Source organism: Streptomyces sp. NBC_01255, assembly GCF_036226445.1.
In the GTDB taxonomy this organism is placed as follows: Bacteria; Actinomycetota; Actinomycetes; order Streptomycetales; family Streptomycetaceae; genus Streptomyces.
Map to the genome: position 1 here is coordinate 5,578,406 of NZ_CP108474.1, position 57,671 is coordinate 5,636,076.

46 protein-coding genes and 1 pseudogene (2 of these 47 running past the window's edge) are annotated in these 57,671 nt (G+C 72.6%); 30 read left to right on the plus strand and 17 right to left on the minus strand.

The features are described 5' to 3' along the window. Positions 1 to 1,144: the 5' portion of a PucR family transcriptional regulator gene (locus tag OG357_RS25300; RefSeq protein WP_443066725.1), read on the minus strand. The gene continues 356 nt to the left of window position 1, outside the view; the window shows 1,144 of its 1,500 coding nt (coding positions 1-1,144); the start codon lies at positions 1,142 to 1,144; its stop codon lies off the left edge, out of view. A gap of 161 nt (positions 1,145 to 1,305) precedes the next feature. On the opposite strand from OG357_RS25300, the gene OG357_RS25305 reads away from it, so the two are divergent. The 3 genes from OG357_RS25305 (at position 1,306) to OG357_RS25315 (ending at position 5,625) form a co-directional block, all read left to right on the plus strand. Continuing rightward, positions 1,306 to 2,799: a sodium:solute symporter gene (locus tag OG357_RS25305; protein ID WP_329623324.1), complete on the plus strand. Its 1,494-nt coding sequence runs from the start codon at positions 1,306 to 1,308 to the stop codon at positions 2,797 to 2,799. Positions 2,800 to 2,864: 65 nt separating this feature from the next. After that, positions 2,865 to 3,842 carry an agmatinase gene (gene speB, locus OG357_RS25310; RefSeq protein WP_329623325.1) on the plus strand — a complete coding sequence of 326 codons (978 nt, stop codon included), beginning with the start codon at positions 2,865 to 2,867 and terminating at the stop codon, positions 3,840 to 3,842. Between the two features lie 100 nt (positions 3,843 to 3,942). Continuing rightward, the gene (locus tag OG357_RS25315; protein WP_329623326.1) at positions 3,943 to 5,625 is read left to right on the plus strand and encodes a thiamine pyrophosphate-binding protein; all 1,683 of its coding nucleotides are present in this window, start codon (positions 3,943 to 3,945) and stop codon (positions 5,623 to 5,625) included. Positions 5,626 to 5,688: 63 nt separating this feature from the next. On the opposite strand, the gene OG357_RS25320 is transcribed toward OG357_RS25315, so the two are convergent. Then, a complete protein-coding gene (locus OG357_RS25320; protein WP_329623327.1) occupies positions 5,689 to 6,060 on the minus strand; it encodes a hypothetical protein in 372 nt (123 codons plus the stop codon). 179 nt (positions 6,061 to 6,239) lie between these two features. On the opposite strand from OG357_RS25320, the gene OG357_RS25325 reads away from it, so the two are divergent. The 4 genes from OG357_RS25325 (at position 6,240) to OG357_RS25340 (ending at position 12,558) form a co-directional block, all read left to right on the plus strand. Continuing rightward, positions 6,240 to 9,980, plus strand: coding sequence for an ABC transporter ATP-binding protein (locus tag OG357_RS25325; RefSeq protein WP_329623328.1), 3,741 nt, complete (start codon positions 6,240 to 6,242; stop codon positions 9,978 to 9,980). A gap of 62 nt (positions 9,981 to 10,042) precedes the next feature. After that, complete coding sequence (locus OG357_RS25330; RefSeq protein WP_329623329.1) at positions 10,043 to 10,396, plus strand: hypothetical protein; 354 nt, start codon at positions 10,043 to 10,045, stop codon at positions 10,394 to 10,396. Between the two features lie 128 nt (positions 10,397 to 10,524). Further along, on the plus strand, positions 10,525 to 10,965 hold the full coding sequence (locus tag OG357_RS25335; RefSeq protein ID WP_443066726.1) for a hypothetical protein: 441 nt from the start codon (positions 10,525 to 10,527) through the stop codon (positions 10,963 to 10,965). Between the two features lie 144 nt (positions 10,966 to 11,109). After that, on the plus strand, positions 11,110 to 12,558 hold the full coding sequence (locus OG357_RS25340; protein ID WP_329623330.1) for an aminopeptidase: 1,449 nt from the start codon (positions 11,110 to 11,112) through the stop codon (positions 12,556 to 12,558). Positions 12,559 to 12,624: 66 nt separating this feature from the next. On the opposite strand, the gene OG357_RS25345 is transcribed toward OG357_RS25340, so the two are convergent. Continuing rightward, complete coding sequence (locus OG357_RS25345) at positions 12,625 to 14,400, minus strand: glycoside hydrolase family 3 protein (protein WP_443066727.1); 1,776 nt, start codon at positions 14,398 to 14,400, stop codon at positions 12,625 to 12,627. Between the two features lie 154 nt (positions 14,401 to 14,554). Beyond that, on the minus strand, positions 14,555 to 15,472 hold the full coding sequence (locus OG357_RS25350; RefSeq protein ID WP_329625695.1) for a LysR family transcriptional regulator: 918 nt from the start codon (positions 15,470 to 15,472) through the stop codon (positions 14,555 to 14,557). Between the two features lie 104 nt (positions 15,473 to 15,576). Here OG357_RS25350 and OG357_RS25355 point away from each other — a divergent pair, with 104 nt between their 5' ends. After that, positions 15,577 to 16,707: an EamA family transporter gene (locus OG357_RS25355; protein WP_329623332.1), complete on the plus strand. Its 1,131-nt coding sequence runs from the start codon at positions 15,577 to 15,579 to the stop codon at positions 16,705 to 16,707. Continuing rightward, the gene (locus OG357_RS25360) at positions 16,704 to 17,267 is read left to right on the plus strand and encodes an AAA family ATPase (RefSeq protein WP_329623333.1); all 564 of its coding nucleotides are present in this window, start codon (positions 16,704 to 16,706) and stop codon (positions 17,265 to 17,267) included. Before OG357_RS25355 ends, OG357_RS25360 begins: the two co-directional genes overlap by 4 nt. Before the next feature lies 1 nt (position 17,268). Here OG357_RS25360 and OG357_RS25365 read toward each other — a convergent pair whose 3' ends face one another. Further along, entirely contained in the window at positions 17,269 to 17,835 is a 567-nt protein-coding gene (locus OG357_RS25365) for a Uma2 family endonuclease (protein WP_329623334.1), read from the minus strand. 41 nt (positions 17,836 to 17,876) lie between these two features. After that, positions 17,877 to 18,923 carry a LacI family DNA-binding transcriptional regulator gene (locus tag OG357_RS25370; RefSeq protein ID WP_329623335.1) on the minus strand — a complete coding sequence of 349 codons (1,047 nt, stop codon included), beginning with the start codon at positions 18,921 to 18,923 and terminating at the stop codon, positions 17,877 to 17,879. Between the two features lie 112 nt (positions 18,924 to 19,035). On the opposite strand from OG357_RS25370, the gene OG357_RS25375 reads away from it, so the two are divergent. The 4 genes from OG357_RS25375 (at position 19,036) to OG357_RS25390 (ending at position 22,615) form a co-directional block, all read left to right on the plus strand. Continuing rightward, complete coding sequence (locus OG357_RS25375; RefSeq protein WP_329623336.1) at positions 19,036 to 20,187, plus strand: Gfo/Idh/MocA family protein; 1,152 nt, start codon at positions 19,036 to 19,038, stop codon at positions 20,185 to 20,187. Next, on the plus strand, positions 20,184 to 21,335 hold the full coding sequence (locus OG357_RS25380) for a dihydrodipicolinate synthase family protein (RefSeq protein WP_329623337.1): 1,152 nt from the start codon (positions 20,184 to 20,186) through the stop codon (positions 21,333 to 21,335). Before OG357_RS25375 ends, OG357_RS25380 begins: the two co-directional genes overlap by 4 nt. A 26-nt stretch (positions 21,336 to 21,361) precedes the next feature. Further along, entirely contained in the window at positions 21,362 to 22,135 is a 774-nt protein-coding gene (locus OG357_RS25385; protein WP_329625696.1) for a sugar phosphate isomerase/epimerase family protein, read from the plus strand. Between the two features lie 105 nt (positions 22,136 to 22,240). Then, on the plus strand, positions 22,241 to 22,615 hold the full coding sequence (locus OG357_RS25390; RefSeq protein ID WP_329623338.1) for a DUF6193 family natural product biosynthesis protein: 375 nt from the start codon (positions 22,241 to 22,243) through the stop codon (positions 22,613 to 22,615). Between the two features lie 174 nt (positions 22,616 to 22,789). Here OG357_RS25390 and OG357_RS25395 read toward each other — a convergent pair whose 3' ends face one another. Beyond that, entirely contained in the window at positions 22,790 to 23,263 is a 474-nt protein-coding gene (locus OG357_RS25395) for a DUF937 domain-containing protein (protein WP_329623339.1), read from the minus strand. Between the two features lie 99 nt (positions 23,264 to 23,362). On the opposite strand from OG357_RS25395, the gene recD2 reads away from it, so the two are divergent. Further along, positions 23,363 to 25,585 (plus strand): SF1B family DNA helicase RecD2, encoded by a 2,223-nt coding sequence (gene recD2 / locus OG357_RS25400; RefSeq protein WP_329623340.1) that lies wholly within the window; start codon positions 23,363 to 23,365, stop codon positions 25,583 to 25,585. A 179-nt stretch (positions 25,586 to 25,764) separates the two neighbouring features. Next, entirely contained in the window at positions 25,765 to 27,054 is a 1,290-nt protein-coding gene (locus OG357_RS25405) for a citrate synthase (protein WP_329623341.1), read from the plus strand. A 415-nt stretch (positions 27,055 to 27,469) separates the two neighbouring features. Here OG357_RS25405 and OG357_RS25410 read toward each other — a convergent pair whose 3' ends face one another. The 3 genes from OG357_RS25410 to OG357_RS25420 all read right to left on the minus strand — a co-directional run bounded on the left by OG357_RS25410 (position 27,470) and on the right by OG357_RS25420 (position 30,977). Further along, positions 27,470 to 29,683 (minus strand): heavy metal translocating P-type ATPase, encoded by a 2,214-nt coding sequence (locus OG357_RS25410; RefSeq protein ID WP_329623342.1) that lies wholly within the window; start codon positions 29,681 to 29,683, stop codon positions 27,470 to 27,472. 75 nt (positions 29,684 to 29,758) lie between these two features. Beyond that, positions 29,759 to 29,983 carry a heavy-metal-associated domain-containing protein gene (locus tag OG357_RS25415; RefSeq protein WP_329623343.1) on the minus strand — a complete coding sequence of 75 codons (225 nt, stop codon included), beginning with the start codon at positions 29,981 to 29,983 and terminating at the stop codon, positions 29,759 to 29,761. Between the two features lie 49 nt (positions 29,984 to 30,032). Beyond that, positions 30,033 to 30,977: a PrsW family intramembrane metalloprotease gene (locus OG357_RS25420; RefSeq protein WP_329623344.1), complete on the minus strand. Its 945-nt coding sequence runs from the start codon at positions 30,975 to 30,977 to the stop codon at positions 30,033 to 30,035. 66 nt (positions 30,978 to 31,043) lie between these two features. On the opposite strand from OG357_RS25420, the gene OG357_RS25425 reads away from it, so the two are divergent. Beyond that, complete coding sequence (locus OG357_RS25425; RefSeq protein ID WP_329623345.1) at positions 31,044 to 32,258, plus strand: cation:proton antiporter; 1,215 nt, start codon at positions 31,044 to 31,046, stop codon at positions 32,256 to 32,258. Here OG357_RS25425 and OG357_RS25430 read toward each other — a convergent pair. Continuing rightward, a complete protein-coding gene (locus OG357_RS25430) occupies positions 32,236 to 32,913 on the minus strand; it encodes a TetR/AcrR family transcriptional regulator (RefSeq protein ID WP_329623346.1) in 678 nt (225 codons plus the stop codon). The two genes, OG357_RS25425 and OG357_RS25430, sit on opposite strands and share 23 nt — an antisense overlap. Positions 32,914 to 33,087: 174 nt before the next feature. Here OG357_RS25430 and OG357_RS25435 point away from each other — a divergent pair, with 174 nt between their 5' ends. Then, complete coding sequence (locus OG357_RS25435) at positions 33,088 to 35,385, plus strand: MMPL family transporter (RefSeq protein WP_329623347.1); 2,298 nt, start codon at positions 33,088 to 33,090, stop codon at positions 35,383 to 35,385. Between the two features lie 76 nt (positions 35,386 to 35,461). Here the strand turns inward: OG357_RS25435 and OG357_RS25440 are convergent, their stop codons facing one another. Both OG357_RS25440 and OG357_RS25445 read right to left on the minus strand, forming a co-directional pair. Next, positions 35,462 to 35,659 (minus strand): helix-turn-helix transcriptional regulator, encoded by a 198-nt coding sequence (locus OG357_RS25440; protein WP_329623348.1) that lies wholly within the window; start codon positions 35,657 to 35,659, stop codon positions 35,462 to 35,464. A gap of 273 nt (positions 35,660 to 35,932) precedes the next feature. Beyond that, positions 35,933 to 36,859 carry a sugar phosphate isomerase/epimerase family protein gene (locus OG357_RS25445; protein ID WP_329623349.1) on the minus strand — a complete coding sequence of 309 codons (927 nt, stop codon included), beginning with the start codon at positions 36,857 to 36,859 and terminating at the stop codon, positions 35,933 to 35,935. Positions 36,860 to 36,929: 70 nt separating this feature from the next. On the opposite strand from OG357_RS25445, the gene iolC reads away from it, so the two are divergent. The 6 genes from iolC to OG357_RS25475 all read left to right on the plus strand — a co-directional run bounded on the left by iolC (position 36,930) and on the right by OG357_RS25475 (position 45,993). Beyond that, on the plus strand, positions 36,930 to 37,985 hold the full coding sequence (iolC, locus tag OG357_RS25450; RefSeq protein ID WP_443066728.1) for a 5-dehydro-2-deoxygluconokinase: 1,056 nt from the start codon (positions 36,930 to 36,932) through the stop codon (positions 37,983 to 37,985). 9 nt (positions 37,986 to 37,994) lie between these two features. Then, on the plus strand, positions 37,995 to 38,825 hold the full coding sequence (gene iolB, locus OG357_RS25455) for a 5-deoxy-glucuronate isomerase (protein WP_329623351.1): 831 nt from the start codon (positions 37,995 to 37,997) through the stop codon (positions 38,823 to 38,825). Beyond that, complete coding sequence (gene iolD, locus OG357_RS25460; protein ID WP_329623352.1) at positions 38,822 to 40,693, plus strand: 3D-(3,5/4)-trihydroxycyclohexane-1,2-dione acylhydrolase (decyclizing); 1,872 nt, start codon at positions 38,822 to 38,824, stop codon at positions 40,691 to 40,693. Before iolB ends, iolD begins: the two co-directional genes overlap by 4 nt. A 14-nt stretch (positions 40,694 to 40,707) precedes the next feature. Beyond that, positions 40,708 to 42,219: a CoA-acylating methylmalonate-semialdehyde dehydrogenase gene (mmsA, locus tag OG357_RS25465; protein WP_329623353.1), complete on the plus strand. Its 1,512-nt coding sequence runs from the start codon at positions 40,708 to 40,710 to the stop codon at positions 42,217 to 42,219. 214 nt (positions 42,220 to 42,433) lie between these two features. Then, positions 42,434 to 45,094: a CocE/NonD family hydrolase gene (locus OG357_RS25470; RefSeq protein WP_329623354.1), complete on the plus strand. Its 2,661-nt coding sequence runs from the start codon at positions 42,434 to 42,436 to the stop codon at positions 45,092 to 45,094. Beyond that, complete coding sequence (locus tag OG357_RS25475) at positions 45,091 to 45,993, plus strand: ABC transporter permease (protein ID WP_329623355.1); 903 nt, start codon at positions 45,091 to 45,093, stop codon at positions 45,991 to 45,993. The genes OG357_RS25470 and OG357_RS25475 overlap by 4 nt, the downstream gene beginning before the upstream one ends. A 41-nt stretch (positions 45,994 to 46,034) precedes the next feature. Here OG357_RS25475 and OG357_RS25480 read toward each other — a convergent pair whose 3' ends face one another. Then, positions 46,035 to 46,754 carry a DNA-binding response regulator gene (locus OG357_RS25480; RefSeq protein WP_329623356.1) on the minus strand — a complete coding sequence of 240 codons (720 nt, stop codon included), beginning with the start codon at positions 46,752 to 46,754 and terminating at the stop codon, positions 46,035 to 46,037. Between the two features lie 215 nt (positions 46,755 to 46,969). Here OG357_RS25480 and OG357_RS25485 point away from each other — a divergent pair, with 215 nt between their 5' ends. The 4 genes from OG357_RS25485 (at position 46,970) to OG357_RS25500 (ending at position 52,591) form a co-directional block, all read left to right on the plus strand. Then, a complete protein-coding gene (locus OG357_RS25485; RefSeq protein WP_329623357.1) occupies positions 46,970 to 48,616 on the plus strand; it encodes a vWA domain-containing protein in 1,647 nt (548 codons plus the stop codon). A gap of 59 nt (positions 48,617 to 48,675) precedes the next feature. Beyond that, positions 48,676 to 49,155 carry an anthrone oxygenase family protein gene (locus tag OG357_RS25490; protein WP_329623358.1) on the plus strand — a complete coding sequence of 160 codons (480 nt, stop codon included), beginning with the start codon at positions 48,676 to 48,678 and terminating at the stop codon, positions 49,153 to 49,155. A 342-nt stretch (positions 49,156 to 49,497) separates the two neighbouring features. Beyond that, positions 49,498 to 50,406 (plus strand): AfsR/SARP family transcriptional regulator, encoded by a 909-nt coding sequence (locus OG357_RS25495; RefSeq protein WP_329623359.1) that lies wholly within the window; start codon positions 49,498 to 49,500, stop codon positions 50,404 to 50,406. A gap of 157 nt (positions 50,407 to 50,563) precedes the next feature. Next, complete coding sequence (locus OG357_RS25500) at positions 50,564 to 52,591, plus strand: helix-turn-helix domain-containing protein (RefSeq protein ID WP_329623360.1); 2,028 nt, start codon at positions 50,564 to 50,566, stop codon at positions 52,589 to 52,591. A gap of 37 nt (positions 52,592 to 52,628) precedes the next feature. On the opposite strand, the gene OG357_RS25505 is transcribed toward OG357_RS25500, so the two are convergent. Next, entirely contained in the window at positions 52,629 to 53,894 is a 1,266-nt protein-coding gene (locus OG357_RS25505) for an IS701 family transposase (protein ID WP_329623361.1), read from the minus strand. Positions 53,895 to 54,302: 408 nt separating this feature from the next. Between OG357_RS25505 and crcB (OG357_RS25510) the strand changes: the two genes are divergently transcribed. Both crcB (OG357_RS25510) and crcB (OG357_RS25515) read left to right on the plus strand, forming a co-directional pair. Then, positions 54,303 to 54,725 (plus strand): fluoride efflux transporter CrcB, encoded by a 423-nt coding sequence (gene crcB / locus OG357_RS25510; protein ID WP_329623362.1) that lies wholly within the window; start codon positions 54,303 to 54,305, stop codon positions 54,723 to 54,725. Further along, entirely contained in the window at positions 54,722 to 55,075 is a 354-nt protein-coding gene (crcB, locus tag OG357_RS25515; protein WP_329623363.1) for a fluoride efflux transporter CrcB, read from the plus strand. Before crcB (OG357_RS25510) ends, crcB (OG357_RS25515) begins: the two co-directional genes overlap by 4 nt. Positions 55,076 to 55,078: 3 nt before the next feature. Here crcB (OG357_RS25515) and OG357_RS25520 read toward each other — a convergent pair. Further along, positions 55,079 to 55,793, minus strand: a pseudogene (locus OG357_RS25520) (urate oxidase). 216 nt (positions 55,794 to 56,009) lie between these two features. Then, positions 56,010 to 57,158, minus strand: a complete 1,149-nt coding sequence (locus tag OG357_RS25525) for a winged helix DNA-binding domain-containing protein (protein WP_329623364.1) — start codon at positions 57,156 to 57,158, stop codon at positions 56,010 to 56,012. Positions 57,159 to 57,444: 286 nt separating this feature from the next. On the opposite strand from OG357_RS25525, the gene OG357_RS25530 reads away from it, so the two are divergent. Next, positions 57,445 to 57,671, plus strand: partial view of an esterase-like activity of phytase family protein gene (locus tag OG357_RS25530; RefSeq protein WP_329623365.1) — the start only. It continues 1,111 nt past the right edge of the window; 227 of the gene's 1,338 nt are visible here — the first part of the coding sequence; the start codon lies at positions 57,445 to 57,447; its stop codon lies off the right edge, out of view.

Sequence of the window (57,671 nt, forward strand, 5' to 3'; positions counted from 1 at the left end):
CGGGGGCGCTCACCCCCAGCGTCCAGCCGGTCTGGGCGGTGACGGGGGAGGAGACGGGCAGGAGCAGGCGTACGGCTCCGAGCGCCGCCCCCGGAGCCGTACCGCCCGAGCCTGCCGCCCCCGGAGCCGTACCGCCCGTGTCCGCCAGTGGCGTCCCCAGCGCCGCAGCCAGCGAGGCCGCCGCGAACGGGGTGCCGTCGCCGCCCGAGGCGTGGACCACCGTCCACGGGCCCGGGCCCAGTGTGTCCGCGATCTCCGCCGGGGCCGCGCCGAGCAGCAGCCGGACCAGGGCCCCGTCCCGTACGGTCGCGTCCGCGCCCCGGTGCGGGGCCGTCAGCAGGGACAGCAGGACGACCGCGACCCCCGCGATCGTGTGGTCCCCGGGGCCGCGCCGCTCCGTCGCCACCCCCAGCGTCAGCCCGTCCCCGCCGCCGAGCGCGTACGCGGCGAGCCGGAGCCCGCCGCCGTCCCCGCTCGCCGAGGCGGGGCCGCCCGGGCGCGGGCCGAGGACGCCCGCGAGGTCCCGCAGCGCCCGGGCCGCCTCCGCCGGCACCTCCCGGCCGGCCGCCGTCGACTCCGTACCGTCCGCCCCGAAGAGCACCGCCCGTCCCCCGAGCCGTGAGGCGAGCGCGCCGAGCACCGCCGGGACAGGCGCCGGCCGGGCCGCGGCCGCCGCCAGGGACTGCTGTGCCTCGGTCACCCGGCGGAGCTCGTGCAGCCGGGCCTCCGCCATCAGCCGCCACAGCGCCCGCGCCACCGCCGTGAAGGGGGTCTTCGGCGGTACCTCGACCAGGGGGAGGCCGCGCCGTGCGCAGGCCTCGACGAGCTCCGCGGGGACCGTGTCGTACACCGGCGTCACGCCGAAGGCGAGCGCCGCCGCCCCCGCCTCCACCACCCGCTCCACGTAGTGCGCCGGGTCGGTGAGCAGGACGCCCGCCGTCATGAGCAGCTCACCGCCGAGGAGGTACGGATACGGGTCGGCCATCTCCGAGGTGTGCACCCAGTGGATCGAGACGTCCTCGGGGCCGGCGAGCAGCCGCAGCCCGAGGTCCCGCCGGGCGAGCAGCGCGGCCAGCGAGACCGGCGGCGCGGGAGGGGTGGCGGCGGTCTCGGCGGAGGTCATGGTCATGGGCCCTTCGTACATCCCCCGCCCGGACAGTGGAGGAAACGTACACTTCTTCGTCGCTTTCCGGCCACCTACTGTCGTGACATCCCAGGGCCGCGGGTACGGGCGGATGTCCCCGCGATCGACACCTGGGTCATTCCCCCGCACGACACGCCACCGAGGTTCGCGAAGGAGGCCCCATGGCCGTCGACTACGCAGTGATCGCCCTGTATCTGGCCGGCATGCTGGCGATGGGCTGGTGGGGCATGCGCCGGGCCAAGTCCAAGAGCGAGTTCCTGGTCGCCGGCCGCCGCCTCGGGCCCTGGATGTACTCCGGGACCATGGCCGCCATCGTCCTCGGCGGCGCCTCCACCATCGGCGGTGTCGGCCTCGGCTACAAGTACGGCCTCTCCGGCGCCTGGATGGTCTTCGCCATCGGCCTCGGCCTGCTCGCCCTCTCCGTCTTCTTCTCCGCCCGGATCGCGCGGCTGAAGGTCTACACCGTCTCCGAGATGCTCGACCTGCGCTACGGCGGCCGGGCCGGCGTCATCTCGGGCGTCGTCATGTGGGCGTACACGCTGATGCTCGCGGTCACCTCGACCATCGCCTACGCCACGATCTTCGACGTCCTCTTCGACCTGCCGCGGACCGTCGCGATCGTCCTCGGCGGCACCATCGTCGTCGCCTACTCGACCCTCGGCGGCATGTGGTCGATCACCATCACCGACATGGTCCAGTTCGTGGTGAAGACCATCGGCGTGCTGCTCCTGCTCCTGCCGATCGCCGTCGTCAAGGCCGGCGGCTTCGCCGAGATGAAGGCCGCGCTGCCCACCTCGTACTTCGAGCCCCTCGGCATCGGCGGCGAGACGATCTTCACGTACGTGCTGATCTACACCTTCGGCATGCTCATCGGCCAGGACATCTGGCAGCGGGTCTTCACCGCCCGCACCGACAAGGTCGCCAAGTGGGGCGGCACCGTCGCCGGCACCTACTGTCTGGCGTACGCGCTGGCCGGAGCCGTCATCGGCACCGCGGCCAAGGTGCTCTACCCGAACCTGCCGAGCGCCGACGACGCCTTCGCGACCATCGTCAAGGACGAGCTGCCGATGGGCGTCCGGGGCCTGGTCCTCGCCGCCGCGCTCGCCGCCGTCATGTCCACCTCCTCCGGCGCGCTCATCGCCTGCGCCACCGTCGCCAACAACGACATCTGGTCGCGGCTGCGCGGAACCCTGGCGGAGGCCAAGGACGACCACGACGAGGTGAAGGGCAACCGCCTCTTCATCCTGATCATGGGCGTCGCGGTCATCGTCATCGCCATCGCCCTCAACGACGTCGTCCAGGCCCTCACCGTCGCCTACAACCTGCTGGTGGCCGGGCTCCTCGTGCCGATCCTCGGCGGACTGCTCTGGCGCCGCGGCACCGTCCAGGGCGCGCTCGCCGCGGTGACCGTCGGCGGCCTCGCCGTCATCGGCCTGATGTGGGCTTACGGAATCCTTGCAAATGAGCCCGTTTACTATGGTTTGTTGGCATCGCTCGCCGCATATGTGATCGTTTCCCTGGCGACCCGCCCGACGGACGCCGCCGTGCTCGCGCACTGGAGGGCCCGGCTCGCGGGCCAGGACACCACCGGCCAGGACGCCACCGGAGCACCGGAGCCGGAGGCCGGGGCCGTCCCGGCGGCCGCGACCGGCTGAACCACCCGCACCACCGGACCAGACCAGTCCGGACGACACCCCGCCACACCCAGGAGGACCCGACCATGAGCAGCAGCGACCAGAACACCCCGCGCGGCCCGATCGACTCGTCCCGCACCCCGCGGTACGCCGGTCCCGCGACGTTCGCCCGGCTGCCGCGACTCGACGAGGTCGGCACCACCGACATCGCCGTGGTCGGCGTCCCCTTCGACAGCGGCGTCTCCTACCGCCCCGGCGCCCGCTTCGGCGGCAACGCCATCCGCGAGGCGTCGCGCCTCCTGCGCCCCTACAACCCGGCGCAGGACGCCTCCCCGTTCGCCCTCGCCCAGGTCGCGGACGCCGGTGACATCGCCGCCAACCCGTTCAACATCAACGAGGCCGTCGAGACCATCGAGGCCGCCGCGGACGAGCTCCTCGGCTCCGGCGCCCGCATGATGACCCTCGGCGGCGACCACACCATCGCGCTGCCGCTGCTGCGCTCCGTCGCCAAGAAGCACGGCCCCGTCGCCCTGCTCCACTTCGACGCGCACCTCGACACCTGGGACACGTACTTCGGCGCCGAGTACACCCACGGCACCCCGTTCCGCCGGGCCGTCGAGGAGGGCATCCTCGACACCGAGGCGCTCTCCCACGTCGGCACCCGCGGCCCGCTCTACGGCAAGCAGGACCTCACCGACGACGAGAAGATGGGCTTCGGCATCGTCACCTCGGCCGACATCTACCGCCGCGGCGCCGACGAGGTCGCCGACCAGCTCCGCCAGCGCATCGGCGACCGCCCGCTGTACATCTCCATCGACATCGACTGCCTCGACCCGGCCCACGCGCCCGGCACCGGCACCCCCGAGGCCGGCGGCATGACGTCCCGCGAGCTCCTGGAGATCCTCCGCGGCCTCTCCTCCTGCAACCTGGTCTCCGCCGACGTCGTCGAGGTCGCCCCGGCGTACGACCACGCGGAGATCACCGCGGTCGCGGCCTCGCACACCGCGTACGAGCTGACGACGATCATGTCCCGCCAGATCGCCGCGAGCCGCACCGCGCAGTAGGCGTTCCCGCCGGGTGTGGCACGCTCGCCGCGAGCAGCGCGCCGCACCCGGCCGCCGGGCCGCACCGTACCGACCACGCCACGCCCCGAGGGGACCGTTCATGACCCACGACCACGACCTGGTGCTGCGCCCCACGCCGGCGCAGACCGAGGCCGCCCTGAACCCGCCCCCCGGGCGCAACGGCGGCGACCTCGTCGTCGAGACCCTCACCGGCCTCGGCGCGACCACCGTCTTCGGCCTGCCCGGCCAGCACGCGCTCGGCATGTTCGACGCCCTGCGCCGCTCCGCCCTGCGGTACGTCGGCCTCCGCGTCGAGAACAACGCGGGCTTCGCCGCCGACGCGTACGGCCGGATCACCGGCGAGGCCGCCCCGCTGCTGCTCTCCACCGGGCCCGGCGCGCTCATGTCGCTCGCCGCGCTCCAGGAGGCGGCCGCCGCGTCCGCGCCCGTCCTCGCGATCGGCAGCCAGATCCCCGTCGCCGGGCTCGGCGGCGGCCGGCACGGCTACCTCCACGAGCTGCGCGACCAGCAGGCCTCCTTCCGGGACGTCGTGAAGTCCGTCCACACGGTCCGTACGCAGTCCCAGATCCCGTCCGCGATCGCGGCGGCCTGGGAGTCGGCGCTCACCGCCCCGCACGGCCCCGTCTGGGTCGAGATCCCGCAGGACGTGCTCCTCGCCGAGACGACCCTGCCGGTGGTCACCGCCATGGACGCGACACCTGAGGAGGTCGTCCCGCGCCCCGAGCTCACGGCCGTCGCGGCCGACCTGCTGACGAAGGCCGCCCGGCCCGTGATCATCGCGGGCGGCGGAGTCGTACGCTCCGACGCCTCCGGCAAGCTCCTCGCGCTCGCCGAGCGGATCGACGCGCCCGTCGTCACCACCTTCGGCGGCAAGGGCGCCTTCCCCTGGGAGCACCCGCTCTCGCTCCAGTCCTGGCTGGAGGACCGGCACACCACCGACTTCCTGGAGGACGCCGACGTCCTCCTCGTCGTCGGCTCGGGCCTCGGCGAGCTGTCCTCGAACTACCACACGTTCGCCCCGCGCGGCCGGGTGATCCAGATCGAGGCCGACGCGGGCAAGCTGGAGTCCAACCACCCGGCGCTCGGCATCCACGCGGACGCCCGGCTCGCCCTCCAGGCCCTCCTGGAGACGGCCGGCGAGCGCACGGACCCGACCGCCCCCGAGCGGGTCTCGGCCGTCCTGGCCAAGGTGCGGGAGCGGATCGCCGCCCAGGACCTCGGCCTGGAGCAGCGGATCGTCGCCGCGGTGCGCGAGGCGCTCCCGGACCGGGCCCCGAGCTTCTGGGACATGACGATCCTCGCGTACTGGGCGTGGTCGGCCTTCGACGCCCGGCACCCGAACACCATGCACTCCGCCCAGGGCGCCGGCGGCCTCGGCTACGGCTTCCCCGCCGCCCTCGGCGCGGCCGCCGCGGACCCGTCGCAGCCGGTCCTCGCGGTCTCCGGCGACGGCGGCGCGATGTACTCGATCGCGGAGCTGGCCACGGCGAGGCAGTACGACCTCGACGTGACCTGGCTGATCGTCGACGACGGCGGCTACGGCATCCTGCGCGAGTACATGACGGGCGCGTTCGGCGAGGCCACGGGCACCGAGCTCAGCCGCCCGGACTTCGTCGCGCTCGCCGAGTCCTTCGGCGTCCCGGCGGCGACGACGACCCCGGAGACGCTCGCGGCCGACCTGGCGAAGGCCCTGGCGACCCCCGGCCCGTCGGTGGTCGTCCTCCCGGCCCTCCTGAGGATGTTCGAACCGACCCACCTCTGAGCCACGCTCCCGGCCCCGCCGCCGGTCGATCCCGGCGGGCGGCGGGGCCGGGATGCTCCCGCCTCAGACCACGAGGTCGCCCCACTTCTCGCGGTACAGACCGATCTGGTGGTCGTACCCCTGGCGGAACTCGGCGACCTCCCGTGGGTCCAGGTTGTTCCTGGACATCCGCTCCGGGGCTATCAGCCTCACCATGTCCCCGACGACCGCCTCGGCGGCCTCGGCGTGGCGGCCGCCCTTCTCCCGGGCGAGCAGGAGATGGAGCCCCATCGCGCCGAGGAGCTTGATGAAGGTGTTCCGCGGGGTGTCGGTCGTCTCGCGCAGTTTCGACGGCTTGCCCAGCTCCGTCCTCCCGGCGGCGAGCCCCTCAAGGACCTGGAACGCCGCGTGCAGCCGCCCCCACCCGTACGGCTTCCCTTCCTCGACCCGCGCCATGATCTCCCCTTCCGGTCCGACCCCGGCGCCGCCCGTACGGCGGCCCCCCGGCCCCCTACCCCGCCCGGCGCCCCGGCGACCCTGTCGCCGAGTGGTCGCTCGGTTTGTTGCGGCGGGATGAAATCGCAGCCCAGGTGCGTTGGGCCTTCCGGTAGAGCAGGACGAACGGGAGGCCACTCGTGGCGGCGGTCGGGCAGAAACAGACGGGCGAGCGGCAGCAGGGGTGGGCACGCAGGCTCGCCGGGTACGCGTGGCACTACAAGGCCAACGTGGTGCTCGCGCTCGGGTCGTCGCTCGTCGGCATGGCCGTCCTCGCCCTCGTGCCGCTCGTCACCAAGGTGATCATCGACGATGTCATCGGGACGAAGACCCGGGACCTCTCCACCTGGACCGGCCTCCTCATAGGTGCCGCCGTCCTCGTGTACGTCCTCACCTACATCCGCCGCTACTACGGCGGGCGCCTCGCCCTCGACGTGCAGCACGACCTCCGTACGGACATGTACGGCACCATCACCCGGCTCGACGGGCGGCGGCAGGACGAGCTGTCCACCGGGCAGGTCGTCGGTCGCGCCACCAGCGACCTCCAGCTCATCCAGGGCCTTCTCTTCATGCTCCCGATGACCATCGGGAACATCCTGCTCTTCGTCATCTCGCTGGCCGTCATGGCCTGGCTCTCCCTCCCCCTCACCCTCGTCGCGCTCGCCGTCGCCCCTGCCCTCTGGTTCATCGCCAAGCGCAGCCGCACCCGCCTCCACCCGGCCACCTGGCACGCGCAGCAGCAGGCCGCGGTGGTCGCCGGGGTCGTCGACGGGGCCGTGACCGGCGTACGGGTCGTCAAGGGCTTCGGCCAGGAGGACCAGGAGACCGGCAAGATCCGGGAGGCCGGGCGCAGGCTCTTCGCCGGCCGGCTGCGGACGATCCGGCTGAACTCGAAGTACACCCCCGCCCTCCAGGCCGTGCCCGCCCTCGGGCAGGTCGCCGTCCTCGCCCTCGGCGGCTGGCTCGCCTACAAGGGGCAGATCACCCTCGGCACCTTCGTCGCCTTCTCCGCCTACCTGGCGTCCCTCGTCGGCCCGGTCCGGATGCTCGCCATGGTCCTCACCGTCGGCCAGCAGGCCCGCGCGGGCGTCGAGCGGGTCCTCGACCTCGTCGACACCGAGCCGGTGATCCAGGACGGGACGAAGGACCTCCCGGCCGACGCGCCCGCGACCGTCGAGTTCGACGACGTCTCGTTCTCCTACCAGGACGGCCGGCCGGTTCTCGACGGTTTCTCCCTGGACATCCGCTCCGGCGAGACCGTCGCCGTCGTCGGCGCCTCCGGCTCCGGCAAGTCCACCGTCTCGCTCCTCCTGCCCCGCTTCTACGACGTCACCCACGGCGCCGTCCTCGTCGGCGGCCACGACGTCCGCGAGCTCACCCTCGACTCCCTGCGCGCCGCGATCGGGCTCGTCCCCGAGGACTCGTTCCTCTTCTCCGACACGGTCCGCGCCAACATCGCCTACGGCGCCCCCGACGCCACCCAGGAGCAGATCGAGACCGCGGCACGCGCCGCCCAGGCCGACCGGTTCATCGCCGAGCTGCCCGAGGGGTACGACACCAAGGTCGGCGAGCACGGCCTCACCCTCTCCGGCGGCCAGCGCCAGCGCGTCGCGCTCGCCCGCGCGATCCTCACCGACCCCCGGCTCCTCCTCCTCGACGACGCCACCTCCGCCGTCGACGCCAAGGTCGAGCACGAGATCCACGAGGCCCTGAAGTCGGTCATGGCGGGCCGTACGACCCTCCTCATCGCCCACCGCCGCTCCACCCTCGGCCTCGCCGACCGCATCGCCGTCCTCGACGACGGGCGGCTCTCCGACATCGGCACCCACGAGGAGCTGGAGGAGCGCTCCGCGCTCTACCGCCGCCTCCTCACCGACCCCGACGAGCTCGGCGCCGTCTCGCCCGGTCACGTCACCCCGGCCGAGGTCCCCGAGGACGCCACGCTGCGGGCCGAGCTCGACGCCGAGTTCGACGCCGAGCGGGGCATCACCCCGACCCTGTGGGTACGGGACGCCGGCGCCGCCGAGGAGAGCCCCGCGCCCGGGGCCACCCCCGAGCTGCTCGCCGCCGTCGAGGCCCTGCCGCCCGCCGACGACACCCCCGGGATCGACGAGTCCCGCGCCGTCTCGCCCGAGGACAGCTACGGCCTGCGCCGGCTGCTCCGCGGCTTCGGCGTCCCGCTGCTCATCAGCCTCGGCCTGGTCGCCCTCGACGCGGGCGCCGGCCTCCTGCTTCCCGTCCTGATCCGGCACGGCATCGACGAGGGCGTGAACCGGCTGGCGGTCGGCGCCGTCTGGGCGGCCTCCGCGCTCGCCCTGGTCACCGTGCTCGTGCAGTGGGTCGCGCAGACCGCCGAGATCCGGATGACGGGCCGCACCGGCGAGCGGGTTCTCTACGGTCTGCGCCTGAAGATCTTCGCCCAGCTCCAGCGGCTCGGCCTGGACTACTACGAGCGCGAGCTCACCGGCCGGATCATGACCCGCATGACCACGGACGTGGACGCCCTGTCCACGTTCCTCCAGACGGGCCTCGTCACCGCCTTCGTCTCGGTCGTGACGTTCTTCGGGATCATGGGCGCGCTGCTCGTGCTCGACCTCCAGCTCGCCCTGGTCGTCTTCGCGACCCTGCCGGTCCTGGCCGTCGCCACGTACTTCTTCCGCCGGTCGAGCGTGAAGGCGTACGAGCTGGCGCGCGACCGGATCAGCGTCGTCAACGCCGACCTCCAGGAGTCGGTCTCCGGGCTGCGGATCGTGCAGGCCTTCCGCCGCGAGCGCTCGGGCGCGGACCGGTTCGCCGCCCGCAGCGACGACTACCGCGAGGCACGCGTCCGCGGTCAGTGGCTGATCTCGATCTACTTCCCCTTCGTGACCCTGCTGTCCTCGGTGGCCGCCGCGGCCGTCATGATCGTCGGCGCGAACCGCATCGACGGCGGCACCCTCACCACCGGCGCGCTCGTCGCCTACCTCCTCTACATCGACCTCTTCTTCGCCCCCGTGCAGCAGCTCTCGCAGGTCTTCGACGGCTACCAGCAGGCCGCGGTCTCGCTGAAGCGGATGCAGGAGCTGCTCCAGGAGCCGACGTCGACGGCCGCCGCCGACGCGCCCCGGGACGTGAAGTCGCTGCGCGGCGAGATCGCCTTCGAGGACGTGTCGTTCGCGTACGACTCCAAGGAAGCGGCCCTCACCGGCATCGACCTGCGCATCCCCGCCGGGCAGACCGTCGCCTTCGTCGGCGAGACCGGCGCGGGCAAGTCGACCCTGGTCAAGCTGGTCGCGCGGTTCTACGACCCGACGGGCGGCCGGGTCACCGCCGACGGCACCGACCTGCGGGACCTGGACCTCACCGCGTACCGCCACCGGCTCGGGGTCGTCCCCCAGGAGGCGTACCTCTTCGCCGGGACGGTCCGTGACGCCATCGCCTACGGCCGCCCCGAGGCGACCGACGCCGAGGTCGAGGCGGCGGCCCGCGCGGTCGGCGCGCACGACATGATCGCCACGCTCGACGGCGGCTACCTCCACGAGGTCGCCGAGCGCGGCCGGAACCTGTCGGCGGGTCAGCGCCAGCTCATCGCCCTGGCCCGCGCCGAGCTCGTCGACCCGGACGTCCTGCTCCTCGACGAGGCCACGGCGGCCCTCGACCTCGCCACCGAGGCCCAGGTCAACCAGGCCACCGACCGGCTCGCGGGCCGCCGGACGACGCTCGTCGTCGCCCACCGCCTGACCACGGCGGCGCGCGCCGACCGGGTGGTCGTGATGGACCGCGGGCGGGTCGCGGAGGACGGCACCCACGACGAACTGCTCGCCCTGGGCGGCCGGTACGCGTCGCTGTGGAGCACGTTCATCGGGGAGGCCGAGGAGGAGGCGGAGCCCGAGCGGGTGTGAGTACGCGGGATGAGTATCCGAGCGGATTCCCGTCCACCACCCCCGCGGGCTTGGATGGGGGCATGAGCCCCGACCTCCGCACCCGCGCCGCCTCGCCCGTCCCGATCACCTCGCCGGACGTCGAAGGCGCGCGGCTGCGGAAGCGGTCGCTGATCTGGGCCGGGCTGCTGCTGCCCGCGACCCTGCTGGTCGGTTTTCTCGTCCTCTTCACCGAGGACGCCTCCAGCTGCATCGCCAAGGGGACCGGCTGCGGCGGCGCGCCCGGTTTCCTGTACGTCGCGAGCCTGGTGATCGCCGGCGCGGCCTTCGTGGCCGTGCAGAGCACCTCCCGCGCCGACGTCCGCCGGGCGGCCCTGTGGACCCAGCTCGGCGCGGAGGCCGTCTTCCTGCTGTTCGTCGCCACGACGTTCGCGTAGGAGGGCGGCCGAGGTCGTCTCCGGACCCCGGAGGCAACCATTCCGGTGGCTGGCGCGTCGTACGCCCGTACGTCCGAATCTCCGTACGTTCGTACGGAGGCTCGCTGACCCGCTCGGGAGGGGACCGTATGCCCACGGACACGCCCACGGACATGCCCACGGGCACGACGCACGGACCCCGCCGCCGGTGGCTGCCCGCCCGCGTCCTCGTCCCGCTCCTCGCCGCCCTCGCCCTGCTCGTGCTCCCCGGTCCCGGCCCCGGCGGCTCCACCGCCGACGCCGCCTCCGTCTGCCAGGGCCGCCCGACCAAGACCTACCGCTTCGCCACCGGCGAGCTGCGCCTCTACCGGACCCGCCACTACGCCTGCGCCGTCACCCTCGCCAAGCGCCCCGGCGCCGCCCGCCCGATGACCGTCTCCCTCCAGCCGCGCGGCGGCCGCCCCGCCGTCAAGGCCGGCCGGTTCGCCCGGCAGACCGGCCCGGTCACCGTCCACGCCCTCAACCGCTGCGTCCGCGCCTACGGTTCGGTGTCCGGGCAGGGCAGGTCCACGGGCTGGATCCTCTGCTGACGCGGTACCGGATCTCTGCTGATGTCGTCCCGGTTCCTCTGCTGATGCACAGGAAAGTCCAAGGGTAAGGACCAACTGGGTCTGGCGGTCCACACGTTGCCCCCGCTAGGTTCGCGACACCGTTGTGAACCAAGGGGAGGACGAATGCGCAAGTCGCTCAGATGGCTGGTGTCGCTCTCGGTGCTCATAGGCACCGTCGGCTCCACGGGCGTGGCCACCGCCGCGGACACGGACGCCGGCAGCACCACGGCCGTCGCCGACGCGCAGAGCGCGGACATCAAGGACCGCATCCTGGCGATCCCCGGGATGAGCCTGATCGAGGAGAAGCCCTACGCCGGCTACCGCTACTTCGTCCTGGAGTACGTCCAGCCGGTCGACCACCGGCGCCCGTGGGCGGGCACGTTCAAGCAGCGGCTGTCGGTCCTCCACAAGGACACCAGCCGTCCCACCGTCTTCCGCACCAGCGGCTACGGGCTGAGCACCACCCCCAGCCGCGCCGAGCCGACCCGGATCATCGACGGCAACCAGATCTCGATGGAGTACCGCTTCTTCACGCCGTCGCGCCCGCAGCCGGCCGACTGGTCCAAGCTGGACATCTGGCAGGCGGCCACGGACCAGCACCGGATCTACACCGCGCTGAAGAGGATCTACGACGAGAACTGGCTCTCCACCGGCGGCTCGAAGGGCGGCATGACCGCCACGTACTACGAGCGTTTCTACCCGCGTGACATGGACGGCGTCGTCGCGTACGTCGCCCCGAACGACGTGGTGGAGAAGGAGGACTCGGCCTACGACCGGTTCTTCGAGAACGTCGGCACCAAGGACTGCCGCGACCGGCTGAACAACATCCAGCGCGAGGCCCTCGTCCGCCGCGAGCCGCTGCAGAAGAAGTTCAAGGAGTGGGCCGAGACCGAGGGCGTCACCTTCAACACGGTCGGCAGCCTCGACAAGGCCTACGAGGCCGTCGTCCTCGACTTCGTCTGGGCGTTCTGGCAGTACGCCGGCCAGGACGTCTGCGACCAGATCCCGGACGCGGCGACCGCGAGCGACGACACCGTCTACGAGACGATCGACGCCCACTCCGGCTGGTCCGCCTACACCGACCAGGGCCTGGACTACTACACGCCGTACTACTACCAGGCGGCCACCCAGCTCGGCTCGCCCAGCATCAAGCAGCCGCACCTCGACGGCCTCAGCCGCTACGGCTACCAGCCGGCCCGCAACTTCGTCCCGAGCTCGATCCCGATGAAGTTCCAGCCGCACGTCATGCGGGACGTCGACAACTGGGTCCGCAAGAACGCGAACCGGATGCTCTTCGTCTACGGCGGCAACGACCCGTGGGGCGCCGAGCCGTTCCACCTCGGCAAGGGCACGCGCGACAGCTACGTCTACACGGCGCCGGGCGCGAACCACGGCGCGAACGTCGCCGGGCTCGTCGACGCCGAGCGGGAGAAGGCCACCGCCCGCATCCTGGCCTGGGCCGGCGTCTCCGCCCCGGCCGTCGAGGCGGCGCAGCCGCTGGCGCGCTTCGACGCCCGCCTCGACAAGCCGGTCGACGAGGACGTGACGCGGGAGCACGGGCTGCGCCCGTAACCGTCCCGTACGCGTGAGTGTGCCCGGTGGTCCGTCGAGGACCACCGGGCACACCCGTCTGACCCCCTAGCGGTACGAGAGCCCGTACCCGACGGGGTAGAGCACCTTGCTCGGATCGTCCGCGCTCTGCACCGGGACGGGCAGCCGCCCCTTCGGCCGCGCCCGTCCGGCCAGGACCCGGACCGCGGCGCGGAGTTCGACGTCGGTCCAGGAGTAGGCGGCGAGGGTCGCCCGCTGGCCGCCGATCCGGGCGATGTCGTACGGGTTGCGGATCGCGATCGTCACGACCGGGACGCCGCTCGCGACGAGCCGCGCGACGAGCGTGCGCTGCGGACTGGCCGCGGTGACGTTGTACGTGCCCACGACGACCACGTCCTGCCCGGCCGCCGCCGCCACCGCCTCCTCGATCTTCGCCGCCGTCGGGGTGATCCCGGTGGAGAGCGCGGTCGCGGTGAACCCGAGCTCCCCGAGGGCCGTCGCCAGGGTGGTGGTGGGCGGCCCGGTCGTGCCGGACGGCGAGGCGGGGTCGGCGCCGACGACGAGGACCCTGCCGTGGCCGGACGGGCTCAGCGGCAGGAAGCCGTCCTCGTTGAGGAGCAGGGTCGTGGTCTGTTCGGCGATCCGGTCCGCCTGGGCCAGGTGCGCCTTGGTGCCGACCACCCGGTCGACGCCCGCGCGCGTCACGTACGGCTGCCGGAAGAGGCCCAGCTTCGCCTTGAGCCGCAGGATCCGCAGGATCGATTCGTCGAGCCGGTCCTCCGTCAGCTCGCCGTCCCTGACCGCCGCCAGGACCGCCTTCCAGGCCACGTCGAGGTTCGGCGGGTTGAGCAGTTGGTCGACCCCGGCCTCGAGCGCCAGGACCGGGACGCGCTCGTCGCCGTACTTGGTGCGCACGCCCTCCATGCCGAGCGAGTCGGTGACCACCACGCCGTCGTAGCCGAGCTGTTCGCGCAGTATCCCGGTGAGGATGGGCCGGGAGAGGGTCGCCGGGTCCTCGCTGGGGTCGAGCGCGGGCACCACGATGTGCGCGGTCATGATCGAGTCGATCCCCGCGTCGATCGCCGACTCGAACGGCGGCGCGTCGAGCTCGGCCCACTGGGCCCGGGTGTGGGTGATCGTCGGCAGTCCGTAGTGGCTGTCGACGGCGGTGTCGCCGTGCCCCGGGAAGTGCTTGGAGGTGGCCGCGACCCCGGCCCGCTGGTAGCCCTTGACCTGGGCGGCGACCAGACCGGCGACCGCACGGGGGTCGGAGCCGAAGGAGCGGACGCCGATGACCGGGTTCGCCGGGTTGACGTTGACGTCGGCGACCGGGGCGTAGTTCTGCCGGATGCCGACGGCGGCGAGCTCGGCGCCCGCGATCTGCGCGGCCTTACGGGCGTCCGCGAGCGAGCCGCCCGCGCCGAGGGCCATCGCCCCGGGCACCAGGGTGGCGGGCTCGCCGACCCGGCAGACGATGCCGTGCTCCTGGTCGGTGGAGATGAGCAGCGGGACCGGGGTCGGCTGGGCGAGCCCGGCCTGCTGGATGCCGTTGGACAGCTCGGCGATCTGGTGCGGGTCACGGGTGTTGTGGGCCCACGAGAAGTAGATGACGCCGCCCACGTGGTAGCGCTCGACCAGCTCGGCGGCGGTGCGGACGCCGATCTCCTTGAGGTTGGCGTCGATGTCGGCCTGGTCGGGGGCGGTCGCGGAGTGGCCGTACACCCGCATCACGAAGAGCTGGCCGACCTTCTCCTCCAGCGACATCCGGTCGATGATCCGCTGGAGCTTCCTGTCGTCGGTCTCCGCGTGGGCGACGGGGGCGGTGACCCCGGTGACGGCGGCCGCGGCGGCTGCGGCGGTCACCGTGAGGAGGGTGCGTCGGGAGGGGGAGGGGGCGGGGGCGCGGTGGTGCACTGATGCTCCTTCCGGCCGTGCAAGGTTGAAGGAAACTTCCAAGGAGTCACGGATAGCCCGAAAGTAACTGCCAGGTCAAGGATCCGCGCAGGAATCGAGGTTCCTACGCCTCGCCGGTCGAAGTGACGGAGGGCCAGAGTTCCTGGAGCGTACGGACCGTCTCCCGGATCGCCGGGCGCCGCGCCGCCCCTGTCCGCCACATGGCGTGCAACCGGCGCGTCGGCACCGGGTCGAGACGGACCGGCGTCACCTCCGGCGGCAGCGTCCCGCGGCCGAGCCGCGGGACGAGCGCGATGCCCAGACCGGCCGCCACCAGGGCGACCTGGGTGTGGTTCTCCTCCGCCTGGTGGACGATCAGCGGCTCGTACCCCGTGGCCCGCAGCGTCCGGGTCAGCCAGGTGTGGCAGACCGTCCCCGGCGGCTGCGAGATCCACCGCTCGTCCGCCAGCTCCTCCCGCCGCACTGACTCCCGGGCCGCCAGCGGATGGTCCCGGTGGACGAGGATGTCGCAGAGGTCGTCGCCGACGGCCGCCCGCTCGACCCCCGGCGGCGTCGGCAGCGGGGCGATGTCCCAGTCGTGCGCCACGGCCAGATCGATCACGCCCCGCGCCACCAGGTCGATCGAGAGGTGCGGGTCCACCTCCGACAGGCGGGCGTCGAGACCGGGGTGACGCCGGGCCAGCTCCGCGAGCGCCCGGGGCATCAGACCGCGCGCCGCGCTCGCGAAGCAGCCGATCGTCAGGCGCCCGGAGGGCAGGCCGCGCCGCTCCTCGATCCGCACCTCGGCCTCCTCCACGAGGGCGAGCAACTGCTGTGCGGTGGCGGCCAGTTGGTGGGCCTCGTCGGTGAGACGGATACCTCGCCCGCTGCGTTCGAGCAGGGTCGTACGGGTCTCGCGCTCCAACTTCGCGATCTGCTGCGAGACGGCGGACGGGGTGTAGCCGAGGGCGGAGGCGGCGGCGCCGACGCTGCCGTGGACGGCGACGGCGTGGAGGGCACGCAGACGGCCGAGATCCAGCACGAGGGACTCCCGTCGGAGGGGTCGGACGATGAAGAACTGCTTCATCCCACCATGAAGGAACCCGTGCTGGTGCTACACGGTCACTCGCGCGCATGCTCGACACCATGAGCCCCGCCCCGTCCCCCGCCTCCGCCCCCACCCGCCTCGCCCCGGCCCACCTCGCTCTCGCCGCGCTCGTCGCGGCCGTCTGGGGCGTCAACTTCGTCGTCATCGAGATCGGCCTCGACCACTTCCCGCCGCTGCTCTTCTCCGCGCTCCGCTTCCTCGCCGCCGCCCTGCCGGCCGTCTTCCTCGTGGGCCGCCCCACCGTGGCCTGGAAGTGGATCGTGGGCGTCGGACTCGTCCTGGGCGTGGCCAAGTTCGGGCTGCTCTTCACCGGCATGGACCTCGGCGCCCCGGCCGGACTCTCCTCCCTCGTCCTCCAGGTCCAGGCGGTCTTCACCGCCCTCTTCGCCTTCGCGGCCCTCGGCGAACGCCCCGGCCGCCTCAAGGTGGCGGGCATGGCGGTCGCCCTCGCGGGCATCGGCGTCGCGGCGGTCGACGAGGGGGCGTTCGACGGCGCGGCGGGGGCGCTCACGGGCTTCGCCCTGGTGATCGCCGCGGCGGCCTGCTGGGGCGTCTCCAACGTCCTGACCCGCAAGGCCTCCCCGCCCGACGCGCTCAACTTCATGGTCTGGGTCAGCACCGTGCCCGTCCTGCCGCTGCTCGCCCTCTCCCTCCTCCTGGAGGGCCCGGAGCGCGACCTCGCGGCCCTGCGCGGACTCGACTGGACGGGCGTCGGCGTCATCCTCTACGTCGCCTGGGTCACGACCGTCTTCGGCTTCGGCGCCTGGGGGTGGCTGCTCCGCCGCTACCCGGCCTCGTCCGTCGCGCCCTTCTCGCTCCTGGTCCCCGTCTTCGGTATGTCCTCGGCCGCCCTGTTCCTGGGGGAGGGCGTGAGCCCGCTCCGCTGGTGCGCGGCGGCGCTGCTGGTCGGGGGAGTGGCGCTGACGTCCTTCGCACCGGGAGCGCGCCGGGCTCCGGCGTCGGCCGGGCCGCCGGGGGAGGGAGCGGGCCCGGCTTCCGCGGCCGTGCGGCCGGCCGCCGAAGCGCGCCCGGCTCCCGCGCCGGCCGGGCAGCCGGGGAACGAAGCGAGCCCGTCCCCGACGCCCGTACCGCCGGAGAATTCCCTGGCGTCCCGCGAGCCCGCGACCGTATCGTCGTCCGGTCCCACCGGCGAAGAAAGGCCCGTATGACCTTCGCGCACATCACCGTCGACACCCCCGAGCCCGTCCCCGGCGCCGTCCTGCTGGCCGGCATACCCGGCAGCGGCAAGTCGACCGTCGCGGCGGCCCTCGCGGCCCGCTTCGCCCGCTCCGCGCACATCGAGGTCGACGACCTCCAGGAGCTGATCGTCCAGGGCTGCCACTGGCCCACCCCGGACGGCGACCCGGAGGCGGACCGCCAGATCCTGCTGCGCGCCCGCAACGCCTGCCTCCTCGCGGACAGCTTCGCCTCGGCCGGCTTCCTGCCGGTCCTCGACGACGTGGTCGTACGCCGCTCCCACCTGGACTTCTACCGCGCCCACGCGAAGGCGGTCCCGCTCCACGTGGTGATCCTGGCCCCCGGCCCGGACAAGGCCTGGGAACGCAACAACGCCCGCCACAAGCGCCTCACGACCAACTGGGCCTTCCTGGACGAGGCCATGCGCGAGGAGCTCTCCGGCGAGGGCGTCTGGATCGACAACGCGAACCAGACGGTCGAGGAGACGGTGGAAGCGGTCCTCGCGGCGACGGGCCTGACGCCGGAGAAGTAGGTCAGCCTCCGGAGCGCGGGAATCCGTCCGTCTTCACGACGATCCCGCGCCCTTCGAGCGGCAGGAGCAGATCCTCGCCGAAGGCGATCTGCTCCTGGTCCACGTAGACGCCGGTGCGGGTGGGGTTGCTGTGGATGGTGCAGGTGTTGTCCGAGGGGTCGACGATCACGTAGAGCGGGATGGCGCACTCGGCATACATGCGCAGCTTCTTGTCGAAGTCGTTGTCCCGCGTGCTCATGGAGACGACCTCGATCACCGCCTCCAGACTGTGCCACTCGAACCGGCCACGGCTGTTCCGCTCGGAGCCGGGCGCGATGATGGCCAGGTCGGGGGCGTACCCGAACTGGCTGGACGGGAAATCGATCATGACGTCCGAGAGGATGTCCCCGTGCCCGGCGAGCTGCTGCTCGATCTGGGGGGCGGTGCGGAGGATGACCCTCCACTGCTGCTCGCCCTGGGGCGTCATGATGATCTTCCCGTCCGTGATCTCGACGCGGTAGCCGCGGGGCAGGGGGACGCCGTCCAAGGCGTCCCAGGCGCTGGGAAGGTCCATCAGTATGGTCGCCATGCGATCCTCCGTGTGCCGTTCGTCACCACGATAGCGCCCGGCTACCCCCGCGGCCGGGCCGTCGACCCCCGCACCACCAGTTCCCCCGGGACGTTCACCGGGCCCCCCGCCGGAGGCTCCTCCGCTCCCATGGCCAGGCGGCCCGCCCGCGCGCCCGCCTCGTGCAAAGGCAGGCGTACGGTCGTCAGGGCCGGGACCGCGTCCACCGAGAACGGCAGGTCGTCGAAGCCCGCCACCGAGACGTCGTCCGGGATGGACAGGCCCCGTTCCCGCAGGGCCGCGCAGACGCCGAGCGCCACCGTGTCGTTGGCGGCGACGACCGCCGTCAGGTCCGGGGCGCGGTCGAGGAGTTCGGCGGTCGCCTCGTAGCCGGACCGGCGGTCGTACGGGCCGTGGACCGTCGGGCCCTCGGCGACCCCCGCCGCCGCGAGCGCCGCCCGGTGGCCTTCGAGCCGGTGCCGGGTCGTCGTCCGGTCGGCCGGCCCCGCCACGTATCCGATGCGCCGGTGTCCGAGCCCGAGCAAGTGCTCGGTCAGGCGCCGCGCGCCGGTGCGGTTGTCGAAGACGAGCGCCGCCGCGTTCGCGTCGCCCGGCACCGGCGGGCGCCCGCACAGCACGACCCGCGTCCCCGCCTCCGCGAGCTTCGCCAGTTTGCCCGCCGTCGCCGCGAGGTGTTCCGGGTCCTCCAGTGAACCGCCCATGAGGATGACGGCCGCGGCCCGCTGCCGCTGGAGCAGGGTGAGGTAGGTCAGTTCGCGCGCGGGGGAGCCGCCGGTGTTGCAGACGACGGCGAGCTTCTCGCCCCCGGCCCGCCCCGACGCGACCTCCCCGATCGCGCTCTGCGCCGCGCTCGCCATGATCCCGAAGAAGGGGTCGGCGATGTCGTTGACCAGCACGCCGACCAGGTCGGAGGTGGCGGCCGCCAGTGAGCTCGCGGGGCCGTTGAGGACGTAGTCCAGCTCGTCCACCGCCCGCAGGACCCGCTCGCGGGTCGAGGCGGCGACCGGGTAGTTGCCGTTCAGGACCCGGGACACGGTCGCGGGGGAGACCCGGGCGCGGGCGGCCACGTCCGCCAGGGTGACGGTCATCGTCTGCGTACCTCCGAGGCCCTTGTCCGGCGTGATGTCGGCAGGTTAGCTTCCTCCCAGACAGAAAGCGCTTTCTACCGAGGCGCGGAATTGCCGGGGAGAGGGAGATCTCGTGACACGCAGGACAGTCCGCATCGCCATGAACGGCGTCACCGGACGCATGGGCTACCGCCAGCACCTCGTCCGCTCGATCCTCGCCCTGCGCGAGCAGGGCGGACTCGACCTCGGCAACGGCGAGACCCTCTGGCCCGAGCCCGTCCTCGTCGGCCGCCGCGAGCACGCCCTGCGCACGCTCGCCGAGCGCCACGGCCTCGCCGAATGGTCCACCGACCTCGACGCCGTCCTCGCCGACGACAGCATCGACATCTACTTCGACGCCCAGGTCACCTCCGCCCGCGTCGACGCCCTCACCAAGGCCATCGCGGCCGGCAAGCACATCTACACGGAGAAGCCCACCGCCGCCGACCTCGCCGGTGCCCTGGAACTCGCCCGCCTCGCCTCCGAGCAGGGCATCAAGCACGGCGTCGTCCAGGACAAGCTCTTCCTCCCCGGCCTGCTCAAGCTCAAGCGGCTCATCGACGGCGGCTTCTTCGGCGAGATCCTGTCCGTGCGCGGCGAGTTCGGCTACTGGGTCTTCGAGGGCGACTGGCAGGACGCCCAGCGCCCCAGCTGGAACTACCGCGCGGAGGACGGCGGCGGCATCGTCGTCGACATGTTCCCGCACTGGGAGTACGTGCTCCACGAGCTCTTCGGCCGCGTCACGAGCGTCAGCGCGCACGTCGCCACCCACGTCCCGCGCCGCTGGGACGAGCAGGGCAAGCCCTACGAGGCCACCGCCGACGACGCCGCGTACGGCATCTTCCAGCTGGAGGGCGGCGCGATCGCCCAGATCAACTCCTCCTGGACCGTCCGCGTCAACCGCGACGAACTCGTCGAGTTCCAGGTCGACGGCACCCACGGCTCCGCCGTCGCGGGCCTGCGCAACTGCCGCGTCCAGCACCGCTCGGCCACCCCCAAGCCGGTCTGGAACCCGGACATCCCGGCGACCGAGTCCTTCCGCGAGCAGTGGCAGGAAGTCCCCGACAACGCCGAGTTCGACAACGGCTTCAAGGCCCAGTGGGAGCTCTTCCTCCGCCACATTGCGCTCGACGAGCCGTACCACTGGGACCTGCTCGCCGGCGCCCGCGGCGTCCAGCTCGCCGAGCTGGGTCTGAAGTCGGCCGCCGAGGGCCGCCGCCTCGACGTCCCGGAGGTCTCGCTGTGATCCGCCTCCCGCAGGCGGGCGGAGGCGTCCGCGCGTACGAGCCCCGCACCGAGCCGCTGAACCCGAGCGGGGTCGGCGCCCTGACCTCCCGTACGGTCTTCTCCGCCGCGCACGTCGTCGCCGACCCGTACGCCGACACCACCCCCGACTCGCCCGCCGCCGTCGACTGGGACGCCACCCTCGCCTTCCGCCGCCACCTCTGGGCCCATGGCCTCGGGGTCGCCGAGGCCATGGACACCGCCCAGCGCGGCATGGGCCTCGACTGGGCCGGCGCCGCCGAGCTGATCCGCCGCTCCGCCGCCGAGGCGAAGGCCGTCGGCGGCCGCATCGCCTGCGGCGTCGGCACCGACCAACTCACCGGCCCCGCCGGCCTGGTGGAGGTCCGCAAGGCCTACGAGGAGCAGCTCGCACTCGTCGAGGAGACCGGCTCCCAGGCCATCCTCATGGCCTCCCGCGCCCTCGCCGCCGCCGCGAGCGGCCCGGACGACTACCTCGACCTGTACGGGCATCTCCTCCGGCAGGCGAGCGAGCCGGTGATCCTGCACTGGCTCGGCCCGATGTTCGACCCGGCACTCCAGGGCTACTGGGGCTCGGCCGACCTGGACGCGGCCACGGAGACCTTCCTCGACGTGATCGCCGCCCACCCCGACAAGGTCGACGGCATCAAGGTCTCCCTCCTCGACGCCCGGCGCGAGGTCGAGCTGCGCCGCCGCCTCCCGGAGGGCGTCCGCTGCTACACGGGCGACGACTTCCACTACCCGGAGCTCATCGCCGGCGACGAACAGGGCTTCAGCCACGCCCTGCTGGGCATCTTCGACCCCCTCGCCCCGCTCGCCGCCGCGGCGGTCCGGACCCTCGACACCGGCGACGTCGCGGGCTTCCGCGAGCTCCTCGACCCCACCGTCGGGCTCTCCCGTCACCTCTTCGCGGCCCCGACCCGCTTCTACAAGACGGGCGTCGTCCTCCTCGCCTGGCTCGCCGGCCACCAGGACCACTTCACGATGGTCGGCGGCCTCCAGTCCGCCCGCTCGCTCCCGCACCTCGCCCGCGCCTACGAACTCGCCGACGGACTGGGCCTGTTCCCCGACCCGGCGCTCGCCGAGGCCCGCATGCGCTCCCTGCTCACCGTGTACGGAGTCCCGCAGTGAACCCCGACCGCTTCAGCATCAACCAGATGACCGTCAAACAGCTCTCCCTGCCCGACCTGGTCGCCCACTGCGTCCGCCTCGGCATCCCGGGCGTCGGCCTGTGGCGCGAGCCCGTGCAGGCGTACGGGGTCGACGCCGCCGCCGCTCTCGTACGGGACGCGGGCCTCACCGTCACCACCCTCTGCCGGGGCGGCTTCTTCACGGCGGACGGCTGGCTCGCGGAGAACCGCGCGGCGATCGACGAGGCCGTGACGCTCGGCACCGACACCCTCGTCCTGGTCTCCGGCGGCCTCACCCCCGCCTTCCCGGACCTGCCGTCCGCCCGCGCCCGCATCACCGAGGCGATCGGCGAACTCGCCCCGTACGCGGGCGAGCGGGGAATCCGCCTGGCCATCGAGCCGCTCCACCCGATGTACGCCTCCGACCGCTGCGCCGTCTCGACCCTGGACCAGGCCCTGGACATCGCGGAGCGCTTCCCGGCCGAGCAGGTCGGCGTCACCGTCGACACGTACCACCTCTGGTGGGACGACCGGGCCCCGGCCGCGGTGGAACGCGCGGGCGCGGCCGGCCGGATCCACTCCTTCCAGCTCGCCGACTGGACGACCCCGCTCCCGGCCGGAGTCCTCAACGGCCGGGGCCAGTTGGGCACCGGCGCGATCGACCTGCGGGCCTGGGCGGACCTGGTCGAGAAGGCCGGCTGGACGGGCCCGGTCGAGGTGGAGCTCTTCAACGACGAGCTGTGGGCCCGGGACGGCGTCGAGGTCCTGGAGGAGACCCTGGACCGCTTCCTGGCGGTCTGAGCTCCGGGAGTGCAGCCCCGGTGCGCGGAGGGGAGACACTGGGAGCCGTCCGGTCGTACATGCCAGAAGGGGAACAGACGCAGGTCCAAGGGGAAGGGCGACCGAGTGACCGACGAGACACCCTCACAGAGCGCGGAGGAGATCGTGGAGGCCCAGTGGCGCACGGTTCTTTCGTACGGGCCCGAGGTGATCGGGCAGGAGATGGTCCGGGCGGCGTACGCCCAGCCGCGGCTACGGCAGCTCTTTCCCGGCGTGAGTCACGGGATCCTGCTGTTGAGCCGATGCGTCGGGTATCCCCAGACGAGGGACGTACCCGTCGTGTATCCCCTCGGCGAAGGAGGCTACGAGGTCACGAACCGTGCGGGGGCGGACGGGCTCTACGGCCGATGCGCGACAGCCGAGGAGGCGTTCGCCAGGGTCGCGGCCAACCTGCCCGAGGGGTGCGGTCCGGCTGTCATGGGTACGGCGGACGACCTGTGAGGCGTAACGGGTGAACCGCGTCCCCGCGGGCCGGTGGCGGTCGCCGCCTGCGTCGCGGGGCCGTCCGCTCGCCCGGTGGTGCGACCGTGGTCGCCGAGGAGGCGCACGATCCGTTCGCCCCCCGCCTCCGCCCCCGCCCCCCCGCCTCCCGGGGGCGGCGGTCCGCTACTTCTTCTACTTCTTCGGGCCGCCCAAGAGGTCGCCCAGGCCGTCCGCCGCCGTGCCTCCGCTCCTCTTCGTCGCCGCGCGCCTCGTCATGACCGCGAGGACCACCGGGACCAGGATGTCGACCGCTCGGGTGACCGTGGCCGCCGGGAGGCCGGACTTCTTCGCGATCGCGTTCGCCGCCGGGCGGGCCAGTCTGCTCAGAACTCCGGCCATGAGGCCGCCGGCCGCGAGGCCGCCGAAGCCGGCGACACCCTGGAGCGGCGGCTCGGCCGAGGTCACCTCGTCGACGGCGGCCCGCACCTCGTCCGCGCCGGCAGGCTCGGCCGCCGCCTGGCGCAGCTCACCGGTGAGCTCGGCCACCGAACTGCCCACGAGCTCCTGCGCCCCGGTGGCGTCGGTGCCGAGCAGCCCGGCGATCTCCTGGAGCCGGTCGTCGCCGAGCTCGGTCAGGACGTCGTCCTGGAAGGAAGATTCAGTCATACCGGAAACGCTACTTTTGCTCCGGTTTCCCGGCACCCCGGGAAGGGAGTTGTCCACAGGGCCCGGCGGGGTGTCCGACGCCTTCGCTACGGTCGGTGCATGTCCAACGAGGGTCGGGGTCCGGCAGTGCTCGAAGGGGTCCTGGAGCGGATCACCTACGCCAATGAGGAGAGCGGCTACACGGTCGCGCGCGTCGACACCGGGCGCGGCGCCGGTGACCTGCTGACGGTCGTCGGCGCGCTGCTCGGCGCCCAGCCGGGGGAGTCGCTGCGGATGGAGGGCCGTTGGGGCTCCCACCCCCAATACGGCAAGCAGTTCGCCGTCGACAACTACACGACGATCCTCCCCGCCACCATCCAGGGCATCCGCCGCTACCTGGGCTCCGGCCTCGTCAAGGGAATCGGCCCCGTCTTCGCCGACCGCATCACCTCTCACTTCGGCCTGGACACTCTCGACATCCTGGAAGAGGCCCCCGCGCGGCTGATCGAGGTGCCGGGTCTCGGCCCCAAGCGCACCAAGAACATCACGGCGGCCTGGGAGGAACAGAAGGCGATCAAGGAGGTCATGGTCTTCCTCCAGGGGGTCGGCGTCTCCACCTCCATCGCCGTGCGGATCTACAAGAAGTACGGGGACGCCTCCATCTCCGTCGTGCGGAACCAGCCCTACCGGCTCGCCGCCGACGTGTGGGGCATCGGCTTCCTCACCGCCGACCGCATCGCCCAGGCCGTCGGCATCCCGCACGACAGCCCGGACCGGGTGAAGGCCGGCCTCCAGTACGCGCTGTCGCAATCCACCGACCAGGGCCACTGCTTCCTCCCCGAGGAGCGGCTGATCGCCGACGCCGTCAAGCTCCTCCAGGTCGACACGGGGCTCGTCATCGAGTGCCTGGCCGAGCTCGCCGAGGACCCCGAGGGGGTCGTACGGGAGTCGGTGCCCGGCCCCGAGGGGACGCCGGTCACCGCCGTGTACCTCGTCCCCTTCCACCGCGCCGAGCTGTCGCTCGCCGGGCAGGTGGGACGGTTGCTGCGGACGGAGGAGGACCGGATGCCCGCCTTCCGGGGCGTGGCCTGGGACAAGGCGCTGGCCTGGCTCGCCGACCGCACCGGGGCCTCGCTCGCGCCCGAGCAGGAGGACGCGGTCCGGCTCGCCCTGACCCGCAAGGTCGCGGTCCTCACCGGCGGCCCGGGCTGCGGCAAGTCCTTCACGGTCCGCTCGATCGTGGAGCTGGCCCGCGCCAAGAAGGCCAAAGTCGTTCTCGCCGCGCCCACCGGGCGGGCGGCCAAGCGACTCGCCGAGCTGACCGGTGCCGAGGCGTCCACCGTCCACCGGCTCCTGGAGCTCAAGCCGGGCGGGGACGCGGCCTACGACCGGGACCGGCCGCTCGACGCCGACCTGGTCGTCGTCGACGAGGCCTCCATGCTCGACCTGCTCCTGGCGAACAAGCTGGTCAAGGCGGTGGCACCGGGCGCCCACCTCCTTCTCGTCGGGGACGTGGACCAGCTCCCCTCGGTCGGCGCGGGCGAGGTCCTCGGCGACCTGCTGGCCCCCGGCAGCCCCGTACCCGCCGTGCGGCTGACGCGCATCTTCCGGCAGGCCCAGCAGTCCGGGGTCGTCACCAACGCGCACCGGATCAACGCCGGCACCCCGCCCCTCACCCAGGGCCTGCCGGACTTCTTCCTCTTCGTCGAGGAGGAGACCGAGGACGCCGCGCGGGTCGCCGTGGAGGTCGCGGCCCGGCGCATTCCGGCCAAGTTCGGCCTCGACCCGCGGGACGTACAGGTCCTGGCCCCCATGCACCGGGGCCCGGCGGGCGCGGGCGCGCTCAACGGACTGCTCCAGCAGGCGATCACCCCGGCCCGCCCCGACCTGCCGGAGAAGCGGTTCGGCGGCCGGGTCTTCCGGGTGGGCGACAAGGTCACCCAGATCAGGAACAACTATGACAAGGGCGCCAACGGCGTCTTCAATGGAACGGTCGGCGTCGTCACCGCCCTCGACACCGTCGAACAGCGGCTGACGGTGCGGACGGACGAGGACGAGGAGGTGCCGTACGACTTCGACGAGCTGGACGAACTGGCCCACGCGTACGCGGTCACCATCCACCGTTCGCAGGGCAGCGAGTATCCGGCGGTGGTCATCCCGGTCACGATGAGTGCCTGGATGATGCTCCAGCGCAACCTGCTCTACACGGCGGTGACGAGGGCCAAGAAGCTGGTCGTCCTCGTCGGCTCCCGCCGGGCGATCGCCCAGGCGGTCCGCACGGTCTCGGCGGGCAGACGCTTTACCTCACTGTCCCATCGGCTCACAGGTGGCTCCCTCGTGTGAAAGATCACGGAGGGCTACCGGAACCAGGGCGAAGGGGGCAGGATGTGAAGGTTGGCGGCACTGAGTGCCGCCGATTGGCCCAATGGTCGACCCCGAGTGCACTCTCCTGAGCCAAATGGGGGATGGTAGAGACAGTCAGGGCACCTCGAAGAAGAGGCACTACGTCGGTGAGGGATGACGTGAGCGACAACTCTGTAGTACTGCGGTACGCGGACGGTGAATACACCTACCCGGTGGTCGAGAGCACCGTTGGCGACAAGGGCTTCGACATCGGGAAACTCCGAGCCCAGACCGGTCTGGTCACCCTGGACAGCGGATACGGCAACACCGCCGCCTATAAATCCGCGATCACCTACCTCGATGGTGAGCAGGGGATCCTGCGGTACCGCGGCTACCCCATCGAGCAGCTGGCCGAGCGCTCCACCTTCCTTGAGGTGGCGTACCTGCTGATCAACGGTGAGCTGCCCAAGGTCGACGAGCTGGCGACCTTCAAGAACGAGATCACGCAGCACACGCTGGTCCACGAGGACGTCAAGAACTTCTTCCGTGGCTTCCCGCGGGACGCCCACCCGATGGCGATGCTGTCGTCGGTGGTCTCCGCGCTGTCCACCTTCTACCAGGACAGCCACAACCCGTTCGACGAGAAGCAGCGCCACCTCTCCACGATCCGGCTGCTCGCCAAGCTTCCGACGATCGCGGCGTACGCGTACAAGAAGTCGATCGGCCACCCCTTCGTCTACCCGCGCAACGACCTCGGGTACGTCGAGAACTTCCTGCGCATGACCTTCTCGGTCCCGGCGCAGGAGTACGACCTGGACCCGGTCGTCGTCGCGGCGCTCGACAAGCTGCTGATCCTGCACGCGGACCACGAGCAGAACTGTTCGACCTCCACCGTGCGTCTGGTCGGCTCGTCGCAGGCGAACATGTTCGCCTCGATCTCCGCCGGCATCTCGGCCCTGTGGGGCCCGCTGCACGGTGGCGCCAACCAGTCGGTCCTGGAGATGCTGGAAGGCATCCAGGCCAACGGCGGCGATGTCGACTCCTTCATCCGCAAGGTGAAGAACAAGGAGGACGGCGTCCGCCTGATGGGCTTCGGCCACCGGGTGTACAAGTCCTTCGACCCGCGCGCCAAGATCATCAAGGCGGCTGCGCACGACGTCCTCTCCGCGCTCGGCAAGGACGACGCGCTGCTGGACATCGCGCTCAAGCTGGAGGAGCACGCGCTCTCGGACGAGTACTTCGTCTCGCGCAACCTCTACCCGAACGTGGACTTCTACACGGGCCTGATCTACCGCGCCATGGGCTTCCCGACCGAGATGTTCACCGTGCTCTTCGCGCTCGGCCGCCTTCCCGGCTGGATCGCCCAGTGGCACGAGATGATCAAGGAGCCGGGCTCCCGCATCGGCCGCCCGCGCCAGATCTACACGGGCGAGGTCCTCCGCGACTTCGTCCCGGTCGAGGCCCGCTAGGACCTCAGGGACCCGGTTGCGCCCCGGAGGCGAACCGAGCCCTAAAAAAGGCAGCAAGAAGCGCCCCGCCGCCGATCCCCCCACGGGTCGACGGTCGGGGCGCTTCCCATATCCCCCGGTGCGGATTCCCCCCACGGGATCCGGGCCGGGCGTCTGCCGGCGTCAGCAGTAGCTGCGCGGGTTCGGGCGTGACGCGGTCTGCCGGGGTACGTACGGGAGGGCCGCTCAAAGCTCCCCGGTGCACGTGCCCCGGCCAACGCTTGCCTAGGGACGTCCCCCAAGACATCCCATGAACGTCCCCCAAGACGTTCTCGGCATCGCCCACTTAGACTCGCGAACAGCCCAGATGGTTACCCCCCAATATCTGTGATCTAGATCTCTTTGTGAAGGTCCTGTGCGTCACGTGTAGGTGAATTCACGTGAAGCGCCGCAGCCGCAGGCTGTTGGATACGACGAAGACGGACGAAAAGGCCATCGCGAGGCCCGCGATCATCGGATTGAGCAGGCCGGCCGCCGCCAGGGGCAGCGCGGCCACGTTGTAGCCGAAGGCCCAGGCGAGGTTGCCCTTGATCGTCGCCAGGGTGCGGCGGGAGAGCCGGATGGCGTCCGCCGCGACGCGGAGGTCGCCGCGGACCAGGGTCAGGTCGCTCGCCTCGATGGCCGCGTCCGTGCCCGTTCCCATCGCCAGGCCGAGGTCCGCCGTGGCGAGGGCGGCGGCGTCGTTGACCCCGTCGCCGACCATCGCGACGGTCCTGCCCTCCTCCTGGAGCCGCCGGATCACCCCGGCCTTCTCCTCGGGCAGCACTCCGGCGATCACCTCGTCGATGCCGACCTCCGCCGCGACGGCCTCCGCGACCGCCCGGTGGTCCCCGGTGAGCAGGACGGGCCTCAGCCCGAGGCCGCGCAGCCGGGTGACGGCCTCGGCACTGGTGTCCTTGACGGTGTCGGCGACGGTCAGGGTGCCGCGGGCGACGCCGTCCCAGGCGACGTGGACGGCGCCGGGCTCGGCGGTGCCGGGCACCTCGACGCCCTCGGTCGTGAGGAGGGCGGCGCGGCCGACGAGGACGAGCCGGCCGTCGACGGAGCCGCGGACGCCGAGCCCGGGGACGTTCTCGAAGGTCTTCGGTACGGGGAGCTCGCCGCACCGTTCGGCGGCGCCGGCCGCGACCGCGCGGGCGACGGGGTGCTCGGAGGAGTGCTCCAGGGCGCCCGCGAGCCGCAGCAGCTCGGTCTCGTCGGTGCCCGAGGTGCCGTAACCGCCCCCGTACACGCGGACGCCGACGAGCCGCATGCGGCCCGTGGTGACCGTCCCCGTCTTGTCGAGGACGACGGTGTCGACGCGGCGGGTGGACTCCAGGACTTCGGGGCCCTTGATGAGGATGCCGAGCTGGGCGCCGCGGCCGGTGCCGACCAGCAGCGCGGTCGGGGTCGCGAGCCCCAGGGCGCAGGGGCAGGCGATGATCAGGACGGCGACGGCAGCGGTGAAGGAGGCCGTCGGGTCGTCGGTCGTCAGCAGCCAGGTGACGAGCGTGCCGAGCGCGATGAGGAGCACCACCGGGACGAAGACGGCGGAGATCCGGTCGGCGAGCCGCTGTACCTCGGCCTTGCCGTTCTGGGCGTCCTCGACGAGTTTCGCCATCCGGGCGAGCCGGGTGTCGGCGCCGACGGCGGCGGCCCGGACGACGAGCCGGCCCGAGACGTTGACGCAGCCGCCGGTCACCTCGGAGCCCTCGGTGACGTCCAGGGGCATCGATTCGCCGGTGAGCAGGGAGGCGTCGACGGCCGACGTGCCGGTGGTGACGGTGCCGTCGGTGGCGATCTTCTCCCCGGGGCGTACGACGAAGAGGTCGCCGGCCCGCAGCTCGGCGACCGGGATCCGTACCTCCGTGGTCCCGCGCAGGACGGCCACGTCCTTGGCGCCGAGCTCCATGAGGGCGCGCAGGGCGGCGCCCGCCTTCCGCTTGGCGCGGGCCTCCAGGTAGCGGCCGAGCAGGATGAAGGTGATGACCCCGGCGGCGACCTCCAGGTAGATGGTGGAGGTGCCGTGGGCGCGGTCCACGGTGAGGTCGAAGCCGTGGCGCATGCCGGGCATGCCGGCGTCGCCGAGGAAGAGGGCCCAGAGCGACCAGCCGTAGGCGGCGAGGGTGCCGACGGAGACCAGGGTGTCCATGGTGGCGGCGCCGTGCTTGGCGTTGGTCCAGGCGGCCCGGTGGAAGGGCAGTCCGCCCCAGACGACGACGGGGGAGGCGAGGGTGAGCGAGAGCCACTGCCAGTTGTCGAACTGGAGCGCCGGGACCATGGCGAGCAGGATCACGGGCGCGGCGAGGACGGCGGAGACGGTCAGCCGCTGCCGGAGCGCGGCGAGCTCGGGGTCCTCCTCGCGGGCTTCGGCCTCGTCGGGCTCGGGCTCCGGCGGCAGGGGTTCCTCGGCGGTGTAGCCGGTCTTGACGACGGTGGCGATCAGGTCCCCGGCCGTGAGCTCCGGGGGATGTTCGACCCGTGCCTTCTCGGTGGCGTAGTTGACCGTCGCGGTCACCCCGTCCATCCGGTTGAGCTTCTTCTCGACGCGGGCCGCGCAGGAGGCACAGGTCATGCCACCGATCGTCAGCTCGGTGATCGTGGACGTCATGAGCGCTTCCCAACGAGAGCAGGGCCGTACCCGGTAACGGTACGGCCCTGCGGGGTGTCGACCACGGGGGGTCGGTCAGACCAGTTCGTAGCCGGCCTCGTCGACGGCGGCGCGCACGGCGTCCTCGTCGAGCGGGGCGGCGGAGACGACGGTGACCTGGCCGGTCGAGGCGACGGCCGTGACCGAGACGACGCCGGCGAGCTCGGAGATCTCGCCGGAGACCGCGCCCTCGCAGTGGCCGCAGGTCATGCCCTTGACCTGGTAGACGGTGGTGAGTTCGGTCTTCGTCTCAGCGGTCATGGCGTTCTCCTTCGGGGGTTCAGAGCCGTACAAAACCGAGATTATACCCCTAGGGGGTATGAATTCCAGTCCCGGTCGGCCCGCGTCGCGCAAGTGCTCTCAGCCAGCCGAGTCCCACCAGTGTCACCAGGACGAGCCCGCCCACCGAGAAGAGGGTGAAGAGGTGCTCCTGCTGTGAGGTGGGCTGCGGGATGTACCCCTGGGCGAAGAGCGAGCGGTCGAGGTCGGTGGTGGTCATCCGCAGCACCAGCCAGAGCGCGATGCCGTGCATCGAGTCCCACAGCGCGTGCAGGACCGCGACCCCGAGGTACGTGCCGATGACGGGCGCGGCGAAGCGGAACCGGCCGTCGGGGCGGCGGAAGGCGAGCAGGACCCCGCCGGCGATCGCCGTCCACAGACCGTGCCCGAAGGGGGCGAGCACCCCGCGCAGGATCTCGGTCTCCAGGAGCGAGCGCAGGTCGATGCCGTCCATCGTGACGGCGGCGTTGAATGCGTATCCGGCGCTCTCGAAGGCGGCGAAGCCGAAGCCGACCGAGCCGCCGAGGACGAGTCCGGCGCGGATGCCGCGCAGCCGCGGGTAGCGGCGTACGACGAACATCAGGGCCGCCAGCTTCACGGCCTCCTCGATCAGCCCGACCCCCAGGAACATCCAGAGGGAGGGGTGGAGGAGGTAGTACTCCATGACCGAGGCGCCGAGCACGCCGAGGACTCCGCCGGTGAGGAAGCAGCCGAGGATCACCGGCACGCCGAAGTCCTGGCCGTGCCGCTCGTAGGCCCAGAGCACGAACACCGCGGGAACGAGGAAGCTGCCGAGCAGGATGAGGGTGGGGAGCAGGGTGGTGTTCTCGGTGGCGTACGTGACGACCGCCGTCAGGATCCAGAGCGTCAGCCCGCCCCACAGGCAGCGCTTCCACAGTCCGGGGCGCGGCTGCGGGACGGGCGGCGGGGTCGTGGGCGGCGGGGGTGTCTGCGTGGTGGGCGGGTACTCGTGCACGGGGGAAGACCTCCAAGTCCCTCCGCCGACAGGTCATCTGACCGGAGCTTATGGTAAATACCCGTTATGTCGCATTCGGGGACCACGCTCATCCTGATCATGGCGATCGCCGTCCTGGCGCCGCTGCTCGCCTACGGGGTGGGACGCAAGCTCCCCGTACCCCTCGTCATCTTCGAGATCCTCCTCGGCATCCTCATCGGCCCCGACGTCCTGGGCTGGGCCCACTCCGACGAGCTGATCGACGGCCTCTCCGAGCTCGGCCTCACCATGCTGATCTTCCTCGCGGGGTACGAGATCGAGTTCGGCAAGGTCCGCGGCGACACCCTCAAGCGCGCGGTCTGGGCCTGGGTCGCCGCCCTCGCCCTCGGGCTCGGCACCGGGATCCTGCTGGGCGGCGGCTACGCCAAGGGCGTCTTCATCGGGGTGGCGCTCACCAGCACCGCGCTCGGCACCGTCCTGCCCGTGCTGCGCGACGCGGGCGAGCTCCACGGCCGGTTCGGCTCGGTCGTCATGGCCTTCGGCGCGGTGGGCGAGTTCGGGCCGATCATCGCGATGGCGCTGCTGCTCAGCGGGCGCGCCGCGGCCGAGTCGACCGTGCTCCTCGCCGTCTTCGCCGCGCTCACGGCCGCCGCCGTCTTCTGGGCGCTGCGCCCGCGCCCGCCGTGGTTCTCCCGGGTCATCGCCAAGACCCTGCACAGCAGCGGTCAGTTCGCCGTCCGGTTCGTGTTCCTGCTGCTCGCCCTGATGCTGGGGGCCTCGACGGCGCTCGGGCTCGACGTCCTGCTCGGCGCCTTCGCGGCCGGGCTCATCACCCGGCTCTTGCTGACGGGGGCGGCGCCCGAGGCCGGCCCGGAGATCCTGGAGAAGATCGAGGCCGTCGGCTTCGGCTTCCTCGTCCCGGTCTTCTTCGTCGTCACCGGGATCGAGTTCGACCTGGACTCGCTCCTCTCCGGCGGCCGGACGCTGCTCCTGCTGCCGGTCTTCCTGCTGCTCTTCCTGGTCGTGCGCGGCGGGCCGATCTGGTTCCTCGCCCCGCGTGACCTCGACCGCAAGGACCGGGGCGGGCTCGTCCTCTACGGCTCCACGGCGCTGCCGCTCGTCGTCGCGATCACGACCATCGGCGTGGAGGACCACGAGCTGACGGCGGGTGAGGCGGCGGCGCTCGTCGGCGCCGGCATGGTCTCCGTCCTCGTCTTCCCGCTGCTCGCGCTGAAGCTGCGGGCGCGGGCCGGGGAGAAGGCGCTGCCGTCCGAGGCGGTCAGGGGTTCCGAGGCGTGGTGAGCACGGCGCCGTCGGCGTGGGTGCCGCCGATGACCGGGTCGAGGTAGCGCAGGAGGACCCTCTTCAGCTCGGCGACCGTGGCGTCCCGCTCGGGCCCCTCGGGGGCGGCGAGGACCAGGTGGAGGCCGCCCTTGAAGACCGCGAAGGCCATGTCCGCGACCCGGACGCACTCCTCGGGCGGGCTGTCCGGGAGGTAGTGGGCGATCAGGAGGCGGACCCGCTCGATCAGCGAGGCGTGCAGGGCGTCGTGCTCCTCCGCGATGCGTCCGGGGATCTCGGAGCCGTGCATCAGGGCGAGGAAGACGGGGTTGGCGCAGTTGAACTCGATCAGCGGGTCGACGACCGCGTCGAGCAGCTCGGGCAGCGGCAGGGCCAGGTTCTCCGCGGTGAAGGCCTGGCCGTGGGCCGCGCGCATCTCGTGCATGAGGCGGCCGCCGAGCTCGACGGCGATGGCTTCCTTGTTCGGGAAGTACTGGTAGAGCGTGCCGGGCGAGACGTGTGCCTCGCGGGCGATCGCGTTGGTGCTGGCCGCCGTGTACCCGTTCGCGCAGAAGACGTTCGCGGCGGCCTGGAGCAGCTGCGTGATGCGGCGCTCGCCGCGCGCCTGACGGCGGCGCGGCTTCGGTTCCTCGGACATCTCGGGCTTCTCGGACATGGCTGTCCCCAGTTCTCCTCAATACGGGCTCGACGCGTTTGACAAATGCGAGAGGTCGCTCGCATTCTAAGGAAACGCGAGTGATCACTCGTGTTTGTCATTCTATGGCAATGGGCGACCTATGTGACCTGCCGGGAAGCGCGCACATGGGTCAGGTGAAGGGGACACCGCGTCATGGCCGAAGTCAAGAAATCAGCTCCCGGCGGGGGCGCGGGCGGCGGGTGGACGCGGTTCGTCACCGCCCGGCCGCGCCTGACGCTCCTCGTGGCGCTCGTGCTCACCGCCCTCGCCGTCCTGGCGGGCGGCGGCGTCGCCGACCGGATGGGCAGCGGCGGCTGGGAGGACCCGGCCGCCGAGTCCACGTACGCGACGGAGGCGCTGGCCCGGGAGTTCCCCGGCTCGCAGCCCAACCTGCTCCTCCTCCTCCTCGACACGGGAGAGACCGGGAAGACCGAGAAGGCCGGGGCCGCCGGGGCCGTCGCGGTCGACGCCCCCGCCGTCGCCGCCGAGGCCCGGAAGCTCGCCGAGCGGCTCGACGCCGAGCCGGGCGTCGACGGCGTCGGCTCGTACTGGTCCACCGGCTCGCCCGCCCTCCGCTCCGAGGACGGCCGCCAGGCGGTCATCGCCGCCCGGATCGCCGGCGAGGAGAAGGACGCCGCCGCGCTCCTCGACCGGATCGCCCCCGAGTACCGGGGCACGCACGGCCCCGTCGAGGTCACCCTCGGCGGCGGCCTCGCCGTCCGCCACGAGATGCAGGTCATCATCCAGGAGGACCTGCTGCGGGCCGAGCTCATCGCCCTGCCCCTCACCCTCGTCCTCCTCGTCATGGTCTTCGGCAGCGCCGTCGCCGCCCTGCTGCCGCTCGGCGTCGGCATCGTCGCCATCCTCGGCACCAACGCCGTCCTGCGCGGCATCACCGAGTTCACCGACGTCTCGGTCTTCGCACAGAACCTGACGACCGCCCTCGGGCTCGGACTCGCCATCGACTACGCCCTGTTCGTCGTCCGCCGCTACCGCGAGGAGCTCGCCGCAGGCGCCGACACGTACACCGCAGTCCGCACCACCCTGCGCACGGCGGGACGGACCGTGCTGTTCTCCGCGCTGACCGTCGCCGTCTCGCTCTCCGCGATGCTCGTCTTCCCGCAGTACTTCCTGCGCTCCTTCGCCTACGCCGGGATCGCCGTCGTCGTCCTCGCCGCGACCGCCGCGCTCACCCTGCTCCCGGCCGCCCTCGTGCTGCTCGGCGACCGGGTCAACGCCCTGGACCTGCGGCGCCTCCTGCGGCGCGGCCGCCCGCCCCGGGAGGACTCCGACGGGTCCGGCTGGGCCCGGGCCGCCGACCTCGTGATGCGCCGCGCACCGGTCTTCGCCGTCGCCACCGCGGCCGGTCTCGTCCTGCTCGGACTGCCCTTCCTCGGCGTCAAGTTCGGCACCGCCGACGACCGTCAGCTCCCCGTCACCGCCTCCTCCCGGGTCGTCCAGGACCAGCTCCGCGACGGCTTCCCCGGCAACCCCGGCGGCGGGCTCACCGTCCTCGCCGAGGGCGAGGCCACCCCCGCCCAGTACGAGGCCTTCCGCGAGCGGATCGCCGCCCTCGACGGCGTCGAACGGGCCGACGGCCCCGTCACCGCGGCCGGCGGCGCCGGCCACGCCTACTTCACCGTCGTGCCCGAGGGCGAGACCGTCGGCGCCGAGGCCCAGCGGGTCGTGGGCGAACTCCGGGCCGCGCCCGCGCCCTTCGAGACCTCCGTCACCGGCCAGGCCGCCGTCCTCGTCGACTCCAAGGACGCCCTCGGCGAGCGGCTGCCCTGGGCGGCGGCGATCGTCGTCCTCGCCACCCTGCTCCTCGTCTTCCTGCTCACCGGCAGCGTGATCGTCCCCGTCCAGGCCGTCGTCCTCAACGCCCTCAGCCTCACGGCGATGTTCGGCGCGGTCGTCTGGGTCTTCCAGGAGGGCCACCTCGCCGGGCTCCTCGGCTTCACCGCCACCGGAGACATCGAGACCACCCTGCCCGTGCTCATGTTCTGCGTGGCCTTCGGACTCTCCATGGACTACGGCGTCTTCCTGCTCTCCCGCATCAAGGAGGAGTACGACGTCACCGGCGACCACGAGCACTCCGTCCGCTTCGGGCTGCGCAAGACCGGTGGCCTGATCACCGCCGCCGCCGTGATCCTCGCCGTCGTCATGGTCGCGATCGGCACCTCGCGGGTCACCAACACCAAGATGCTCGGCCTCGGCGTCGCCCTCGCCGTCGTCATGGACGCGATGGTGGTCCGCAGCCTCCTCGTCCCCGCCGTGATGAAGCTGACCGGCCGCTTCACCTGGTGGGCCCCGGCACCGCTGCGCCGCTTCCACGACCGCTTCGGCGTCAGCGAGTCGGACGGCCCCGCGCCGCTGCCGGAACCGAAGGCCACAGAGGTCGCCGAGAAGGCAGCAGAGGAGCGGCGCGAGAGCGCATCCGCACGCGGCTGACCCTCTGACGACAGGACGCCGGGCCCCGGAACTCTCCGGGGCCCGGCGTCCTCGCCGTAAAGGGGAGGAGGGACGGTCAGTCGCGGCGGGCCCGGTTGCCGGGGCGGCTGGCGACCCAGGCGCGGATCGTGTCCGGGTACCAGTACGGCTTGCCCGACTCGACCTGGTCGGGCGCCGGCAGGAGGCCGTGCTTCCGGTAGGAGCGGACCGTGTCCGGCTGGACGCGGATGTGCGCGGCGATGTCCTTGTACGACCAGAGCCTGCTGTCCGTCATGCCTGGTACCTCCCTGCGCACCGCGCAGCGGCGGCAGGGGGTGCCGTTCGGGGGCGCTGCGGGCGGGCGATGGTGATCACTGAGCCTGTGCCCGTTGAACGACCCCTGCCGACCGGAGGAGAGCGGCTGTCGAGCGCCTGTGACGGAAGACCCGCGTAATGGAGATACATGTGACGGGGAACGGACCTGTGTGACGGAAGTGATGCACGCGGCCGCCGGTGTGTCCGCGTGCGTCACCCCTGGTCACACAGGTATGCGCGGGCTATGCGCCGGTCACACGCCGCAGGAGCGCAGAAAGCGCCGGGTGCGCAGCGCGATCGGGTACGGAGTGTCCGGCTCGCACGGGTACATGTCCTGCTCGACGATCGCGAAGAGGTCCACGTCCAGGGCCTGCGCGGCGGCGAGCACCGGCTCCAGGGCGGGCACCCCGGACGGCGGTTCGCACATCACGCCCCGCGCCACCGCCGGGCCGAACGGCACCTCCTCGGCCACCACCCGGGCCAGGACCTCCGGATCGACCTGCTTGAGGTGGAGGTAGCCGATCCGTTCCCCGTAGCTCTCGATCAGCTTGACGCTGTCCCCGCCGGCGTACGCGTAGTGCCCGGTGTCCAGACAGAGCGCGACGGCCTCCGGGTCGGTGGCGTCGAGGAAGCGCGTCACGCTCTCCTCGCCGTCGAGGTGGGTGTCGGCGTGCGGATGGACGACGAGCCGCAGCCCGTACCGCTCCCGTACCTCCCGCCCCAGCCGTTCCGTCAGACCGGTCAGATCCCGCCACTGCTCCACGGTGAGCGTGCGGTCCTCCAGGACCTCGCCCGTCCGGTCGTCACGCCAGAACGACGGGATGACGACGAGATGACCGGCGCCCATGGCCTGGGCGAGGGCGGCGTTCTCGGCGACGTGCGCCCAGGTGCGGTCCCAGACGCCCGGTCCGTGGTGCAGCCCGGTGAAGACCGTCCCCGCCGAGACCCGCAGCCCGCGCCGCGCGGTCTCCTCCGCGAGGACGGCCGGATCGGTGGGCAGATAGCCGTACGGCCCCAGCTCGATCCACTCGTACCCCGCGCCGGAGACCTCGTCGAGGAAGCGCTGCCACGGCACCTGCCGGGGATCGTCGGGGAACCACACCCCCCAGGAGTCCGGGGCGGAGCCGATCCGGATACGGGACGGACGCGAGGGACGAGACGGACGCGACGGCTTCGTCATGTCTGCCACCTTGGCCGGGGCCCGAGAGCAGCGTCAAGCGGGCGGGCGGACACATGGACAGGGCGTCCGAATGTCCGGACATGTCGTTGACACGCCTCCGGGCGGCCGACTACACCTGAGGGCGGGGCCGCAGGCGGAAGAGGGGCGCGTGGAGACGGAGCCGTACGACCTGATCACCATGGGGCGCCTCGGCGTGGATCTGTACCCGCTCCAGAGCGGCGTCGGGCTCGACCGCGTCGAGACCTATCGCAGGTTCCTCGGCGGCTCCCCGGCCAACGTGGCCGTGGCCGCCGCCCGGCTCGGCCGCCGTACCGCGCTCGTCTCCCGCACCGGCGCCGACCCCTTCGGCGCCGCGCTCCACCACGACCTCAAGCGCTTCGGCGTGGACGACCGCTGGGTGACCGAGGTCGCGGCGTACCCCACGCCCGTCACCTTCTGCGAACTCTTCCCGCCCGACGACTTCCCGCTCCACTTCTACCGCCTCCCCAAGGCCCCCGACCTGGAGATCCACCCGCACGAGCTCGACCTCGAAGCGATCCGCGCCGCCCGGGTCTTCTGGGCGACCGGCACCGGCCTCTGCGCCGAGCCGAGCCGCACCGCGACCCTGGGCGCGCTGCGCGCCCGCGCCGGCCGGGAGGTGACGGTCCTCGACCTGGACTGGCGGCCCGTGTTCTGGACGGACCCGGCGGAGGCCCGCCCGTTCTACGCCGAGGCGCTGCGCCACGCGACCGTGGCCGTCGGCAACCTCGACGAGTGCGCGGTCGCGACGGGGGAGCGCGAGCCGTACGCCGCCGCCCGCGCGCTGCTCGCCACCGGCGCGGTCCGGCTCGCCGTCGTGAAGCAGGGACCCGCGGGCGTCCTCGCGCTCGCCGCCGACGGGACGGAGGCCGAGGTGCCACCCCTGCCGGTGGAGGTGGTCAACGGGCTCGGCGCGGGCGACGCGTTCGGCGGCGCGCTCGTCCACGGCCTCCTCGCCGGCTGGGACCTCGCACGGACCCTGCGCCACGCCAACGCCGCCGGCGCGATCGTCGCGGGCCGCCTCGCCTGCTCCCCCGCGATGCCGACCGCGGAGGAGATCGCCGAGGCGCTCGCGGCGGGTACGGGAACGATCCCGGAGAGAGGGTAGGGATCGGTCATGAACTCCGGCCCCTCGCGCACCGAGCGCCTCCATCTGCCCTCCGGGTCCGCCGCCCGCGGTCCGTACGCGCTCCACATCGACCCCGACCGGGCCGGCTGGGCGCACTCCGCCCTCCGGGTCCTCACCCTCGGTCCGGGGGAGACCCTCGCCTTCGAGAGCGGGGATTCCGAATGGGTCGTGCTTCCCCTCGCCGGTGCCTGTAGCGTGCGCGTCGACGGCGAAGTCCTCGAACTCCTGGGCCGCGACAGCGTGTTCGCCGGAGTGACCGACTTCGCCTACGTACCGCGCGACGCCCACGCCCAGATCGCCTCCGGTGCGGGAGGCCGCTTCGCTTTGGCAGGAGCGAAGTGCGAGCGACGACTCCCCGCCCGCTACGGCCCCGCGCCGGAGGTTCCCGTCGAGACGAGGGGCAGCGGCAACCGCGCCCGCCAGGTGCGGAACTTCGCCGCGGCCGGCGCCTTCGCGTGCGACCGGCTGATCGCCGTCGAGGTCGTCACGCCCGGCGGCAACTGGTCCTCCTACCCGCCGCACAAGCACGACGAGCACCGCCCGGGCGCCGAGTCCGTCCTGGAGGAGATCTACTACTACGAGATCGCGGGCCCGCACGGACTCGCCTACCAGCGGATCTCGCCCTCCCGGCCCGGCGGCGCCGAGCTCCTCGCCGAGGTGAGGGACGGCGACGCCGTCCTCGTACCGGACGGCTGGCACGGGCCGTCGATCGCCCAGCCGGGTCACGACCTCTACTACCTCAACGTCATGGCGGGCCCCGGAACCGAGCGGGAGTGGAAGATCTCCTTCCACCCGGACCACACGGAGGGATACGCATGAGCATCCGGCTGACCGTCGCCCAGGCGCTCGTCCGCTTCCTCGCCGCCCAGTACACCGAGCGCGACGGGGCCCGGCAGCGGCTGATCGCCGCCACCTGGGGCATCTTCGGCCACGGGAACGTCGCCGGGATCGGCCAGGCGCTGGTGGAGGACCGCGACCTCATGCCCTTCCACCAGGGCCGCAACGAGCAGGCCATGGTCCACGCCGCCGTCGGCTACGCCCGCCAGTCGAACCGGCTCTCCGCGCACGCCGTCACCACCTCCATCGGCCCCGGCGCCACCAACCTCGTCACCGGCGCCGCCCTCGCCACGATCAACCACCTGCCCGTCCTGCTCCTCCCCGGCGACACGTTCGCCACCCGCCCCGCCGACCCCGTCCTCCAGCAGCTCCAACTCCCGTACGCCGGCGACGTGTCGGTCAACGACTGCCTGCGGCCCGTCTCCCGCTACTTCGACCGGATCGGCCGCCCCGAGGCGCTGATCCCGGCCGCGCTCGCCGCCATGCGGGTCCTCGCCGACCCGATGGAGACCGGCGCCGTCACCCTCGCACTGCCCCAGGACGTCCAGGCGGAGGCGTACGACTGGCCGGCGGAGTTCTTCGCCGAGCGGGTCTGGCGGGTCCGCCGCCTCTCCCCGGACGAGGACGAACTGGACGCGGCGGTCGCGGCGATCGGCACGGCCACCCGGCCGCTGATCGTCGCCGGCGGCGGCGTCCGGTACAGCGGGGCCGAGGAGGCGCTCCACGACTTCGCCGCGCTGACCGGCATCCCGGTCGCCTTCACCCAGGCCGGCAAGGGTTCGCTGTCGCACGACCACCCCCAGAACGTCGGCGGCATCGGCCACACCGGCACCGCCGTCGCCGACCACCTGGCCCGCACCGCCGACGTGGTCATCGGCGTCGGCACCCGCTGGACCGACTTCACCACCGCCTCGGGAACGCTCTTCGGCCACCCCTCCGTACGGTTCGTCAACCTCAACATCGCCGCCTTCGACTCCCACAAGATGGCCGCGCTCCCGCTCGTGGCAGACGCCCGCGAGGGCCTGGAACAGCTCCACACACTCCTGGAGCCGCACCACGTCACCCCGCACTACGTGCACGAGTACGCCGAGGAGCGACTCCGCTGGCAGAGACGTGTCGACGCCGCCTACGCCGTCCCCGACGAGGACGCCCGGCCCACCCAGGTCCAGGTCCTCGGCGTACTCGACACTCTGGTCGACGGCAGCGACATCCTGATCAACGCCGCAGGATCGCTCCCCGGCGACCTCCACAAGCTCTGGCGGACCCGCTCCACGGACCAGTACCACGTCGAATACGGCTACTCCTGCATGGGCTACGAGATCCCCGCGGCCCTCGGCGTCCTGCTCGCGGCACCCGGCCGGCCCGTCTGGGCGCTCGTCGGCGACGGGACGTATCTGATGAATCCCACCGAGATCGTCACCGCCGTGCAGGAGCGGCTGCCCCTGCGTCTCGTCATCCTGCAGAACCACGGCTACGCCTCCATCGGCGGCCTCTCGGAGGCCGTCGGCGCCGAGCGGTACGGCACCGACTACCGCCACCGGGACCCGGACGGCGGCTTCACCGGCGCGCCGCTCCCCGTCGACCTCGGGGCCAACGCCGCCTCCCTCGGCATGCGCGTGCTGCGCCCCCGCACCGTGCGTGACCTGCGAGAAGCCCTCGCGGACGCGCGGACCGCGACGGTTCCCACATGTGTCTACGTCGAGACCGAAACGGCAGACACAGTGTCGGGCCCGCCCCCGGCCCAGGCATGGTGGGATGTGCCCGTGGCCGAGACGTCGACCCGCCCGTCGGCGGTCAAGGCCCGCGAGGAGTACGACCGGCACGTCACCGCCCGACGCCGCCATCTCTGAAGGAGCATTTCGTCATGACGAACACCGTCAAGACTGTCAACCACTGGATCGGTGGCAAGGCCGTCGAGGGCACGTCGGGCAACTGGGGCCCGGTCACCGACCCGGCCACCGGCGCCGTGACCACCCGTGTCGCGCTCGCCTCCGTCGAGGAGGTGGACGCCGCCGTCGCCGCCGCCAAGGACGCCTTCGCGACCTGGGGCACCTCGTCCCTCGCGCAGCGCACCACGATCCTCTTCAAGTTCCGCGCGCTGCTCGACGCCAACCGCGACGCGATCGCCGAGCTGATCACCGCCGAGCACGGCAAGGTCCACTCGGACGCGCTCGGCGAGGTCGCCCGCGGCCTGGAGATCGTCGACCTGGCCTGCGGCATCACCGTCCAGCTCAAGGGCGAGCTCTCCACCCAGGTGTCGAACCGCGTGGACGTCGCCTCGATCCGCCAGCCGGTGGGCGTCGTCGCGGGCATCACGCCCTTCAACTTCCCGGCCATGGTGCCGATGTGGATGTTCCCGATCGCCATCGCGACCGGCAACACCTTCATCCTCAAGCCGAGCGAGAAGGACCCGTCGCCGTCCCTGAAGATCGCCGAGCTGCTCGCCGAGGCGGGCCTCCCGGACGGTGTCTTCAACGTCCTGAACGGCGACAAGGTCTCCGTGGACCGCCTCCTGGAGCACCCGGACGTCTCCGCGATCTCCTTCGTGGGCTCGACCCCGATCGCCCGCCACATCCACACCACCGCCTCCGCCAACGGCAAGCGCGTCCAGGCGCTCGGCGGCGCGAAGAACCACATGCTGGTCCTCCCGGACGCCGACCTCGACGCGGCCGCCGACGCGGCCGTCTCGGCGGCGTACGGCTCCGCCGGCGAGCGCTGCATGGCGATCTCCGCGGTCGTGGCCGTCGGCTCCATCGGCGACCAGCTCGTCGACAAGATCCGCGAGCGCGCCGAGAAGATCAAGATCGGCCCCGGCAACGACCCGACCTCCGAGATGGGCCCGCTCATCACGGCCGTCCACCGCGACAAGGTCGCCTCCTACGTCACCGGCGCGGCGGCCGAGGGCTGCGAGGTCGTCCTCGACGGCACGGGCTACACGGTCGAGGGCCACGAGGACGGCCACTGGATCGGCCTGTCCCTCCTGGACCACGTGCCGACCACGGCCGCGGCCTACCAGGACGAGATCTTCGGCCCGGTGCTCTGCGTGCTGCGCGCCGAGACGTACGAGGAGGGCCTCGCCCTCATCAACGGCTCGCGCTTCGGCAACGGCACCGCGATCTTCACCCGTGACGGCGGCGCGGCCCGCCGCTTCCAGATGGAGGTCGAGGCCGGCATGGTCGGCGTCAACGTGCCGATCCCGGTGCCGGTGGGCTACCACTCCTTCGGTGGCTGGAAGGACTCGCTCTTCGGCGACCACCACATCTACGGCAACGACGGCGTGCACTTCTACACGCGCGGCAAGGTCGTCACCACCCGCTGGCCGGACCCGTCCGACGCCCCGGCGGGCGTGGACCTGGGCTTCCCCCGCAACCACTGACCTTCCGGTCGTGGCCGTGACGAACGGCCCATGACGAACGGCCCCCGGAGCGCGCACGACACCGCGCCCCGGGGGCCGTCCTCGTCGGGGTGCGGCGGCGATCGCGCGTACCGCGCCTGGTGTACGGCGAGGCCGCGCGTACGACCCCAGGAGGTCGGGCGCCTCCCCCTCCGGACCGCAGTGCCGCACGACCCGGCCCGCATAGGCTCGACCCATGCGACTCCGACTTCCCCGGTGGGCCGCGGTCACCGCCGTCCTCGCCGTCCTCGCGGGTGCCGGCACCTGGACCGCCGTCGCCTCCGACGAACCGCCACCCGTGCAGCGCGCGGACAAGGCGCTCGACATCGACGGTGTACGGCTCGACACCTCGTACTTCACGAGCGGCGGAGGGGAACGGCGCCCCGCCGTCCTCCTCGGCCACGGCTTCGGCGGCTCGAAGAACGACGTCCGCGCCCAGGCCGAACAGCTCGCCCGCGACGGCTACGCCGTCCTCACCTGGTCCGCCCGCGGCTTCGGCGCCTCCACCGGCGAGATCGGCCTCAACGACCCCGACCACGAGGTCGCGGACGTCCGGAAACTGATCGACTGGCTCGCGGCCCGCCCCGAGGTCCTCCTCGACAAGGCCGGCGACCCGCGCGTCGGCGTCACCGGCGCCTCCTACGGCGGCGCGATCTCCCTGCTCGCCGCCGGACACGACCCGCGCGTCGACGCCGTCGCCCCCCAGATCACCTACTGGAACCTCGCCGACGCCCTCTTCCCGAACGACGTCTTCAAGAAGCTCTGGGCCGGGATCTTCTTCTCGGCGGGGAATCAGGGGAACCAGCCGGGCACGGCCCCGGCCCCGACCCAGGCGGCGGACGGCTGCGGCCGCTTCACCGCCGAACTCTGCTCCCTCTACCAGCGCGTCGCCGTCAGCGGAAAGCCCGACGCCGCCGCCCGCGCCCTCCTCGAAGCCCGCAGTCCCTCCGCCGTCGGCGCCCGCATCAAGGTGCCCGCGCTCATCGTCCAGGGCCAGTCCGACTCCCTCTTCACCCTCGCCCAATCCGACGCCATGGCCCGCACCCTCACCGCCAACGGCGCCCCCGTCGCCGTCGACTGGATCGCCGGCGGCCACGACGGCGGCGACCGCGAGACCGAGCGCGTCGAGCGACGGATCAGCACGTGGTTCGACCGCTGGCTGAAGCGCGACACCTCCGCCGACACCGGCCCCGCCTTCCGCGTCAGCCGCACCGGCGGCGTCGATTCCACGGACGGACAGGCCACCCTGCGCGGCGCGACCGCCGACCGCTACCCGGGCCTCACCGCCGCCACCGAGTCCTTCGCGCTCGCCGGGCCCCCGCAGACCTTCGCCAACCCGGCCGGCGCCGCGCCGCCCGCCATCTCGGCCGTCCCCGGCCTCGGCGGCGGACTCTCCGGCCTCTCCTCCCTCGGCGTCGGCCTCTCCCTCGACTTCCCGGGCCAGTACGCCCGCTTCGACGCGAAGCCGCAGACCGGCACCGTCCGGATCACCGGCACCCCGACCGTCCGCGTCAAGGTCACCTCGACCGCCGCCGACGGCTCCGCCGTCCTCTTCGCCAAGGTGTACGACGTCGGGCCCGACGGACGGCAGCAGGTGCTGCCCTCCCAGCTCGTCACCCCCGTCCGCGTCGAGGACGCCAAGGCCGGCCGAAGCGTCACCCTTACGCTGCCCGCGATCGACCACGAGGTGGAGGCCGGGCACCGGCTGCGGCTCGTCCTCGCCGCCACCGACCTCGGCTATGCCTCCCCGACCGTCCCCGCCGGCTACACCGTCGCCGTCGAGGGCCCGCTCACCGTCCCGACCGCGCCCGGCCTCGACACCCAGGCCGCCACCCTGCCCTGGTGGGTCTGGGGCCTGCCGCTCCTCGGCCTCGCCGTCGCCGCGGCCCTCCTCCTGACCGCCCGCCGCCGCACCACGGCCCCCGCGCCGGACCCGGAACTCACCTCCGTACCCCTCCAGATCACCGGACTCTCCAAGAAGTACGCGGGCGGCGACCGGTACAGCGTCAAGGACCTCTCCTTCCGCGTCGAACAGGGCCAGGTCCTCGGTCTCCTCGGCCCGAACGGCGCCGGAAAGACCACCACCCTGCGCATGCTGATGGGCCTGATCCGGCCCGACGAGGGCGAGATCCGGGTCTTCGGCCAGGCCATCCGCCCCGGCGCCCCGGTCCTCTCCCGGGTCGGCTCCTTCGTCGAGGGCGCCGGCTTCCTGCCGCACCTCTCCGGCCGGGAGAACCTGGCGCTGTACTGGAAGGCCACCGGCCGCCCCGCCGAGGACGCCCGCGTCGACGACGCCCTGCGGATCGCGAACCTGGGCAGCGCCCTCGAACGCGCCGTACGGACCTACTCGCAGGGCATGCGGCAGCGCCTCGCCATCGCCCAGGCCATGCTCGGCCTGCCGGACCTGCTCATCCTCGACGAGCCGACCAACGGCCTCGACCCGCCGCAGATCCGCGAGATGCGGGAGGTGATGATCCGGTACGCGGCCGAGGGCCGGACCGTCATCGTCTCCAGCCACCTCCTCGCGGAGGTCGAGCAGTCCTGCACCCACCTCGTCGTCATGGACCGGGGGCAGCTCGTCCAGGCCGGGCCGGTCGCCGAGATCACCGGTTCCGGCGACACCCTGCTCGTGACGCTGGCCGGAGAGATCGACGACCCGCTCGTCGAGAAGATCGGCGCCCTCCCGGGCGTCGGCTCCGCCGCCCGCGCCGACGGCGGGCTCCTCGTCCGCCTCGACGGCGCGGACGCCACCGCCCTCATCGGCGACCTCGTCCGCCTGGACGTACCGCTGACCGGGGTCGGACCGCACCGGCGCCTCGAAGACGCGTTCCTGACCCTGATCGGAGGAGCCGCATGAGCGCGCCGACCACGAAGCCGACCGTCACGCCGACCACCACCGCGCCCCCGGCCGAGACGACCGCCCCCGGCTACCGGGCCGGCCGCACCCTGCCGCTGCGCGTCGAAGCCCTGCGTCAGTGGAAGCGGCGCCGCACCCTGGTCATGGGCGGGATCCTCGTCGCCCTACCCTTCGTCCTGATCGCCGCCTTCGCGATCGGCGGCGCCGGGGACGGCGACACCAACGGCCGGATCACGCTCATGGACACGGCGACGGCCTCCGGCGCCAACTTCGCGGCGACCTGCCTCTTCGTCTCGGCCGGTTTCCTCCTCGTCGTCCCCGTCGCCCTCTTCTGCGGCGACACCGTCGCCTCCGAGGCGAGCTGGTCCTCGCTGCGCTACCTCCTGGCCGCACCGGTGCCGCGCTCCCGGCTCCTCGCCTCGAAGCTGACGGTGGCCCTCGCGTACAGCGCGGCCGCGATGGTCCTCCTGCCGCTCGTGGCGCTCGCCGCGGGCACGGTCGCCTACGGCTGGGGGCCGCTCCAGCTGCCGACCGGCGGCTCCGTGCCCGCCATGGACGCGGTGCTGCGCATCGCCGTCGCCGTCGCCTTCGTGTTCGTCTCCCAACTGGTCACCGCCGGGCTCGCCTTCTGGCTCTCCACCCGCACCGACGCCCCGCTCGGCGCGGTGGGCGGCGCCGTCGGCCTGACCATCGTCGGCAACGTCCTGGACGCCGTCACGGCGCTCGGCGACTGGCGCGAGTTCCTGCCCGCGCACTGGCAGTTCGCCTGGATCGACGCCCTTCAGCCGCAGCTGGAGTGGGGCGGCATGGTGAAGGGCGCGGCGATCTCGGTGACGTACGCGGTGATCCTCTTCGCCCTGGCCTTCCGGGGCTTCGCCCGTAAGGACATCGTGTCGTAGGAGCCGTCGTAGGAGCTTTCGTAGGAGTCGAGTAGGAGCCGCTACACCCACCCCCTCCGAGCCGCTTCCGCACCCGCGCGGAAGCGGCTCGTCGTGCCGAGCGCGGCCATCAGCTCTCCCACCCGGCGGCTGTACGTCCGCGCCGACATGCCGAGCCGGGCCGCCGCCGCCTCGTCCGTGAGCCCCGACAGGAGGGCGTCGAGGACCAGCCGCGACTGCGGCGCGAGGTCCAGCGGCGGGGGAGAGGGAGGCGGCACGTACGTCAGCTCCTCGGCCGCCGCCCAGCAGGCGTGATGCGCCCGGACGAGGGCCTGCACCACCACCGGGTCGCGGATCAGCAGCAGGCCGTTGTAGAGCAGCTCCAGATCGAGCGGGACCGCCGCCACCGTCCGGTCCACGACGATCATTTTGAACGGGATGGCGTCCGCGAGCCGGGCCCGGCCGGGAATCCGCAGCCCGCTCTCGAGCCGGGGCAGGGCGTGCCGCGGCACGATCCGCCGGACCTCGTCGGCCCGCTCCGCCGCGGCCCGCATGCACGCTCCCGCCAGCTCCAGGAACGGCCCGGGGATCGCGCAGCCCGCGGAGGCGACGGGGTCGTCGAAGGTCAGCAGCTCGTGCCGGGTGGAAGCGGCCAGCCCGGCGAGCGCGGCACTGATGCGCCGCGCGCCCCGGACCGGGCGCCCCGCGGGCCGCTGTCCCTCGGTCGCGGCCCGGTTCATCGCCGAACGGGCGAGCATCACGGAGCCCGCGCTCTCTGCCACCGCTGACCACCCCCGCCCGATCGATGTCCACTAAATGTACGCATGCGACTGCACACGGTGACAACCCCTGTTGAAAAGGATGGCGAATCCATGCCACCCTCGTCCGCCCCCGTCGCCGTTGCCACATCGAGATCCATCCGCAACTCCTCCGACTGCTCCGTCCGGGCCCTTTGTTCGTCACATTCACAAGTGCCATACGAAGAGGGGGAGATGACATGAGTCGACAGAGCGCGGCGGCGAACGGTCGCCGCAGGGCCCGGTTCAGGGCCGCGATCGCGGGGGTGCTCGTCGCAGGACTGGCCGTCGGCGGCTGTGGCGCGTCGGGTGAGAGGAGCGACGCGTCGCACGCGGAGAAGGGCCGCACCGCACCGGGCACCACCGGCGGCGGAGGGGCCACGAAGCCGGGGTACGTCGCCCCGGGAACGGCGAGCCCGGGGGCGGACGCGGTCGCGCCCGACGAGGGCGAGCAGCGCACCAGGCCCCCCGCCCCCGACTACCTCTCCACCTTCGCCCTCGACGTGGACACCGCCTCGTACGGCTACGCCCGCCGTTCCCTCGCCGAGGGCCGGCTGCCCGAGCCGACGACCGTGCGCCCCGAGGAGTTCGTCAACAGCTTCCGCCCCGACTACCCGCGCCCGGCGGACAACGGCTTCGGCGTGAGCCTCGACGGCGCCCGCACCGGCACGGACGGCTGGTCCCTGGTGCGGGTGGGGCTCGCCACCCGCGGCGCGGACCGGAGCGGCGCCCGCCCGCCCGCCGCCCTCACCTTCGTCGTCGACATCTCCGGCTCGATGGCCGAGCCCGGCCGGCTCGACCTCGTCAAGGAGTCCCTCCGGCTGCTCGCCGACGAGCTCCGCGACGACGACTCGTTCGCCCTCGTCACCTTCAGCGACGAGGCCGAGACCCGGCTGCCCATGACCCGCGTCGGAGAGGCCCGCGGCCGGATCCGCGAGGTCGTGGAGTCCCTGGCGACGACCTCGTCCACCAACGTCGAGGCCGGTGTCCGCACCGGTTACGACGTCGCCGTCGAGGGCCACCGCGAGGGCGCCACCAACCGGGTCGTGCTGCTCTCCGACGCCCTCGCCAACACCGGTGAGACCGACGCGGACGCGATCCTCGCCCGCATCGACGAGGAGCGCAGGGCCCACGGCATCACGCTGTTCGGCGTCGGGGTCGGCAGCGAGTACGGCGACGACTTCATGGAGCGGCTCGCCGACAAGGGCGACGGCCACACGACGTACGTCTCCACCCCCGAGCAGGCCCGGAAGGTCTTCGTCGACCAGCTGCCCGCCCATGTCGAGCTGCGCGCCCGCGACGCCAAGGCGCAGGTGGCCTTCGACGCGCGGACCGTCGAGAAGTTCCGGCTGATCGGGTACGAGAACCGGGAGGTCGCCGACGAGGACTTCCGGAACGACCGGGTGGACGGCGGCGAGGTCGGCGCCGGCCACACCGTCACCGCGCTGTACGCCGTGAAGACCCGGTCCGGGGCGACGGGCCGCGTCGCCACCGCCACGGTCCGCTGGCTCGACCCGGCGACCCGGGCGCCGCACGAGCGCTCCGGCACGGTCGAGGTCGAGAAGCTCGCCAAGGGACTGTGGGACGGCGGCCACGACAGCCTCCAGCTGACCGCGATCACCGCCTACTTCGCGGACGCGCTGCGCGGCGGCGACCTGCCGGGCGACCCCGGGCTCACGGCGCTCGCGGAGCGGGCGGAGGCGATCGCGGGACGGTCGGGATCGGCGGTGGTCCGGGAGCTCGCCGAGGCGGTCCGGCAGGCCGAACGGCTGCTCGGGCCGGCCGCGGGGCCGGGCGAAGGCGCTTCAGGGGAAGGCGAGTTGCGATCGGGTGACCCATACAGCTAACCCGGACAGCTGACCCGTACGACTGACGCGTGGGGCGGGTGGGAGGCCAGAATGGCCGCATGGCCACCCTGCTGCTCGCCCTCGCCGTCGGATGCACCGGGCTCTACGCCGGTTTCATGCTGATCTTCCAGACCGGGATCATGCCCGCCCTCGCCCGCCTGACGGACGCCGAGTTCGTCACGGCGATGCGCCGGATCAACGAATGCGTCCCGAGGGCCGTGTTCCTGCTCGTCTTCTTCGGGGTCGTCGCGTTCCCCGTCGCCGCCTTCCTCGTCCCCGCCGACGGACGCACGGACACCCAGAAGTGGCTCGTCCTGGCCGGGCTCGTGGCCGCGGCGCTCAACCACCTGGTCACCGTCGCCGGGAACGTCCCGCTGAACGTGGCCCTCGCCGCGTCGGAGCGCCCGGGAGAGTCGGCCGGGGAGGACCCGGCGGCGGTGCGGGCCGCCTTCGAGAAGCGGTGGAACGGATTCCACCGGGTCCGTACGGCCCTGATCGTCGTCTCGTTCGGACTGCTCACCGCCGCCGCCGTGCTCTGAACCGTACCCACCGGGCGGTTTCTGGCGTGAAGTAGCGGTTGAGGACCCCTCTGACGTCCGCGAGAGCCCTTCGAAAGCGTACCCCTGAGTCCTGAAACAGTCTTTCGGAGGGCAAAGGTCTGAGCCAGTGACGAAATCCTGACGCCGAAATATCCCCTCAAATGGGGTGAAGCACCCCGATATCACGGGTCAGGTTTCCGTACCCTCCGGTTTCTTATTGACATGCCTACGGGGGTCTTTTCTAATCAACGAGGGTCATCCCGCGCGCAGACACCGCACAGGCACTGAGGGGGCAAGGTGGACGTCCGGATCCTGGGGGGACTGTCGGTACGGGAGAACGGCGTGTCCATCACCCCGACGGCAGCCGCACCGAGGCAGCTGCTCGCCCTGCTCACCGCCAGCGCCGACCAGGTCGTCCCCGTGACGGTCCTGACCGAGGAGCTCTGGCCCTCGGGCGCCCCGCGCGGCGCCCGGGCCGAACTCCAGTCCCATATAGCGGAGCTGCGGAGGCTCGTCGCGAGCGCGCTGAACGGCGCCGACCCGGCGGAGCCCCGCCAGGGCTGGACCGACCGGCGCACCGCCGACGCGGTCCTCGTCGCCCAGCCCGGCGGCTACCGCCTCGACACCGGCGGCGGCGTCCACGACGTCTGGCAGTTCGAGCGCGCGGCGGGCGCCGGATACCGGGCCATGGAAGCGGGCGACCTTCCACGCGCCGCGCTCCGCCTCGGCGAGGCGCTCGCCCTGTGGCGCGGCGAGCCGTACGCGGGCGTCGCGGCGGGCCCCCGGCTCCGCCGCGAGATCGAACGCCTCGAAGCCTCGCGCCTGAGCGTGCTCGACCAGTGGGTCGAGGCGCAGCTGGGCCTCGGCCACCACGCCGAGCTGGTCTCCGAACTCTCCGGCCTCGTCGCCCACTACCGCACCAACGAACCCCTGCACGCCCACTACATGGTCGCCCTGCTGCGCTGCGGCCACCACGACGAGGCCCTCACCGCGTACGAGCGGTTGCGGGCGGCCCTCGAGGGGGAGGGCGGCATGGAACCCTCGGCGCGCCTGCGCCGGCTCCACCGCTCGGTCCTGACCATGCGGAACACCGCGGGCCGCTCCGTCTTCGACACCCAGGCGCCCGCCTGGACGCCCGCGTGGACCCCCGCCTGGAATGCTGCCGGGATGCCCGCCCGGACACCCGCTCACGTACCCGCCCAGTACACCCCGGCCCGGTCCCGTCCCGTCCCCGTGGGCTCCCTCGTCTGAGGGAGCGGCGGGACCTCGGGAACGAAGTACGTCAGGTCGCCGTTGTGGACGTGCGGCAGGTCGCTGTTGACCGACTCCCGAAGCCGAAATAGTTTCGGCGAACAGGAGGGGTTTCCACCGAGATGCCCCATTTCGCTCTACTCCGGGGGTGGAGACCATGACCTCGCACGGCGCGGACGCAGCCGGCGGTGCCGACGCGCTGCTCACGGTCCTCGAACTGCTCGCCGGACAGGCCCCGGCCGCCCGCTACGACGCCCTCCTCGACGAGGCCCGCCTGGCCGGTCTCTCCGGCGAGGCACTCGAACGGCTGGAGCGGGCCGTGAAGCTCGCCGGCCAGGCCCGCTCCGAAAGCGAGGACGGCGCGCGCCGCGAGGCCGGACTCGCCGCCCTCACCGACACCGCGCGCGACCTGACCTTCTCGTACGACCTCGACAGCCTGCTCCGCGTCATCACGCGCCGAGCCCGCCGGCTCCTCGGCCTCGACATGGCGTTCGTGACGCTGCGGGGACAGCACGGCCGCTGCTACGTCCACACCACCGAGGGCGCCCGCGCCGGACTCGACACCGGCCCCGGCCGCACGACCGGACCGCGCCTCGCCCCCGGGTTCACGATCGCCGAGGGGTACGGACTCGGCGGCGCCGTCCAGCTCCACGGCGAGCCCGTCTGGACCGCCGACTACCTCGCCGACGAGCGCTTCGCCCCCTCGGGCTCCCTCGACGCAGGCGTCCACGCGCCCGCCTTCGACGAGGCCGCCGAGGCCGCCGTCCGCGGCGAAGGGCTGCACGCCATCATGGCCGCGCCCCTGCGCAGCGGCGACGCCGTGATCGGCGTGCTGTACGGCGCGGACCGGCGCGTCCGCGACCACACCTCCGAAGAGCTCGGCCTCCTCGCCGCGCTCGCCGACCTCGCCGCGCTCGCCGTCGAGAAGGCGGGACTCCTCGACCGGACCCGCGCCGAGGTCTCCGAACTGGAGCGGGACAGCTCCCGCGTACGGACCAGCCTCACCCGGATGCGGCACGTCAGCGAGGCCCACAGCCGCATCATGAACCTCGTCCTCGCGGGCGGCGACCTGGGGAACGTGGCCAAGGCCGCGGGCGACGCCCTCGACGCGACCGTCCTCGTCCGCGACCAGGGCGGCCGCGCCCTCGCCGGCGGGGACATCCCCGGCCTCGACGAGGAGGCCGTCGCCAAGGCCTCGCTCGACGCGCACGCCCGCCGCCGCCCGGTCCCCGCCGACGACGACACCTGGGTCGCCCCGGTCATCGCCGGCTCCGAGGACCTCGGCGGTCTGGTGATCCGCGCCGCGAGCGGGCTCACCGGCGAGGACGAACGGCTCCTCGAACTCGCCGCCCAGTCCGTCGCCTTCCTCCTCCTGATGCGGCGCTCCACGGCCGTCGCCGAGGGGCCCGTACGCGACGAACTCCTCGACGACCTCATCGCCGACCCGCCGCACGCGCCGCAGCAGATCGCGCAGCGGGCCCGCCGCCTCGGCGTCGACCTGCGCCGACCGCACGTCCTCGTGCTGGCCAGACCGGAAGGCGGCGAACAGGGCCGGGCGGTCGTGTGGGCGTCCTCGTACGCGTACCGCCTCTCCGGCCTGAAGACCGTGCAGGGCGGGTGCATCGTGCTGCTGCTCCCCGGCATCGACGCCTCCGCCGCCGCCAAGGCCGTCGCCGCCGAACTGTCCCCGCTGCTCGGCCACCCCGTCTCCGTCGCCGCCGCCGGACCCGCGACGAGCCCGGACGGCGTCGGACGGATGCACCTGGAGGCCCAGCGCTGCCTCGACGCGATGAGCGCCCTGGGCGGCACCGGTTCGGCCGCCTCCGTGCACGACCTGGGCTTCCTCGGGCTGCTGCTCTCCGACGACCACGACGTGGAGGGCTTCGTCGAGGGGGCGATCGGGCCCGTACTCGACTACGACGCCGAACGGTTCACCGACCTCACCCGCACCCTGGAGGCGTACTTCGCCTCCGGCGGCAGCCCGACCAACGCGGCCGAGGCGCTGCACGTCCACCCCAACACGGTCTCGCGCCGACTGGAACGGATCGGCGAACTCCTCGGCCCGGAGTGGCAGAAGCCGGGCCAGGTCCTGGAGGTCCAGCTCGCCCTGCGCCTCCAGCGCACCCGCGAGGTCCTCTCCCGGGGCCGCGCCACGACCGACCCGACCCGCCCGGCCGCTCCGTAGGAGCAGCGGGCGGGCCGGGGCAGTCGGTCGGTCCCGGTCAGCTCGCCTTGCGTCGCGACCCGTACCCTGAGTCGTAGGCGGAGTCCCAGTCCGACGAGGCCAGGAGCGTCGCCGCGTGGGCCGCCGAGGCCAGCGTGATGTGGCGGTGCCAGCCGCGGAACGAACGGCCCACGAAGTCCCGCAGCCCCGCCCCCTCGCCGACCTCCACGAAGTCCCGCTCCACCCGCCGCGCGAGCTTGGTCAGCCGCAGCAGGGAGCCGACGGGGGACTGGGTCAGATCGCTGATCCACACCCGGGCAGGGGCCCGCCGCGGGTCGTCCCACTCGCCCAGCAGCACCAGGGGCCGCATCCGCTCGCCGCCCGGCGTGGGCAGCGCGACCCGTACCGCCGTGGCGAGCGACGTCCGCGAGGTCCGCACACCGGCCACCGTGTCCACCCAGCTCACCGGCCTGCGCAGGCCCTTGAGCGACTCCAGGATCTGCACCGCGGACAGCGGACCCGCGCCGAAGCCCGGCAGCGAACGGTCCGCGATCGCCAGCCGCGAACCCGGACCGATCCGCGCCACGACGGGAACCCCGGCCCCGGCGAGCCGGGTGAGTGCCGCGCGGCCCGCGCCGCCGCGGATGTCGAGGAGCACCGGCTTGCGGGTGACGTCCGACCAGCGGGCGGTGTCGAGCGCCGCGGCGACCGCGCACTCCTCCAGCGTCTCCTCGCCGGCCTCCTGGGGGACCTCCGCGCGGTCGCGCCGCGTACGGTCGTTGACCCACGGGTCCGGCAGGAACAGCCGCCAGTTGACGGGGACGCTGAGCTCGTCGCTCGCGAACCACACCCCGAACGCCTGCTGGCCGTGGAAGACCTGACCGCGCTCCGGGTCGAAACGCCGGTCCACGCCCACCGAGTGCTCCCCGGCCTTCGGGATCGGCATCGGCCGGACCACCCAGGCCTGCGGGCAGCTGTTCCGCTCCAGGAACCGGCCGAGCGCGGCCCGCATGGGCTGCCAGTCCCAGGTGGAACTGGAGACGAAGTGGTGCAGGCTCTGCTCGGCGGCCGGCCCGCCTATCTGCGCGGCGATGTTACGGATCGACTTGCGGCCCTGCGCGGTGAGCAGACCGTAGAGGTACTGCTCGGCCTTCAGGCGCTGGTCGCGCCGCGGGAAGCCGGAGAAGAGCGCGGAACACAGCTCGGCGTAGGCCTCCTCGCCCGAACCGGCCGCACCGACGGGCATGGTGACGCTCAGGGGAACCGTCAAGGACGAGACGGCCCCGGTGGTGGCCCTGCGCTTGGTTGCGACGGATGTACTCACGACACTCCTGCCCGAAGGTTGCGCAGCTCCCTCCCGCTGCTCCACCACCGTCGCCCGTACCCGCCCCCCGGGACGAGGTGTACCCGGCACCCGAATCGGCCGCCGAATGGTGGCCGGACCACCTCCCCCTACATCACCCCAGGTCACGGCCGTCGCCACCGCCCCGCCCCGGACATGCCCTAGGGGTGTCCGGGGGATCTCCGGAACACCCCGCGGGGGGATCCGACGGATCCCGCGGGGGATCTGACAGACTCACCGGCGCCGCTTGACCCGTCGCGCGGAGTGGCCGGACCATCGCAGAGCGAGGTCGCACGGGCGTCGGCTCCCGGTTAATGCCCCAGGCCGGGAACCGTGCCCGTGCGCCTCGCCTCTACTTCCTCCGCACCCGTGCCCCGTAACCTTCCGGGCATGGGAACACGCGGAGAGACGGCGGTCGTCGGGGTCGTCGCCGCCGGGGGCGCCCTCGGCGCGGCCGCCCGCTACGGGGCCTCGCTCGTCTGGCCCACCCCGGCCCACGCGTTCCCCTGGACGACCTTCACGGTGAACGCGGTGGGCTGCGCGGTGCTGGGTGTCCTCATGGTGCTGCTCACCGAGACCCGCATCCGCGTGGCTCCCCATCCGCTGCTCCGCCCCTTCCTGGGCACCGGGTTCTGCGGAGGGTTCACCACCTTCTCGACGTACGCGCTCGACACCCAGCGGCTGCTGGCCGCGGGCGATGCCACCCGAGGCCTGCTCTACCTGGGGGCGACCGTGCTCACCGCCCTCGCCGCCGTCTGGGCGGGGGTCGCCGCCACCCGGGTGGTCGCACCGGTCCGGGTGAGGCCCGCGTGAACTGGCTCCTGGTCGTGGCGGGCGCCGCCATCGGCGCGCCCTTGCGCCATCTCACCGATCGGCTGGCGAAGGCCCGCTTCGGCCTCGGCCTTCCCTGGGGCACGTTCGCGGTGAACGTCGTCGGCTCGTTCGTGCTCGGGCTGCTCACCGGCGTCTCCTCGGAGCGGCTGCACCTGCTCCTCGGCACCGGTCTGTGCGGCGCCCTCACCACGTACTCCACCTTCTCGTACGAGACGCTGAAGCTGTACGAGGGCGGGGCGAAGGGGTACGCGGTGCTGAACGTGGCCGGGAGCCTGGCCGCCGGACTCGGAGCCGTATGGCTGGGAGTCGAGACGGCCAGGCCGTGGTGATCCTTACGCGGTGATCCAGTCGCTGGTCGCGATCACCGGCCGGACGCCGTCACGATGGATGGTGCCCTCGATCAGGCCGTACATCCGGTCCGCCGCGAAGTACACCTCGTTGTCGTTCTTCAGCCCGAACGGCTCCAGGTCCACGAGGAAGTGGTGCTTGTTCGGGAGGTTGAGCCGGACCTCGTTGACCGTGGAGACGTTGTCCAGGACCCGGTCGGCCATCGCGTGCAGGGTCTGCTGGAGCGAGTAGCTGTACGTCTCCGCGAACGCCTCCAGCATGTGGCGGCGCACCTTGCCGTACGAGCGGTCTGATCTGCGCGGTGCGGACCTCCTGGCCCTTGCGCACGAAGGAGTGCTGCTCCTTGCGCGTGGGCACCGAGACGCGCTCCCAGGCGTACTCCTCGATCCGGATCTGCGCCTCGTGGATCACGGGCTGCGAGGTCACGAAGTGCCGGGCGAGGAGGATGCCGAAGGCCTCGGGGGAGTCGACGCCGTGCTCCTTGGCGAAGGCGTAGACCGTGTTCTTGGTGGTGTCGGTCGGCAGGCAGTTACCGTTGTCGCCGGTCAGATGGACGTCGCGGTACTCGCCGCGCAGCGCCACCGACACGTTCAGGTCGCGGATCTCGTGCCACGCGCCGTCGTTGCCCTTGCGGGTGACCGTGACGATGCGGTTCTCGGCCTTGCCGTACTGGTTCTGCGCCAGGACGTGCTTGCTCATGTGCTGCTCAGCTCCTGCGGGTACGCGGATACGGATATCCCGTACGCCCGGCGTCCGGCGAACCCGTCGTCCCGAAGGTTCCGCCCCCCGCCGTCCGGCCCGTGAACGGCGGACCGCCCCGGGACTGACGAGCATCCCGGTCCGTAGGTGGTGTTCGGCACGAATGTATGTGCAGTACCGACGACTGGCAATGGCGACCGGTTGGCGGTGGCGGTGTCAGAGGACGGGGAACACCTTCGACTCGACCACCGGCAGCCCCTTCGCCCACCAGTGGTCGTAGCGCCGGTAGACCAGCGGATCCCGGCCCGCCAGGAAAGCCCCGAGGGCCGCGGCCTCTCCGGCGAGCTCCTCCCAGACGCGGGCCGGGAGCGGCCGGAACGCCGAGGCCTCGATCCCGCCGTCGACGGGCCGCCAGACCCCGGCGACGTACCCGTCGACGAGCAGCGTCGGCAGGACGTCGCCGTTCACGCGGATCACGGCCTTGCGGTACTCGGGCGGGATGACGCGGCCACGGTCCGCGTACGCCAGCAGGATGCTGTCCCACATGGCCATCAGCCGGGGCGGGGCCGGCACGTCCTCGTCGGGCCGGACCGCCCCGGGCACGTCGTACAGCACCACCCCGTCCGGCCCTTCCAGGGGCTCGACCAGGCCGTCGAGCGCCGCCAACGCCTCGCGCACCCGGCCCCGTTGCGTCATGGAGAACTGCGCGATGTCCGCCACGGACGCCGGCCCGAACCCCTCCAGATAGCGCCGGACGAGCACCGCGAGGCCCGCCGCGACCGCGTCCGGATCGGCGCGCTCCGGCAGCTCGTCCGCCGTGACGAAGGACTGCGCGGTGCCGTACGACCACGGCGGCCCCGTCGGGGCGTGCCACAGCGGCGCGTACTGGCGGATCATCCGCCAGGCCACGGATTCCACCGGACCGCCCCGGCACTCCGCGAGACGGCTCAGCATCTCGGCGCCGGTCCGCGCCCGCTCGGCGTACGCGAGGAGCCCGGGCAGCAGCGCGTCGGCGTCGGCCGGCGTGAACCCGGCGGCCCTGAACCGGTGGTCGCCGAGGCGCGAACCGCGCAGCGTCGGCTCCATGCCCTCCCGGAACGCCCGGTAGTCCTCGACGTGCACCACGTGCAGCGTGAGCCGCATCAGCGTCGACCGCACCGCCCGGAAGCCCTCCACCGCCCCGTCGAACAGGCCCGGGTCGAATCCCGCGACCCGGTTCCACAGGGCCACGTACGGCGAACCCGGCTGCTGCGCCTGAAGCGCGACCACCCGCCGCAGGGCCTCCTCGACGTCCATCGGGGCCCGTTCGAGGAGCAACTGGCGGGCGAGGGTGGAGCGATTGAGGGCGCGCGGGGTCATCACCATGCCCTGATTCTCGCGCGGCCCTCAGAAGCCCGGGGGCGGCGGGTTCCCGCCGCCGCCGGTTCACCGGCGTCACGTCCCCGAGTCACCCTGCGCGTTCACCCAGGACTCACCCGGTCGTCGCGAACGCGTGGCCGGGAGTTGCGCGCGGAACCGGACCATGAGGCCGCGCCCAGCCCCGCCCTCACCGGCGACTTTCCACGAGTACCCCACGCGCACCCCACGCGCACCCCCCCACGCGTCCCACGCGTATGTCACGCGTACCCCATGTGTGTCCAAGGGAGTTCAGATGAATCCGCGTCTCCTGCGCCGGCCCGCCGCCCTGGTGCTTCCCGTCTCCGCCGCACTCGCGCTCTCGGTGGTGGTGGGGACGGCCGACGCGACGCCGGCGCACCACGGCTCCGCCGCGCGGGTCGTCTCCACCTCGACCCTCCCCGACATCCCGCTCGCCGCGTTCAGCAACGACCTGCTGTCCGGCAGCGTCGACGACGACCGGGGCGTCGACCTGGGCGGCAT

Coding starts and splice junctions, on each gene's coding strand:
- iolD (WP_329623352.1), top strand. CDS start 38,822: ATGAGCATCCGGCTGACCGTCGCCCAGGCGCTCGTCCGCTTCCTCGCC.
- OG357_RS25355 (WP_329623332.1), top strand. CDS start 15,577: ATGAGCCCCGCCCCGTCCCCCGCCTCCGCCCCCACCCGCCTCGCCCCG.
- recD2 (WP_329623340.1), top strand. CDS start 23,363: ATGTCCAACGAGGGTCGGGGTCCGGCAGTGCTCGAAGGGGTCCTGGAG.
- OG357_RS25445 (WP_329623349.1), bottom strand. CDS start 36,859: ATGACGAAGCCGTCGCGTCCGTCTCGTCCCTCGCGTCCGTCCCGTATC.
- OG357_RS25335 (WP_443066726.1), top strand. CDS start 10,525: ATGCCCACGGACACGCCCACGGACATGCCCACGGGCACGACGCACGGA.
- OG357_RS25525 (WP_329623364.1), bottom strand. CDS start 57,158: ATGGTGATGACCCCGCGCGCCCTCAATCGCTCCACCCTCGCCCGCCAG.
- OG357_RS25500 (WP_329623360.1), top strand. CDS start 50,564: ATGACCTCGCACGGCGCGGACGCAGCCGGCGGTGCCGACGCGCTGCTC.
- iolB (WP_329623351.1), top strand. CDS start 37,995: ATGAACTCCGGCCCCTCGCGCACCGAGCGCCTCCATCTGCCCTCCGGG.
- OG357_RS25395 (WP_329623339.1), bottom strand. CDS start 23,263: ATGACTGAATCTTCCTTCCAGGACGACGTCCTGACCGAGCTCGGCGAC.
- speB (WP_329623325.1), top strand. CDS start 2,865: ATGAGCAGCAGCGACCAGAACACCCCGCGCGGCCCGATCGACTCGTCC.
- OG357_RS25305 (WP_329623324.1), top strand. CDS start 1,306: ATGGCCGTCGACTACGCAGTGATCGCCCTGTATCTGGCCGGCATGCTG.
- OG357_RS25365 (WP_329623334.1), bottom strand. CDS start 17,835: ATGGCGACCATACTGATGGACCTTCCCAGCGCCTGGGACGCCTTGGAC.
- mmsA (WP_329623353.1), top strand. CDS start 40,708: ATGACGAACACCGTCAAGACTGTCAACCACTGGATCGGTGGCAAGGCC.
- crcB (WP_329623362.1), top strand. CDS start 54,303: ATGGGAACACGCGGAGAGACGGCGGTCGTCGGGGTCGTCGCCGCCGGG.
- OG357_RS25470 (WP_329623354.1), top strand. CDS start 42,434: ATGCGACTCCGACTTCCCCGGTGGGCCGCGGTCACCGCCGTCCTCGCC.
- iolC (WP_443066728.1), top strand. CDS start 36,930: ATGTCCGGACATGTCGTTGACACGCCTCCGGGCGGCCGACTACACCTG.
- OG357_RS25490 (WP_329623358.1), top strand. CDS start 48,676: ATGGCCACCCTGCTGCTCGCCCTCGCCGTCGGATGCACCGGGCTCTAC.
- OG357_RS25330 (WP_329623329.1), top strand. CDS start 10,043: ATGAGCCCCGACCTCCGCACCCGCGCCGCCTCGCCCGTCCCGATCACC.
- OG357_RS25425 (WP_329623345.1), top strand. CDS start 31,044: ATGTCGCATTCGGGGACCACGCTCATCCTGATCATGGCGATCGCCGTC.
- OG357_RS25320 (WP_329623327.1), bottom strand. CDS start 6,060: ATGGCGCGGGTCGAGGAAGGGAAGCCGTACGGGTGGGGGCGGCTGCAC.
- OG357_RS25485 (WP_329623357.1), top strand. CDS start 46,970: ATGAGTCGACAGAGCGCGGCGGCGAACGGTCGCCGCAGGGCCCGGTTC.
- OG357_RS25360 (WP_329623333.1), top strand. CDS start 16,704: ATGACCTTCGCGCACATCACCGTCGACACCCCCGAGCCCGTCCCCGGC.
- OG357_RS25385 (WP_329625696.1), top strand. CDS start 21,362: ATGACCGTCAAACAGCTCTCCCTGCCCGACCTGGTCGCCCACTGCGTC.
- OG357_RS25370 (WP_329623335.1), bottom strand. CDS start 18,923: ATGACCGTCACCCTGGCGGACGTGGCCGCCCGCGCCCGGGTCTCCCCC.
- OG357_RS25340 (WP_329623330.1), top strand. CDS start 11,110: ATGCGCAAGTCGCTCAGATGGCTGGTGTCGCTCTCGGTGCTCATAGGC.
- OG357_RS25315 (WP_329623326.1), top strand. CDS start 3,943: ATGACCCACGACCACGACCTGGTGCTGCGCCCCACGCCGGCGCAGACC.
- OG357_RS25435 (WP_329623347.1), top strand. CDS start 33,088: ATGGCCGAAGTCAAGAAATCAGCTCCCGGCGGGGGCGCGGGCGGCGGG.
- OG357_RS25410 (WP_329623342.1), bottom strand. CDS start 29,683: ATGACGTCCACGATCACCGAGCTGACGATCGGTGGCATGACCTGTGCC.
- OG357_RS25475 (WP_329623355.1), top strand. CDS start 45,091: ATGAGCGCGCCGACCACGAAGCCGACCGTCACGCCGACCACCACCGCG.
- OG357_RS25430 (WP_329623346.1), bottom strand. CDS start 32,913: ATGTCCGAGAAGCCCGAGATGTCCGAGGAACCGAAGCCGCGCCGCCGT.
- OG357_RS25440 (WP_329623348.1), bottom strand. CDS start 35,659: ATGACGGACAGCAGGCTCTGGTCGTACAAGGACATCGCCGCGCACATC.
- OG357_RS25415 (WP_329623343.1), bottom strand. CDS start 29,983: ATGACCGCTGAGACGAAGACCGAACTCACCACCGTCTACCAGGTCAAG.